The sequence below is a fragment of the Pseudomonas sp. VS40 genome, from assembly GCF_018587885.1.
Taxonomy (GTDB): domain Bacteria; phylum Pseudomonadota; class Gammaproteobacteria; order Pseudomonadales; family Pseudomonadaceae; genus Aquipseudomonas; species Aquipseudomonas pergaminensis.
Window position 1 is genome coordinate 229,192 of record NZ_JAGYWD010000007.1, and the last position, 57,671, is coordinate 286,862.

A 57,671-nucleotide genomic window follows, 5' to 3' on the forward strand; every position below is an offset into this window, starting at 1 on the left:
AAGCGATCAGCACCGCCTTCAACCAGACCTTTCTGTTCCAGGCGGTTGCGACCGTTTTCGGTCAGGCCTTCGGTGTAAGCGCGTTTGTTGGCTTGTTCCGAACCATTTTCAGCAACAGCACCTTTGGCGTAGTCACGGTTCTCTTCTTCTTGCGAACCGCTGCGAGCGACAGTCTGGCTGTAATGAACGGCGTCAGCTTTGACTTGTGGGGTGGCCTGTTCGGCGGCTGGCAGGGCAAAGGCACTGGAAGCCAGGATGGATAACAGGGCGGTAGCGAGTACTTGGCGTTTCATGATGGGTTGCTCCTTGGGAGGGCGATAAAGTGGGTACAGGGCTAATGCTACTCTCGATAAGTCGATATAAAAGTTCATAAACACAATGGTAATAATCAACAGAATTGATTGTTCTAGGCGGAGGCTCTAGAACGGGCCTCTCAAGCACGCGGTTTTGCACCGGGGTGGGTATTTTCGACACGCACATGGGTAACATTGGTGCGCCGTCCCGGGCGGAATCTGTCGGGTTGGTCAGAAATCGAGGTTTTTCCTGGCAAATCGGGGATTGGGTTAAACCCCCGCGCGGTTTGCCAGTCGTAGTTCTATAAGCTGTCCTAAAGGGCTGTGACCCAGCCAGTCGTATTCAGGAGTCCTGTGCAATGACGCGCACTCGTAAAATCATCGCTTGGAGCTGCGCCAGCTTCGTTCTGTTAATCGCCGTGGCGGTTGTGGTCCTGGTGTTCTTTGACTGGAACCGCATCAAGCCGACCCTCAATGCCAAGGTTTCGGAAGAGCTGCACCGACCGTTTGCCATTAATGGCAACCTGGCGGTGGTGTGGGCGCGTGAGCCCGATGAAGGTGGTTGGCGCGCCTGGGTGCCGTGGCCTCATGTGATTGCCGAAGACCTGACCCTGGGCAACCCTGACTGGTCGAAAAACCCGCAGATGGTCACGCTCAAAAAGGTCGAGTTGCGCATTTCGCCGCTGGCATTGCTGGTGCAGCGCGTGGTGATCCCGCGCATCGACCTCACCGAACCGAGCGCGCAATTGCAGCGCCTGGCCGACGGCCGCGCCAACTGGACCTTCAAGTTCGACCCTAAGGACCCGAACGCCGAGCCCTCCAATTGGGTGGTAGACATCGGTGCCATCGGCTTCGACAAAGGCCATGTGACCCTCGACGACCAAACCCTCAAGACCCAACTGGATGTGATCATCGATCCGCTGGGCAAGCCCATCCCCTTCGGCGAAATCGTCGGCGATGCCGATGCCAAAAAGGCGCTGGAAAAAGGCTCCGCCCCGCAGGACTATGCGTTTGGCCTCAAGGTCAAAGGCCAATACCACGGCCAGAAGCTCGACGGCAGCGGCAAGATCGGCGGACTGCTCGCCCTGCAGGACGCGGCCAAGCCGTTCCCCTTGCAGGCCCAGGTCAAGATTGCCGACACCAGCATCGCCCTGGCCGGCACGCTCACTGACCCGCTCAACCTGGGGGCCCTCGACCTGCGCCTGAAACTCGCCGGCTCCAGCCTGGGCAACCTCTACCCACTGACTGGCGTGACCCTGCCTGACTCGCCGGCCTACTCCACCGACGGGCATCTGATCGCCAAATTGCACGAAGCCAACGGCGCCTCGTTCAGCTATGAAAACTTCAACGGCAAGATCGGCAACAGCGATATCCACGGCAACCTCGGCTACGTCGCTAGCCAGCCACGGCCCAAGCTCAGTGGTGCGTTGGTCTCCAACCAATTGCTGATGACCGACCTCGCGCCCTTGATTGGCGCCGACTCCAATGCCAAGCAAAAAGCCCGTGGCGGCGACAGCAAGCAGCCAGCGACCAAAGTGCTGCCAGTGGAAGAGTTCCGCACCGAGCGCTGGCGCGTCATGGATGCCGATGTGGAATTTACCGGCAAGCGCATCGTGCACAGTGCCGAGCTGCCCTTTACCGACCTCTACACCCACCTGGTGCTCAATGACGGTGAACTGAGCCTCGAACCGCTGCGTTTCGGCGTGGCCGGCGGCAAGCTGGACGCGCAGATTCGTTTGAATGGCCGCACGGTGCCGATGGAGGGCCGCGCCAAACTCACCGCGCGCAACTTCAAGCTCAAGCAGCTGTTCCCAACCTTCGAACCGATGAAAACCAGTTTCGGTGAGCTTAACGGCGATGCCGATATCTCCGGGCGCGGCAACTCGGTCGCAGCACTGTTAGGCACCTCCAACGGTGACCTCAAGATGCTGATCAACGACGGCGCTATCAGCCGTGGCCTGATGGAAATCGCCGGGCTCAACGTGGGCAACTACGTGGTGGGCCGCCTGTTCGGCGACAAGGAAGTGAAGATCAACTGCGCGGCGGCGGACTTCGGGATCAAGACCGGCCTGGCGACCACGCGGTTGTTTGTGTTCGATACCGAGAACGCCATCATCTACATCGATGGCACCGCGAACATGGCCACGGAGCAATTGGACCTGACCATCACCCCGGAATCGAAAGGCTTCCGCCTGTTCTCCCTGCGTTCACCGTTGTACGTTAACGGGCCGTTCATCAAGCCGAATGCCGGCGTGAAAGCCATTCCCCTGGCGCTGCGTGGCGCAGGCATGGTGGCGCTCGGTGTCATCGCTGGCCCGGCGGCCGGGCTGCTGGCACTGGTTGCCCCAAGTGGCGGCGAGCCGAACGAGTGCGCACCGTTGCTGCAACAGATGAAGGAAGGCAAGGCGCCGAAAACCGTAAAAGGTTGATCGGCCAAAAAAAAGGAGCCGGCAAGCCGGCTCCTACAGGGTAGTGCGGGGTTACAGGCTTTCTAGGATGTCGGCCATATCATCGGCATGCTCTTCTTCCTGGGCCAGGATTTCTTCGAAGAGGCGGCGCGTGGTTGGGTCTGTGTCGCCGATGTATTGAATGATTTCGCGGTAGCTGTCCACGGCAATGCGCTCGGCTACCAAGTCTTCGTAGACCATTTCCTTCAAGTTATTGCCTGCCACGTACTGTGCGTGGGAGTTCTTCGACAGCAGGTCCGGGTTGAACTCCGGCTCACCGCCCAACTGCACGATGCGCTCGGCGAGCTTGTCGGCGTGTTCGGCTTCCTGGGTAGCGTGCTCAAGGAATTCCTGCGCGGCGACTGCCGCCTTAATGCCGCTGGCCATGAAGTAGTGGCGCTTGTAGCGCAACACGCAGACCAACTCGGTGGCCAGCGAGGCGTTCAGCAGGCGAATGATTTCTTCGCGATCGGCGTCGTAGCCCTCGGTCACGGCACCGTTTTCGACGTTCTGGCGGGCGCGGCTGCGCAGGGTCGCAACGTCAGTCAAGTTTGCTTCAGTCATTTCAATCTCCTGGGGCTAATCCGGTTTTGCGCCACGCTCTGCCGGCGTGATCGCTCCCAGTTGTGAGTCCCAGGCAACGCAAAAAGTTTTATCGGATTTTCCAGCCGCGTCATCAGCCGGACTTGAGGCTGGGCTAGGCTGCATGGATCAGATTAAGAGGATGCCCGGTTCATGCCGCAGTCGTTGGCCACGCGTTACCCCCTGGTGTTGGTGCCGGGCATGCTCGGATTTGTGCGCCTGGTTTGGTTCCCCTACTGGTACGGCATCGTCCCCGCGCTACGGGCGGGCGGGGCGCAGGTGTTTCCCGTGCAGGTGGCGCCGCTGGATTCCAGCGAGGTGCGCGGCGAGCAATTGCTGGCGCACATCGAGCGCATCCGCCGCGACACCGGGGCCGACAAGGTCAACCTGATCGGCCATAGCCAGGGCTCGCTCACCGCGCGGTATGCGGCGGCCAAACGTCCGGAGTGGGTGGCGTCGGTGACGTCCGTGGCCGGCCCCAATCATGGCTCGGAGCTGGCGGACCATATCCATCTTCATTATCCCGCTGACGGCGTAAAAGGCCGACTCATGAGCGCACTGTTTCACCTGGTCGCCTTCGTGATGGGCGTGCTGGAAACCGGCTATCGCGGGCCACGCTTCAAGGCGGACTTGCAGGCGTCCCATCACTCCCTGACCAGCGCCGGCGTGGCGCTGTTCAATCGAAATTATCCACAGGGGTTGCCGCAGACATGGGGCGGGCAGGGCGCGGAAGTGGTCAACGGCGTGCGCTATTACTCGTGGTCCGGCACCTTGCAGCCGGGCATCACCGACCGTGGCCGCAACCTGTTCGACGGCACGAATCGCAGCTGCCGCGTGTTCGCCCGCAGCTTCGTGCGCGAAAAGGGCCAGTGCGACGGCATGGTCGGGCGCTACAGCTCACACTTGGGGTTGGTGATCGGCGATGACTACGCCCTTGACCACTTCGATATCGTCAACCAGTCCATGGGCCTGGTGGGCAAGGGCGCGGAGCCGATCCGTCTATTTGTCGAGCATGCGCAAAGGCTCAAGGCTGCTGGAGTCTAGTCGGGAGACCGCGTTTTCGTTCTTCGCGAGCAAGCCCGCTCCCACATTCGACCGAGTTCCACCTTTGGAATGTGGGAGCTGGCTTGCCTGCGATAACGACGGTTCAGGCAGCACTGACCGGCGTGGTCCAGCGCTCCGACAAGATCACCCCACCCAAGGTCAGCAGGCCGCCCACCAAGTGATACAGCGCCAGTTCTTCCTTCAACACCACGGCGGCAATCAGCGCGGTGATCAGGGGCAGCAGGTTGAAAAACAAGGTTGTGCGGCTCGGCCCCAGGGTTTTCACTGAATGCATCCACGCCAGCGGCGCCAGCATCGAGGCCAGCAGGCAGGCATACAGCACCAGCGGAATGTTGGCCCAGCCCAGGCCGGCCTTGGTCGAGAACAGGAACAGCGGAAACAGCACCACCACCGCCACCAGCACCTGCAGATACAGCAACACCAGCGGCGGCAGGCGCAGCTGCCATTTTTTCAGCAGGGTGCTGTAGACCGCGTAGGCCAGGGTCGCGACCAGCATCATGCCGTCACCCAGGTTGACCCCGTGCTGCAACAGCGCGTCGAGGCTGCCGGCCGACACCACCACGACCACACCGGCGAATGACAGCACCGCGCCGGTCAGGGCGCCGTAGGTCAGGCGCTGGCCGAGGCTGATAATGGCCGCCGTCAGCGCCATCAATGGCATCAACGACAGGATAATGCCCATGTTGGTGGCGCTGGTCAGTGACGCGGCGTAGTACGCCAGGCTCTGGTACACCGCCATGCCCAATACGCCGAGGATGAACACCTTGCCCAGGTTCGGGCGGATCAGCGTCCAGTTGGCGATCACCGGCTTGACCATGAACGGCGTGAACAGCAGCGCCGCCAGCAGCCAGCGGTAAAAGCCGATTTCCGCCGGGAAGATCGAGCCCACGGCCAGTTTATTGACGACGGTGTTGCCGGCCCAGATAAAAATGGCCAGCAGGGGATAAGCGTATTGCATCGAAAGGAACCAGGTGTGTTGATGAGGCGGGATTATCCATTGTCTGGATCGAAGCCTATACTGCGATCCAGACAACCGACCTCTGTATCCAGACAATATGGCCAAGCACAATGTACGCCTGGCGGATTTCCCCCGGCTGCCGAGCCCGGTGTACTTCCGTTATTCGGATTTCGCCCCGGACACCGAATGCACCCCGCACCAGCATTTATGGGGCTCGTTGGACTACTCGGCCAGCGGCGTGATGCGCATGGAAGTGGCCGGCAACCGCTTCATGTCACCGCCGCAATACGCCGTGTGGGTGCCACCGCATACCGAACACAGCTCCTACAATGCCGAGGCAATTGTCTACCACTCGGTCGGGTTGGCGCCGGAACTCTGCGAGCAATTGCCGCAGCAGCCTTGCACCCTGGCCATCAGCGACATCCTCAAGGCCATCCTCAGCGACTTCGCCCAGCGCGATGTGAACATGCCGCAGACTGAGTCCGACATCCGCCTGGCCCAGGTGCTGGTGGACCAGCTCAAGCAAGCGCCGATTCATGAGTGTTTCTTGCCCTACGCCCGTCACCCCGGCCTGCTCGGCGTGCTGGAAGGCCTGCAGGCCGACCCCGGCGACAACCGCCCGCTGGCGCATTGGGCCGAACAGGTGCACGTGAGCGAGCGCACCCTGGCGCGTCAGTTTGTGCGCGAGCTGGGCATGAGCTTTGGCGAGTGGCGCCAGCGCTTGCGTTACCTGGCGGCCATCGAGGCCCTCGACAGCGAACGCAGCGTGCAACATGTGGCGTTTGACCTGGGCTACAGCACCGCCTCGGCGTTTATCGCCATGTTCCAGCGCCAGGCCGGCTGCACCCCTGAGCAGTATCGACGGACACACATTCGCGGCCGATGAAGATGTAACAAGCTTTGACTACACTGCTGGGTAGGCCGTGCCCCCCGGTGCGGTAACAGGGAGAAAACTCCATGAAGATGCTGCGAATTCCGCTGTTGATGATGGGCCTGCTGCTGTGTTCCCAAGGTTTTGCCGCCACCGCCCAGCAAAACAAAATGACCACCTGCAACGCCGAAGCCACCACCAAGACGCTCAAGGGTGACGAGCGCAAGGCCTTTATGAAGACTTGCCTGTCGGCCCCGGCAGCCAATGACGCCAAGACCCTGACACCGCAGCAGCAGAAGATGAAGGATTGCAATGCGTCGGCGAAAACCAAGGCGTTGACCGGCGATGCGCGTAAAACCTTTATGAGCACCTGTCTCAAAGGCTGATCACTCGTTCGCGAACGCCGCAGATCAAGTGTGGGAGCTGGGCTTGCCCGCGATACAGGCGCCTTGCTCTGTCTGGTACACCGCGGCGAGGCCATCGCGGGCAAGCCCGGCTCCCACACTTGATCGCATTCACAACCGATCCACTCGCTTGATTCCCTCAAGGCTGGCAGACTGCCCATCCTTTAACGCCGTTCGTTTTGAGGCTGTATGCCAACGTTTTCTCAACGTCACGTGATATTGCTGGCCAGCTACATCATCATTTTCGGCGGGTTGCTGCTGGTCCTGCCGCTCAAATTGCTGCCCAGCCTGCTGGCCGGCCTGTTGGTCTATGAACTGGTCAACATGCTCACCCCCCAACTGCAGCGATTGATCGAAGGCCGGCGCGCGCGTTGGCTGGCGGTGGCGTTGCTCGGCACCCTGATCGTCAGCGTGCTGACCCTGATTTTTGCCGGCGCCATCAGCTTCCTGCTCCACGAAGCGGAAAACCCCGGGGCGTCCCTCGACAAATTCATGGGCGTGGTCGACCGCGCGCGCGGCCAGTTGCCGCCGTTCCTTGACGCCTACCTGCCCGCCAGCGCCGCCGAGTTCCGCGTGGCCATTGGCGACTGGCTGAGCAAGCATTTGAGCGAACTGCAGCTTGTGGGTAAGGATGCTGCCCACATGTTCGTCACCTTGCTGATCGGCATGGTGCTCGGTGCGATCATCGCCCTGCAGCGCGTGCCCGACCTGACCAAACGCAAACCCCTGGCCGCCGCGCTGTTCGACCGTCTGCACCTGCTGGTCCAGGCGTTTCGCAACATCGTCTTCGCGCAAATCAAGATCGCCGCGCTCAATACCGCGTTCACCGCCATATTCCTTGCTGTGGTGCTGCCGCTGTGCGGCATCCACCTGCCGCTGACCAAAACCCTGATCGTGCTGACCTTCCTGCTCGGCCTGCTGCCGGTGATCGGCAACCTGATGTCCAACACCCTGATCACCATCGTCGCGCTGTCGTTGTCGATCTGGGTCGCAGTGGCGGCGCTGGGTTACCTGATCGTGATCCACAAGGTCGAGTACTTCCTCAACGCGCGCATCGTAGGCGGGCAGATCAGTGCCAAGTCGTGGGAATTGCTCCTGGCGATGCTGGTGTTTGAAGCCGCCTTCGGCTTGCCGGGCGTGGTGGCGGGGCCGATTTACTATGCGTACCTGAAAAGCGAGTTGAAGCTCGGCGGGATGGTTTGACGCAATAACTGAAGCGCTGTTGCGTCGTGGACTTTAAAGGGACTTAGAGGGATCCAAGCTGTGAGCGACAATATCTATGCTCCACCAACGGCAGAGTTGTCTGAGGCGGTAAAGCCCGCTGCCGAGTTTTATGTCATTTCCCAGAAAAAGCTGCTGATTCTGAGCCTGCTCAGTTTTGGGCTGTACACCTATGTCTGGGCGTATAAAAACTGGAGCCTGTACAAGAAAGCCAACCAGGCCGATATCTTGCCGTTGGCGCGCGCGTTCTTTTTTATCTTCTTTGTGCACAAGCTTTACCGCCTTGCCTACCGGCGGGTGGTCGAGAGCGGCCGAAAATTCGATTTCGATTTTGAGCAATGGGCGACGGTGTTTGTGGTGGTGACTGTGGGCGCCAACGTGTTCGACGCCGTGGCTGCGCGCGTCGAGGCGTTGTTTGCCTATAAAAGCCTGACGCTCCTGGCGCTGCCTCTTTGTGCCTACATCCTTCAACAATCCCAGGCCCTGATCAATTTTGCCGCCGGCGACCCGGAAGGTCAGAGCAACGCTCGGTTCAATCCGTGGAACTACTTGGTGATCGTGCCCGGCATTGTCATGTGGGGCCTGACATTTCTTGGGCTATGGGTGATCTATTTTCGCTAGCCCCCCGCAAAAAGGACTGCTCCATGAACAAGGAATTTAGCGTCGTACTCCTCGCCATCGGCTTTTCGGCACTGGTCGGCTGTTCCGCAGCCGGTGTCGTGGCCAGTTCCGATCCCCGGCAAAAGTTGGCTGACGCCGACGCGTTGCTGGATCAGGGGCGGCCATTGCCGGCCGAGCGCTTGATTGCCGAGGCCGTGCAACGGTGCACGGCGGCCGGGGATCAGTTGTGCCTGGCGGACGCTTATCGCGGGTATGGATTGTTTTTCATGTCGTCGGCGTTGGCCAGCCAGAAGGACCGCTATACGACCCAGGGCTTTCGTGACACCACGGCGACCTACGAACAGCGCTATGTGAAAGCCAATGAGTACCTGGAGAAGTCCCGGGCGATCTATGCCCAGGCCGGGCGGTTTGAGGTGGTGACCAATCTCAATTTGAACCGAGGCTTTGCCTACGAGATGGCGGGGGATAAGTCGGCGGCTTGCCAGGCCTATGTTGATAGCCTGGCGGCAAGCCGGGAGAACGCGCGGCTCAAACCGGGCGCCGTGATCCAGGTGCCGGCCAAGTACGGGACATTTGAGCGGTACATCGGCGTGCAAAAAGCGCGGGTGGGGTGTGGCGCTTAGCATCTTGGGCCGAACTGAGTCTTTGTGGTGAGCGGGGTAAGCCCGCTCACCACTCGACAGATCAGTTTCCGTAACGCTTGCTGGCCTCAATCGCCAGGCCACTGCCGATACTGCCGAAGATATTGCCTTCCACATGCCGTGCATTCGGCAACATCGCCGAGATGCTGTGGCGCAGTGCCGGGATGCCGCTTGAACCACCGGTGAAGAACACCGTGTCTACCTGTGCCACGCTCACCGACGCATCGTTGAGCAACTGCGTGACGCTGTTGCGCACGCGCTCCAGCAAGCCGTCGATGGCCGATTCAAATAGCGTCCGGCTCAGTTCCACGCTCAACCCTGGCTCAACCCGGTCCAGCAGCACGTGGCGGCTGTCTTGGTGGGTCAGCTGGATCTTGGTTTCTTCCACTTCCATGGCCAGCCAGTGCCCGGCGCGCTGTTCGATCAGCTTGAACAGGCGGTCGATGCCACCGGTGTCTTCGATGTCGTAGCGCATACTGCCCAATGCCAGCTGGGATTTTTGCGAGTACACCGAGTTGATGGTGTGCCAGGTGGCCAGGTTCATGTGGTGGCTGGTGGGCATGTAGGCACCGCTTTTCATGCGGCTGCCGTAGCCGAACAGCGGCATCATCCCTTGCAGGCTCAACTGCTTGTCGAAGTCGGTGCCGCCGATGTGCACGCCACCGGTGGCGAGGATGTCGCTCTGGCGGTTGTCGTTGTGGCGACGGTCCGGGGACAGGCGCACCAGGGAGAAGTCGGACGTACCCCCGCCGATGTCGACGATCAGGACCAACTCTTCCTTTTCAATGGTGGACTCGTAGTCGAACGCCGCTGCAATCGGCTCGTACTGGAACGAGATGTCCTTGAAGCCGATCTTGCGTGCCACGTCGACCAGGGTGTTTTCGGCTTCCTGGTCTGCCATCGGGTCGTCATCGACGAAGAACACCGGGCGGCCCAGTACCACTTCTTCGAACTCACGCCCGGCATTGGCTTCGGCGCGGCTCTTGAGCTGGCCGATGAACAGCGCCAGCAGGTCGGTGAAGGGCATCGCGGTGCCCAGCACGCTGGTGTCGTGCTTGATCAGCTTGGAACCCAGCAGGCTCTTGAGCGAGCGCATCAACCGGCCTTCGTAGTTTTCCAGGTATTCATGCAGGGCCAGGCGGCCGTACACCGGGCGGCGCTCCTCGAAGTTGAAGAACACCACCGACGGCAACGTGATCTTGTCGTCCTCCAGCGCGATGAGCGTCTCCTCGCCGGGGCGGATCCAGCCGACGGTGGAGTTGGACGTGCCAAAGTCGATGCCGCAGGCACGGGCTGGGGATGGGTTTTTCATGATCTATCGGGTTCCGGTTGAAAAACGGCCGCGCAGTGTATGCCAGTCGAAGGCGGATGCGTAGGCCGACTATCCGCTAAATCGTGCTTGAAAGTTGGGTATTTGCCCCCACATCTGCTGCATACGGCTAGTGCCGATAACACTTTGACGCACCCCCAGGCCACAAGACTCAACAAGTGCAATGCAGCGCACGTTGTGCCCTGGGCGGTGCGATCTCGATTAAGGATGGTGAACCGCCGATGGATTTCAAAGACTACTACAAGATATTGGGTGTCGAGCCGAGCGCCGATGACAAGGAAATCAAGGCTGCCTATCGAAAACTCGCACGCAAATATCACCCGGATGTGAGCAAGGAAAAAGACGCCGAAGCCAAGTTCAAGGACGCGTCCGAAGCCTATGAAGCGCTTAAAAGCGCCGATAAGCGCGCCGAGTACGACGAGCTGCGCAAATACGGCCAGCATGGCCAGCCGTTCCAGGGCCCGCCGGGCTGGCAGAGCCGTGGCGGCTTCGGCGGTGGCGGTGGTGGCGAGGATTTCTCGGACTTCTTCAGCTCGATCTTCGGCTCGCGCGGCGACGCCTTTGGTGGCGGCCAGCGCCGTCCTGCCGGGCGCAAAGGCCAGGACGTCGAGATGCAGCTGTCGGTGTTCCTGGAAGAGACGCTGTCCACCGAGTCCAAGCAGATCAGCTTCCAGGTGCCGCAGTACGACGCTTCGGGGCGTCACGTCAGCAACACCACCAAGAGCCTGAACGTGAAGATCCCCGCCGGCGTGGCCGACGGCGAGCGTATCCGCCTCAAGGCGCAAGGCGCCCCCGGTATCGGCGGTGGGGCCAATGGCGACCTGTACCTGATCATCAAGTTCGCGCCACACCCCAAGTTCGAAGTGGACGGCGAAAACCTGATCATCAACCTGCCCCTGGCCCCGTGGGAGTTGGCGCTGGGTGCTGAAGTGCAGGTGCCGACGCTCACCGGCAAGATCAACCTCAAGGTGCCTGCCGGCAGCCAGAACGGCCAGCGCATGCGCGCCAAGGGCCATGGCCTGCTGAACAAGGCCGGGCAGCGCGGTTACCTGTTCGTGCAGCTCAAGGCGGTGATGCCCAAGGACAGCAGCGATGAGGTCAAGGCGCTGTGGCAGGAACTGGCTGCCAAGGCGGCGTTCAACCCGCGCGAGGGGTTCTGATCGGCCCTGTGGGCTAAGCATCTACCGCGGCCAGCGGTGCCGGGCATGGTGTGCTGTCTCTCCCTTTGAACCAGGAGAGTCACTATGCCCGGCACACCATCGCCACTCCCGGCCACGCCAGCCAGTGCAAGTATCCACAACCCCCTGCTTGAGCAAGCCATCCCCGACTGGTTGATCCAGGCCACGCCACAACGGCGCCAGGCGGTGAAAGACGCGCCCGCCAACTTGCCCGACTGGTATCACCAGGCGTCCCCGGTCCAGCGCCAGGCAGTGGACACTGCGACATTCGCCAGCTTCTCTTCGCAAACCCAACTCGACAAGGCCATGGCCGACCTGCAGGGCCTCGACGCGTTCGCCGCGCCGTTGCTCAGCCAGGCGTTGAAAGACGCCTTGAAGGTCACCCTCGACGTCAATAAGACCTTCCTGCGCCTGAACAAGACCATCACGTATGGGATCCTGCGCGAACGTGTCGGTACGTATCAGGTCTTGAACCTGTCGCTGTTGCAGGCCGCCATCCATAACTTCGAGGCCGCGGAGTGTGAGGCGGGGGCATTCGATGAGACCTCGGGGTTCGTGGTCGAAGGCGCCACCCCAGGCACCTTCGAGCCGTTGTCGACATCCCTGACGGTCCGCCAGTTTCTCAAGCTCTGTCGCGTGCTGAATATCGGCGCGCTCTATCAGCTGTACCTCAAGGGCTTTCTCTACCCCACGGACGCGGCGAAGGCAAAGGCCCTTCACGACCCATTCGTGGCCGCGCAGAAAGACGCGATGCGCGCGGCGGCAGAAATGGCGCTGTTGAAAAAGGATATCGAGCCGGCCGACTACGACATGATCCTGTCGGTGATCGCGGGCGAAATGAATCCACGCCTGAAGGGTAAGCGCGTGTGGTTTCGCGACCTCCAATTGATGAAGCACCGCTTGACCGGCTGCGTAGTGTTCAGCATCAGTGACAAGTACGCCTACAGTGATGAATTCATCCTCTATGTACCGCAAGACCCGCATTCACCGCTCAAGCGCTACTCTCTCGGCCAACTGCGCGAGCAGTTCAAGCGCCAGTTCACGGCGCGTGACTTATCTGCATCAGGGCCGACCGCCTACCAGCGTTTTTTCAGCCAGTTCGTCGACTACGCCGACCTGCCGGATTATTTCAGTCAATTCACCCAGAACGGACCGGATAAAACCTTCGATCAGTCCTTTGCACCTTACGCTCCGCTGCTCAATATGGTTGTAAAGGGCTTAAACCCCTGGGGTGCTTTCAACGAGCTGCCTCCGCCGGATGCGGTGGTCCAAGTGCCGGAGGATGACCCCTACCTCGACCCTCAGGGCATTGCGCGCAGGGGCCGCGGTATCTGGGCGGATAACGTCGACCTATGGGATTACCTGTTTGACCGGTATCGCGACAAGCTGCTGGGCGACGCACGCAGCCACGCGGTGTCGACGGCGGATGTGGATGCGAAGGTGCGCTCGCAAAAAATCGCCAGCCTGCTGAACATCGGCATGCTGGTGTTAGGTTTTGTGCCGGGTCTGGGTGAGTTGATGATGGTGGTGATTGCCGGTCAGCTGCTGTACACCGTGTTTGAGGGCGCGACCGAATGGAGCGAGGGCGACCGCAAGGCGGCCAAGGTGCACTTGGTGGATGTGGCGCAAAACCTCGCGTTGATTGCGGTGATGGGCGCGGCAGGGAAGGGGATTGGCAAGCTGGTGACGGTGAAGCCAGAGCCGGTTATCGAAGGCTTGAAACAGGTCGAGTGGAGCGATGGTCAGGCACGCTTATGGAAACCTGACCTCACGCCTTATGAAAGCCCCACCAAGCTACCCGACAGCACGGCGCCCAATGCCTTGGGGCAGTTTGTGGTCGACGGCAAGACCTACATCCGTCAGGACGGCAAGGTCTACGAGACGACGTTTGATGACACCCTGGAAGCTTGGCGCATCCGCCATCCCCACCGCGCTGATGCCTATGCCCCGCAGCTAGCGCACAACCACGAAGGCGCCTGGCAGTCTGAAGCCGACGCGCCGCTGACCTGGGACACGGACACGTTGTTGCGGCGTATGGGGTTGCCAGCGGAACCCGTGCCGGTCGGGCAGCGGGCCGATGCACTGTTCGCCAGTGGGGTAGAGCCAGACGCGCTGCGAGAGGCCCAGTTCAACCATGAGCCCACGCCGCTGATACTTGCCGACACTTTCAAGCGCTTTGCCCTGCACAACGAGCTCTCGCGGTTTATCGAGCAGATGAAAAGCCTCGACCCCGGCGTGTATGCCCAGGCGGACCCGGTGCTGCAACTGGATCTGCTCAAACGCCGAGGGATGCTCCCCAGCACATCGCCCTTGCGCGTCATCGACGCTGCCGGGCGCACGCTCTGGGTGGATGCTGCCGCCGGCAACCGTCGCACCATCGTACTCAGCGCAAACCATCAGGCGCGGGGTGAGTTGCTGGAGCAAGTCTTGTACACCCTGCAAGGGGTTGATCCTGAACTCAAGGAGTTCCCGGGAACGCCTGAGGAGTCTTTGTCTGCGAGGGCCGCAAAGCTGCGCCAGTACCTGGGTGATCAAGTGGAGGTCTTCAAGGCAGCTTTCCTGGAGGAGCGCTACCAGGCACTGACGGCAGCCGACGGCTCCCTGGAGGGCTACCCCAAGCTTCCCGGCGCGATAGCCTCCCGCTTGCTCGACGGTCTCAGTGCCGAGGAGCTGCAAACCTGGCGCACCAAGGCCATCCTGCCGGAACCGGTGGTGGAGCAGGCGCGCTGGTATGAGCAGGAAGCCCGCGTATCCCGCGCCTATGAAGGGCTGCTGCTGGATTCCCTGGCCGATGTCGACAGCTTGCGCCTGGCCCTGCGTACCCTGGAAACCTTGCCTGGCTGGCGCAGGGGCGTTCGTCTGGAGCTGCGCCAGTATTCGGAGCAGGGCACGTTGCTCGATGCCATTGGCAGTCCTGACCAGACTCAGGTGCGCAAACTGGTGCTGATGGAGAATGGCCAGTTCGTCGCCGCAATGCCCAGGGACTTTTATGAGGCGGTGTGGGAGGTGATGTCCCCGGATGAACGTCAACGGCTGGGGTTGACCGATACCCAACAGCTCAAGGCATTGATTCAGGCGTCACCACTGCCACGTGCACCGTTGCGCACCGTACTGTTGGAGCATCCGGTACGCAAGCCGGCCTATGATCCAGCGATGCGACTGCTGGGTGGTGGCCGCGGGTATGAACAACTGCTGGCCCAAGGAGTGAATGCGTTTCGCAGCACCCGTGCGCGGGTACGCAGTCTTTATCCGGCGCTGGATGAGCAGGGCATTTCGGCCCTGATCGAAACACTTGGAGACAACCCTCGTACGGAACTGGCGCGTCGAGAGACGGAGTACGCAGCCCTGGACAGTGAGCTCAACCAATGGGTCAAGGCACATACCCACCCGTCCTCAATCACGTTTTTCTACCGGCAGGCTGGAGGGATGCGGGCCTGTGCTGATCAAATCAGGCGATGCTGGCGACGCGAGACGGGCTCGTCCTTTCATTTCAATATCGGTGTACCCGTGGAGATGCCGGCGCTGACAGCGGATTTCAGCCACATCGATCATCTGAAGTTGGTGGGGGTCAGCGTGGACAGTTCTACCCAAACCTTTCTTAAAAATTTCTCTCACGTAAAAACACTCAAGATCATCAACACCCAGATGACGCAGTTACCTGATGTCGTTTATGAAATGAGTCAATTGGCCCATCTGGACCTGTCTGGCAACAAGATTCAGCTGGATGCCAAAGGCGCCTCCACGCTCAGCGCCTTCACCCACATGCAGGTGCTGGACTTGTCCCAGAATCCTCTGGGCGTATTACCCGATTTCGCGGGGATGTCCCAGTTGAAGGCACTCAACTTGAGGTCCACCCGTATTGATCAATGGCCCACCGGCTTGGTAGGGAAAGCGCGTCTGACCTCCGTGGACTTGAGTAATAACAAACTAAGTGAGGTGCCCCAGGCCTATCTCAACCCATCCCCGGAGCAAGTCGAAGAGGTCGCCCGGCTCAACAAAGTGACACAGCTCTCCGGTAATCCGTTCCCTGACGACTATTGGCGTGTCCTGGATCGTTACTGGCAAACGCTTACGCAGGCACGCCCTGACCTGGTCGCGGACTTTGACGGCTATGCGTTTTACCTGAAAAACCCGCTGGTTGAGGAGGCGAGTCTCCTTTACAACCACTATAACGTTCAAGACGCCAGGGAGTTTGTCTGGGGATTGGGCGACGGCGCGCAAGCGGAACTGGCCAGTCGCAGGCTGGCGTTCGATCAGTTGCAGCAACAGTTGAACACTTGGGCATCGGCTGGGGGCAATCAGAGCACCAGCAGCGGTGCCGCCCGTTACGTGCGAACCGCACAGCGCGAACTCAATGCTGCGGACAGTGATCATCGCTACATCGCCAGGACTCGTATCCTGAAGTGCTGGCGAGGTGATGCGCCACAGGAAACCGCAGCAGACGGCACCCAGATCGGCATTCAGTTGGACCTGAGCGGGCTGACTTTGCCGACCCTGCCGGAGCTGGACGCCGACTTCAGTCATGTCGGCTCGCTCAAGTTGACCCATATGAACCTGGTGGCTTCACCCGAGGGCATGCTGCGACGCTTTCGTAACGTGCGCTGGCTGGACCTTTCAAACAACCAGTTGCGCGCGCTGCCGCCGGCGCTCGGTGAAATGCATGGCTTGACGCGTTTATTCCTGCACAAAAACCGGCTGCGTCTCACCCCGCAAACCGCCCAGGTACTGTCCGAGCGCACGTCTTTGCGTGCATTGAGCCTGAGCGCAAACCCCCTTGGCATCACGCCGGATTTCAGCCGGATCCCGGACATGCGCAACGTGTTCATGAGCCACGCCAACCTTGATAGCTGGCCGACCGGCCTGGGTGAGCAGCCGCTGCTGTATAACCTGGATTTGCGCAACAATCAGTTCACAACCCTTCCCGATGAGGTCATTGCACCGTCGGATGAGGAACTGGCGGCAAGCAACCGCCTCAGCCGAGTCACCAATATCGGCAACAACCCCTTATCGGAGCAAACTCGCCAGCAGATCAGTGCGTACGGTGAGCGACTGGAGCGGGCAGGCCTGGCATCGCCGGACAACCCCAACCGTCTGGTCGCCACGGCGTTGGACATTGGCGGGCCCATCAGGGTGAAACTGCCCATGTCCCTGGCGCCTTTCAAGAGGTGGGCCCGCGGTATGCCCGAGGGGCAAATGGCGCAACGCAAAGCCCAGTGGCAGGGGTTGCGTGAACAACCGGCAAGCAACGGGTTCTTTGAGGTCCTCAGGGACTTGGAACCCGCAGCTGATGGCCAGGAGGACCTGCAGCGCAGGGTCTGGGAGGTCATCGACAGCATCACTGAAAACAGTCCGGAATCCGAAAAACTGCGCACGCAAATGTTTGAATGGGCCGGCCGTGCAGCGTGTTGCGACCGCGCGGCGCTGTCGTTCAGCAACCTGGAAGTCATGACCCTGGTCTACCGGGCCAGCACCCAGGCGCTGGACGTGAGTCAGGGCCCCTCGCTGCTGACACTGTCCAGGCGCTTGTTTCGCCTGGATGAGGTGGAAAAGATCGCCCTGGCCGATATCGATCAGCGGCGAGCCGCTATCAACGCACAACCCGGCTTGAGTGAGTCTGCCAGGAATCGGCAACTGGAAATGCTTGAAGAAGTCGAGATCAAGTTGGCCTACCGCGATGGCCTCAAGGACCGACTGGATCTGCCGGGTCAACCGCAGCACACGCGGTTCACTTCTATGGGGGGCGTCACGCCTGCCATGCTGGACAGCGCCTATGAAAAAGTTGTCGCCTTGAATGACTCGCCTCAGGAACACCAGGCCCTGCTGAGCCGGGAATTCTGGAACGATTACATCACCCATAAATACCAGGCCCAGTTCGAGGCGTTGAGCCAGCCGTTCCACGATCAACTGGCTGCCCAACACGCCGATTTTGAAGCGAAACTGCTGTCCAGTTCCGCTCACGAGGCCAAGGCGAAGAGCCTGCAGGCGCAGTTGGCGATCAAGGAAGCCGAGTTGATAGACACGCTGACCCGAAAGGAAATCGCTGAAGCGCTGCTGCCACGGGGAAACCTGGAGGCGTTGGAGAACACGACGCCTGAATTACAGCTCGCCAAGGCGCACACCATCGAGTTCAATGGCCAACAGTATTTTATTGCGAGCATGCCCGATGCCGGCGATGGTATGCACTACGTGTTGAGGGTGCAGGCGCCGGACAATCCGTTTGCCCTGGTCACCAGTGGGATTATTGCCAAACCCGATGCCGCCGGGCTTTGGAAGCGCAGAGGCTTGATTGGAGGGATGAGGCCAGAGGGTTCTCCGGACGTGTTTGAAGATGCTCTCGAGTCTATGCAAGTGACGCCCTACACGGCAGACGAACTCGATTTCATGCGGCGCAATGTTCACTGGATGACTCAGGAAAACGAACTGGGAGCCTATAACCGCGCCAACAATGGTAAGTACCCACTCCGGGATCTACAGGGCAGGCCGATACGTATACGAAGTCTGGAGACCGAGGTTTCTCTGGTCTCGGGCTCTACCTACACGTCGGCGCAGATCAAGCCTTACATCCTCTTTGAGGGGTATGAGCGCGTGGGGGCCTTGTATGAGGAGAAACTGCAGTGGCGCAAATTTACCGCCGATGATGTGAAAGTGCCCGGAGAAAGAGCCTTGATCGGACAGTCCATGGTGGTCGCCAACCGGCGTATTGCCAAAGGCGAGATCGTCGGCATTTATGGCGGAGTGATTATGCCCGATGGCTTTGGGCTTGAGACGGCGAATACGTTTGGGGTGGTTGTCTCCCCAAAGCCCCGACCCGGCACCGTCGGTATGTCGCCCAACCCGACCTATCTGGTGGGGGATACCATCATCTCCAGGATCAATACCCATTTCGACTACGATCTTGACGGCAAACCCGTGAAGCAGGCAGCCAGTGGATATAACGTCGAGACCGCGGCTTTCGATATTCAAGCCGAACACCCTGCCAGCCGCCCAGGCAAGCTGACGCCCTATCTGTTGAATGTGGTATTTGCGACCGAAGATATTCCTGCGGGCGTCGAGTTGCGCGTTGACTACGGGTATTCAGAGGAGGATATCAAAATCAAGTTTGGCTGATACGGTGGTTGACGTTCATCCCTGAAAGCGTGGCGTTGCCGCCCTCGTGGGAAGGGGCCAACGCCGAGCCGCGTCAATCACCGGCGCAGGCTCAAAACAGAAAGTAACGCTGGGCCATCGGCAACGACTCAGCCGGCTCGCACCACAGCAACACGCCGTCGGCCTTGACCTGGTAGGTCTGTGGGTCGACGTCGATGTGCGGCAGGTAGTCGTTGTGGATCAGGTCGGATTTCTGCACGGTGCGGCAGCCTTTGACCACGGCGATCTGCTTCTTCAAACCCAGCGCTTCGGGCAGGCCGGCCTCCATCGCGGCCTGGCTGATAAAGGTCAGGCTGGTGGCGTGCAGCGAGCTGCCGAAGCTGGCGAACATCGGGCGGTAGTGCACTGGCTGCGGTGTCGGGATCGAAGCGTTGGCATCGCCCATCAGGCTTGAGGCGATGGCGCCGCCCTTGAGAATCAAGGTGGGTTTTACGCCGAAGAAAGCCGGTCGCCACAGGACCAGGTCGGCCCACTTGCCCACTTCGATCGAGCCGACGATATGGCTGACGCCGTGGGTGATCGCTGGGTTGATCGTGTACTTGGCGATGTAGCGCTTGGCGCGGAAGTTGTCATTGCCTGGGCCGTCACCGGGGAGCGGACCACGTTGTTTTTTCATCTTGTCGGCGGTCTGCCAGGTACGCGTGATCACCTCGCCGACGCGGCCCATGGCCTGGCTGTCGGAGCTGATCATCGAGAACGCGCCGAGGTCGTGCAGGATGTCTTCGGCGGCGATGGTTTCGCGGCGGATACGGCTTTCGGCGAAGGCCACGTCTTCGGCAATGCTCGGGTCCAGGTGATGGCAGACCATCAACATGTCGAGGTGCTCATCGATGGTGTTGCGGGTGAACGGCCGCGTCGGGTTGGTTGAGCTCGGCAGCACATTAGCGAAACCGCAGGCTTTGATGATGTCCGGTGCGTGACCGCCACCGGCACCTTCGGTGTGGTAAGTGTGGATGGTGCGGCCCTTGAGCGCGGCGAGGGTGGTTTCGACAAAGCCGGACTCGTTGAGGGTGTCGCTGTGGATCGCCACCTGCACGTCGTAGTCATCGGCAACGCTCAGGCAGTTGTCGATACTCGCGGGGGTGGTTCCCCAGTCTTCATGCAGCTTCAAGCCGATGGCGCCGGCCTTGACCTGTTCGATCAACGGCTCCGGCAGGCTGGCGTTGCCCTTGCCGGTGAACCCGATGTTCATCGGGAACGAATCGCTGGCCTGGAGCATGCGCGCAAGGTGCCACGGCCCGGAGGTGCAGGTAGTGGCGTTGGTGCCGGTGGCAGGGCCTGTGCCACCACCGATCATGGTGGTGACGCCGCTGGTCAGCGCTTCTTCGATCTGCTGCGGGCAGATGAAGTGCACGTGGCTGTCGATGCCGCCGGCGGTGAGGATCATGCCTTCGCCGGCGATCACTTCGGTGCTGGCACCGATGGCCATGGTCACGCCCGGTTGGATGTCCGGGTTACCGGCCTTGCCGATCGCATGGATACGACCGTTCTTCAGGCCGACGTCGGCCTTGACGATGCCCCAGTGGTCGATGATCAGCGCGTTGGTGATCAGGGTGTCGACCACTTCATGGGCGAGCAACTGGCTTTGGCCCTGGCCATCACGGATGACTTTACCGCCGCCGAATTTGACTTCTTCGCCGTAGACCGTGAAGTCCTGTTCGACCTCGACAAACAGTTCGGTGTCGGCCAGGCGGACCTTGTCACCGACGGTGGGGCCGTACATGTCGGCGTAGGCTTGGCGGCTGATTTTCATGTGGTTGCCCTGATAAATATGTGTTGAATGTGAATCCGCTTTCGCGAGCAAGCCCGCTCCCACAGTTTGAAATGCATTCTAAGTGTGGGAGCGGGCTTGCTCGCGAAGAGGGCCTAAAGATCACCCATAACTCGACCTGCAAACCCAAATACCCGTCTCCCACCGCTCAAGTCGACCAACTCGATCTCACGACTCTGCCCCGGTTCAAACCGCACCGCCGTGCCCGCCGGAATGTTCAAGCGCATGCCACGGCTCGCCGCGCGATCAAACGTCAGCGCGTCATTGGTCTCGAAAAAATGGTAATGCGAGCCCACTTGGATCGGCCGGTCTCCGCTGTTGGCCACACTGAGGGTGACGGTGCGGCGGCCGACGTTGAGTTCGATATCGCCAGGCTGGATCTGATATTCACCAGGAATCATGCAGGTTGCCCCAGGGTCTTGAAGTAAATGGCGGTCGGGCTGTAGCGCCCGTCCGGGCTTTGGCAGTAGTCGGGCAGTTCACCGATCTTGGTGTAGCGCAGCGACTGATAAAAGGCCTCGGCCGGGGAGCCGGCCTCGGTGTCCAGGTACAACAGGCCGCGCTTGTGTTGGCGTGCGGCAAGCTCCAGGGTGTTCATCAACTGCTGGCCCAGGCCATGGCGTCGGGCGCTGCTGTGTACCAGCAGCTTTTGCACTTCGGCACGGTTGAGGCCGTTGGCCTTTTGGCACAGGGCCAGTTGCACGCTGGCGATCACCCGTTCGTCGCGCACCACCACCCACAGCAACAAGCTGGCGTCCTCGATGCTGGCTTGCACGCCTTGGAGGTAGGCGCGGGCCTCGGCCTCGTCGAAGTCCGCCATGAAGCCGACCGAAGCACCGTGCTTCACCGCGTCCAGCAACAGCTCGATCAAACCCAGGCGGTAGTGGGCAAAACTTTCTGCATTCACTCGACGCAGTTGCGTAGCGTTCATCGACTTCACTCCTTGGGCGGTTCCGCGCCCGGGTTCAAGGCCAGTTGCATGAAGGTCAGGTCCAGCCAGCGGCCGAACTTGATGCCGACCTGGGGCATTTGCCCGGTGGTGATGAAACCCCGGCGCTCATGCAGGCGGATCGAGGCGAGGTTGCCGCTTTCGATGGCGGCGACCATCACGTGCTTGCCGCATGTGCGTGCGCGTTCGATCAGGGCTTGCATCAGCAATGGGCCGAGGCCCTTGCCGCGTTGGTCGCTGCGCACATACACCGAGTGCTCGACGCTGTAGCGAAAGCCTTCGAACGGCCGCCAGTCGCCGAATGAGGCGTAGCCGGTGACCTCGCCATTTTCGACACTGACCAGGATCGGATAACCCTGGGCGTGGCGTGCACTGAACCAGGCCTGGCGATTGCCCAGGTCCACCGGTTGTTCGTTCCAGATCGCCGTGGTGTTGAGCACCGCGTCGTTGTAGATGTCGCGGATCGCCGGCAAGTCGTTTTGGGTTGCGTCACGAATCATGGCCGGGCCTCAGGCGATGGGTTGGTGGACGGTGACCAGCTTGGTGCCGTCGGGGAAGGTGGCTTCCACTTGGATATCCGGGATCATCTCCGGGATGCCTTCCATTACCTGTTCGCGGCTGAGCAGGGTGGTGCCGTAGTGCATCAGGTCGGCCACCGTGCGGCCATCGCGGGCGCCTTCCATCAAGGCTGCGGAGATATAGGCGATGGTTTCCGGGTAGTTGAGCTTCACACCGCGCGCCAGGCGACGCTCTGCCACCAGGCCTGCGGTGAAGATCAACAGTTTGTCTTTTTCCCGTGGGGTCAAATCCATGGTTCAAGGTCCTTGAAAAACAGCATTCTTAATTACCACAGAGATCCCATGTGGGAGCGGGCTTGCTCGCGAAAGCGGTGTGTCAGTCGATGCGTCTTTACCTGGTCCACCGCTTTCGCGAGCAAGCCCGCTCCCACATTTAGATCGTCATGTGCTCCAGATCCGGGGTGAAACCGCCTCTCGCCCAAGCACCGCCGGGCGTAACAGCCGCCATAAATCAATCAACCATCCCCGCGCCAGCAACGCTTCACTGGCCAGGCAGCGGGCGACCAGCAGGCCGGGCAGTTGGGTCAGGTCGCCGCGCACTTCATGGGGCAGGGCGCGACAGGTGTCGAGTAATTCGGGGTCTACGTCGCCGGTCAGCAACAGGGTCGCAAATACCGGCTGCCCATCCAGGCCGATGGGCGAGTCGAGCAAGCCGTCGGCGCCCACAATGCGCTGGCGCTCATGCCAGAGCAACTGGCCGTCGCGACGGATATCCAGGTGCGATTGAAAGTGGCCCAGGTCAAAACGCTCTCCACTGGCCGGGCGACCCAGTGCGACCACATCCCAGTAGAACAAGCGGGCATCGCCTTGCAGCTCGATGCGCGTGGTGAGTTCGGCCTGGGCGGCGCTGAATACGATGGTTTCCTGGGGCAGCCATTCCAGGGTGGCACCCGCTTGCACGGTGAGGTCCAGTTGCTGGTAGGCCGGGCCGCTGGCCCGATACCACTTGGCCGCGCCGGGGCTGGTCAACTGCGCCCAGGCACCCGCGCCGACATGGGCGCTGATGTCCAGGCGATCACCGCCGGCAATCCCACCGGGCGGGTGCACGATGATGTGCTGGCACACCTCGGGGCCTTCGGCGTAGAGGTGCTTTTGCACCCGCAGCGGACCGAGATGACGACGCATCACCGGGCGTGTGGTGTCGCCGAAACGCGCGTAGCCGAGTTCCAGCTCGGCGTGCCAGCTGGGGGTGAACAGGGCGGGGGTAACGGGCAGATTCATGTTTTTTGACTTATCAATAGGACGCTACAGGTTAGATGGTAACCAGCCCGCGTACACCTTCACTTTCCATATTTTCACCTCGGCCTTGCTGCACGATTTCACCACGGGACATCACCAGGTACTGATCCGCCAACTCGGCGGCAAAATCGTAGAACTGCTCCACCAGCAGGATCGCCATATCGCCACGGGCCGCGAGTTTCTTGATCACCGCGCCGATCTCCTTGATCACCGAGGGCTGGATGCCTTCGGTGGGCTCGTCGAGGATCAGCAGGCGCGGGCGGCTGGCCAACGCTCGACCGATCGCCAGTTGCTGTTGCTGGCCACCGGACAAATCGCCGCCACGTCGATGCTTCATTTGCAGCAGCACCGGGAACAGTTCGTAGATGAAGGCGGGCACTTCCTTGGCTTGCGAGCCCGGAAAACGCGAAAGCCCCATCAACAGGTTTTCTTCCACCGTCAGCCGCCCGAAGATCTCCCGGCCTTGTGGCACATAGGCGATGCCCGCGTGCACACGCTGGTGCGGCTTGAAACCGGTGATCGCTTTGCCTTCCCAATTCACCGCGCCTTCTTTGGCCGGCAGCAGACCCATCAGGCACTTGAGCAAGGTGGTCTTGCCCACGCCGTTACGGCCGAGCAGGCAGGTGACTTCGCCGACCTTCACCTCAAAGGACAGCCCGCGCAGGATGTGGCTACCGCCGTAGTACTGGTGCAGCTTGTCGACTTGCAGCATTCTCAAAACCTCCTCGGTTCCCGTTTGGAAACCGGATCAAATGTGGGAGCTGGCTTGCCTGCGATAGCGGTGTATCAGTTACACCGAGTTGCCTGTATCGCAGGCAAGCCAGCTCCCACATAAAGCAGTCCGTGTCCGGCTCAGCGACCGAGGTACACCTCGATGACGCGTTCGTTTTCCTGCACCTGTTCCAGCGAGCCTTCGGCCAGCACGCTGCCCTGGTGCAACACGGTCACGTGGTCGGCAATCGAGCCGACAAAGCCCATGTCGTGTTCGACCACCATCAGCGAATGCTTGCCCGCCAGGCGCTTGAACAATTCGGCGGTGAAGTCGGTTTCGGCGTCGGTCATCCCCGCCACCGGTTCGTCCAGCAGCAACAGCTGCGGGTCCTGCATCAACAGCATGCCGATTTCCAGGAACTGCTTCTGGCCGTGGGACAGCAACCCCGCCTGGCTCTGCGCCAAGGCGGTGAGACGCAGGGTGTCGAGCACCTCGTCGATACGGTCTTTCTGCTCGCCACTCAGGCGCGCGCGCAGGCTGGCCCATACGGATTTGTCGGTCTTCTGCGCCAGCTCCAGGTTTTCGAACACGCTCAGGGCTTCAAACACCGTGGGCTTCTGGAACTTGCGGCCGATGCCAGCCTGGGCGATCTGCACTTCGCTCATGCCGGTCAAGTCCAGGTGTTCGCCAAACCAGGCGGTGCCATGGCTGGGGCGGGTCTTTCCGGTGATCACGTCCATCAGCGTGGTCTTGCCGGCACCGTTGGGGCCGATGATGCAGCGCAGTTCGCCAACGCCGATGTAGAGGTTCAGGTTGTTGAGGGCCTTGAAGCCGTCGAAGCTGACGCTGATGTCTTCCAGGGTCAGGATGGTGCCGTGGCGGGTGTCCAGGCCCTTGCCGGCGGCCTGGCCAATGCCGATGGCATCGCGGCCGCTGCCTGCATCGAAAATAGGTTCAAGCATGACGTTCCTCATTTCTTCAGCAGGCCGATGACGCCCTTGGGCAGGTAGAGGGTGACGATGATGAACAACGCCCCGAGGAAGAACAGCCAGTATTCCGGGAAGGCCACGGTGAACCAGCTTTTCATGCCGTTCACCACGCCGGCACCGAGCAACGGGCCGATCAACGTACCGCGCCCACCCAGGGCCACCCACACGGCGGCTTCGATGGAGTTGGTCGGCGACATTTCGCTGGGGTTGATAATGCCCACTTGCGGCACATACAGCGCCCCGGCCAAGCCACACAACACGGCGCTCAACACCCACACGAACAGCTTGAAGCCACGCGGGTCGTAGCCGCAGAACATCAGGCGGTTCTCGGCATCGCGCAGAGCCGTCAACACCCGGCCGAACTTGCTCTTGGCCAGGCGCCAGCCGATGAACAGGCTCGCCACCAGCAACAGCACCGTGGCCACGAACAACACGGCGCGTGTGCCTGGCTCGGTAATGCCAAAGCCGAGGATGCTGCGGAAATTGGTAAAGCCGTTATTGCCGCCAAACCCGGTCTCGTTGCGGAAAAACAACAGCATCCCGGCAAAGGTCAGCGCCTGGGTCATGATCGAGAAATACACGCCCTTGATCCGCGAGCGGAAAGCGAAGAACCCGAACACCAGCGCCAGCACCCCCGGCGCCAGTACCACCAGGCACAAGGCCCAGAGGAAGTGCTCGGTGCCCACCCAGTACCACGGCAGTTCGGTCCACGACAGGAAGGTCATGAACGCCGGCAGTTCATCACCGGACGCCTGGCGCATCAGATACATGCCCATCGCATAACCGCCCAGGGCGAAGAACAGGCCGTGGCCGAGGGACAGCATGCCGGCGTAGCCCCACACCAGGTCAAGGGCGAGGGCGACGATGGCGTAGCAGAGGATCTTGCCCACCAGCGTCAGGGTGTAGGCCGAGACATGAAACGCGTTGTCCGGTGGCAGCAGCGACAGCAACGGCAGGGCCAGCAGCACCACAAGGATCAGCGTGCCGACGGCAATCGTCGCCTTGGGGCCGGCCTTTTGCGTGGCCGTAAGCATCAATGGCTGGTTCATCAGTCGATCACCCGTCCTTTCAGTGCGAAGAGTCCCTGCGGGCGTTTCTGGATAAACAGAATGATCAGCGCGAGGATCAGGATCTTGCCGAGCACGGCGCCGATCTGGGGTTCCAGGATCTTGTTGGCGATGCCCAGCCCGAAGGCCGCCATGACGCTACCGGCCAACTGGCCGACACCACCCAGTACCACCACCAGGAACGAGTCGATAATGTAGCTCTGACCGAGGTCCGGGCCGACGTTACCGATCTGGCTCAGCGCCACGCCGCCCAAGCCGGCAATACCGGAGCCGAGGCCAAAGGCGAGCATGTCCACGCGGCCAGTGGGCACGCCGCAGCAGGCGGCCATGTTGCGGTTCTGGGTGACGGCGCGCACGTTGAGGCCCAGGCGGGTCTTGTTCAGCAGCAGCCAGGTGAGCACTACTACGCACAGCGCGAAGGCGATGATCACGATGCGGTTGTAGGGCAGTACCAGGTTGGGCAGCACTTGAATGCCTCCGGAGAGCCATTCGGGGTTGGACACCTCGACGTTCTGCGCCCCGAACACCAGGCGCACCAGTTGGATCAGCATCAGGCTGATCCCCCAGGTGGCCAGCAGGGTTTCCAGCGGTCGGCCGTACAGGTGGCGGATCACCGTGCGCTCCAGGGCCATGCCGATGGCCGCGGTGACAAAAAACGCCACCGGCAGCGCGATCAGCGGGTAGAACTCGATGGCCGCAGGCACATAGCGTTGCATCAGCATCTGCACCACATAGGTGGAGTAGGCACCGAGCATCAGCATTTCACCGTGGGCCATGTTGATCACGCCGAGCAAGCCAAAGGTGATCGCCAGGCCCAAGGCCGCCAACAGCAAAATCGAACCCAGGGACATGCCGCTAAAGGCCTGCCCGAGGACCTCGCCGACCATCAGTTTGCGTTTGACCTGTGCCAGGCTGGTCTCGGCGGCGGTGTGCACGGCGGCGTCGGCTTCGACGCCGGGGGCGAGCAGTGCCTCAAGGCGGGTACGGGCCAGCGGGTCGCCGGTGCTGCCGAGCAGACGCACGGCGGCCAGGCGCACCAGCGGGTCGGGGTCGACCAATTGCAGGTTGGCCAAGGCCAGGCTGAGAGCGGTGTGCACGTCCTCATTGGTTTCGGCGGCGACCTGCTGGTCGAGGAATTTCAGTTGCGCGGGTTGCGCGCTTTTTTGCAGCGCTTGCGCGGCGGCCAGGCGTACCTTGGGGTCGGCGGCGAGCAGTTGCTGGCTGGCTTGTACGTTGTCGATCAAGCCGCGCAGGCGGTTGTTCAGGCGTACGGTCTTGGTTTCGCCGTTAACGGTGAGTTGGCCTTGTTGCAGGGCGTCCACCAACTCGATGCGGGCCGGGTCGGGCTGGGCGGCCCAGTCCTGGAGAAGCTTGGCCTGCTGGGTCGGGTTGGCGGCCAGGAAGTCGTCGGCGTCGCTGGCGTGTGCGGTGAAAGACAGCAACAGCAGGGCCGTGAGGATGAAGTGGTACAGGGCAGTGGGCATACCAAAATGTCCTGATCATGCGCGGACGGTGTAGGCACTGGCTTTGTGTGGGAGCTGGCTTGCCTGCGATGGCATCGCTGCGGTGTAACAGGTACACCGAGTTGTTTGCATCGCAGGCAAGCCAGCTCCAACATTGACCGTGCCCGACAATAGAGGCTGGTTGAGGCTTTAGTTGCTCTTCACGGCGTAATCCGGCTTTTTGTCATTGCCTGGAATGTACGGGCTCCACGGCTGTGCACGGATTGGCTCGTTGGTTTGCCACACCACCGAGAACTGACCGTCGGCCTGGATCTCGCCGATCATCACCGGCTTGTGCAGGTGGTGGTTGGTCTTGTCCATGGTCAGGGTGAAACCTGACGGCGCGGCGAACGTCTGGCCGGCGAGGGCTTCGCGCACTTTGTCGACGTCGGTGGATTTGGCTTTTTCGGCCGCCTGCGCCCACATGTGGATACCCACGTAGGTGGCCTCCATCGGGTCGTTGGTCACGGCTTTATCCGCGCCTGGCAGGTTGTGTTTCTTGGCGTAGGCCTTCCAGTCGGCGACGAATTTCTGGTTCACCGGGTTCTCGACCGACTGGAAGTAGTTCCAGGCGGCGAGGTTGCCCACCAGCGGCTTGGTGTCGATGCCGCGCAGTTCTTCTTCACCCACGGAAAAGGCGACCACCGGTACCTCGGTGGCCTTCAGGCCCTGGTTGGCCAGCTCTTTGTAGAACGGCACGTTGGAGTCGCCGTTGACGGTGGAGATCACCGCCGTCTTGCCGCCGGCCGAGAACTTCTTGATGTTGGCGACGATGGTCTGGTAATCGCTGTGGCCGAACGGGGTGTAGACCTCTTCGATGTCTTTATCCGCGACACCCTTGGCGTGCAGGAACGAACGCAGGATCTTGTTGGTGGTGCGCGGGTACACGTAGTCGGTGCCGAGCAGGAAGAAGCGCTTGGCGCCGCCGCCTTCTTCGCTCATTAGATATTCCACGGCCGGGATGGCTTGCTGGTTCGGCGCCGCGCCGGTGTAGAACACGTTTGGCGACATTTCTTCGCCTTCGTATTGCACTGGGTAGAACAGCAGGCCGTTAAGTTCTTCGAACACCGGCAAGACCGATTTACGCGACACCGATGTCCAGCAGCCGAACACCACGGCGACCTTGTCCTGGGTCAGCAACTGGCGACCCTTTTCGGCGAACAGCGGCCAGTTGGAGGCTGGGTCGACGACCACGGGTTCGAGCATCTTGCCGTTCACGCCGCCCTTGGCGTTGATCTCGTCGATGGTCATCAAGGCCATGTCTTTAAGGGACGTTTCGGAGATAGCCATGGTGCCGGACAGCGAGTGCAGGATGCCGACCTTGATGGTCTCGGCAGCCTGCACCGTCCAGGTCATGCCCATGGCGGCAATGGATGCCGAGAGAGTGAAAGCCTTGATCAAGCTGCGACGCTTCATGGTGCGATCTCCGAGATCGATTTTTTAAGGGGCAGATGAGTGACATTACTGAGGTGATAGCAAGGGGTGTGCCGAACTCGTCCACCCCGCACGGGCAAGGGGCGGGCAAATGTGCAGATCGAATGGGTCGCACCAAAGTGGCGCCCGATTGCGGTAAACGGGCACGACTGTGTGCTGTTGTGGTGCTTGGTGCTGTCGCTACTTATCTACCGGTCAGAAGTAGCTTTGCACTCCGAGAATGAAAGGGCCGGGCGCTGTGCTCAGGCATTCATTCAAGGAGTTGTCATGGCGATCAGATTGTCACGTGAAGAGCGGGCTGCCAGCTCAAACCGTGGGGCTACCCAGCTGCCACCACTGAGCCCTGCTTTTCTGCATGAGGCAGATGCGGCTTACTGGGCTCATCAGGAAATTGGTCAGCGACGAGACGTCGAGTACGGCGGGGTGATTGTGCGAGACCCTTCCGGCCAGTATTTCTCGACTCAGCCGGTGGCGGGCAAGGGAATGCAGTTCGATTTACTGGCTGTGGTGGGTATCGGCAACGATGGCTACTATCTTCAACCACCGGGGTATACCTGCGTCGCCTGCTACCATTCGCATCCTGCTCAACATGAAAAGATGCTCCAGAGAAACCCCACCTTTGATGTACGCATGGCCAAGGCGGCTTTGGGGTTTCTCTCCGGTGCGGATTTTTATCGGGATGTGCATGATCGTAGTTTTTTCCCGTCTTCCTATCTCTCTGGACCGGACGGATCCCTCATCCGCCATACCCCTTCCGGATCCAGGGCGGAGTTCAGCTTCGCCCTTTGGGTACAGGCCGGAAAACCACCCGGTAATCCGGTGGGTGTGTACGGCGGCTATGATGAGTTCATCAAAAAGATCTCGACCTTCGGCTCGTTAAACTTAATTGTGCCGACCGCATTGTGGGGTGGCTCTCGCGGCAAAGTGCCGCCCGATTGGGTCGTTTTCGAACCTTTTTCCTCGTCGGCGGTGACCGAGCAACCGCTGTTCACGGCGATCTTTCCTGAGGCATCGTTGGCGGTGACGGCAGCGTTTCCCCCGCAGCCAGAGACCGTTGAATCGCGCATCGGCGTGGTGCTCAAGCACGTCAGCCTGGATCGTTACGTCGCAACCTTGGCAACGCCCGGTCTCGAACCGTTATTTTCTCTCGATACGCTCTTCCCCAAGGGGCCGGATGGGGGCCTGCAATTACCCGCCGACTATCGCCTGGAAGCCCTCTATTTCAGTGAGGGGGCTGAAGTGAGTAGGGTTGCTGCTCGAGAAAACTGGCTGGTCAATGTGCTTTTTACACCGATGCAACTGGGGGCCGCCATCCGAGCGGGAAGCGGGACGTTGGCTCTTCAGGACCCGAAGCGTGGACTGTCCCTCTACATCAACACCCTGGATCAAGCGTTGCTCAAACTTAAAGTCCCTCTGGCGTATCTGGCGGCCGAGCTGTTTAAACGCAGCAGCGATGGGGGGATCAATGACAGCGGTGCCCAGGCCGAGATGGCCGCTGGCACCCTGACACCACGCGACTTTTTGCGCAGGGTGATCGATGTCACGGACCTGTGGGTGGTTCGAGCAGGCCAGGTCTGGCGTGAGGTCGGGCGGGTGAATAAGCAATCGACGGTACTGTCAACAGAGCACCCGGTGACCTTGAGTGGCTCGTTTCTGTCATCCCGGGACGCTGCGTCGTACGCCCATGAGCAGATTGGCAACTCCCGAGGTAGTTACTACGGCGGTTACGTGTTGATAGGGCCTGACGGTCGCTTCGTGATCACCCCGCCCAAGCAAAGCCTTGCCAACCCATTTGCGTTCATGCTGTTTTTCCCCGTAGACGAGCAAGGCGCACTGATTCCTCCCGAAGGCTATGAGCTGTATGCACGCTATGGTTCCCATCCGGCACTGTCCATGATCGATCCTGACTGGGTTAAGCAGCGGCGGTGGACGCGGCAGGAAGCGCTGATCAACCTGCAGGTATTTTCCTGCGATGAGATGTACTCAATACTCCTATCCGGGCGGGTGGCTTACCTTTCCGGAGCGCAGGATTGTCTACTGGAATACGCCCCGAGCCATTCGTCCGAGGAGCAGTGGCTACTGGAAACTCTCAACCCGTCTGCCGGAGAGCTTGGCCTTGCACGCAAGATGGATCGCGGCGTGCTAAGACCTGCCGATTGGGTCACGAGGTTAGCCGCTGCGGGCGAATTCAAAATTGTTCAGGGCAATTCGTTGTGGGGGCCGCGCGGGGTTGTCTACAGCGATTGGACGCCTGACTTTGAATATGCACCCAGAATCGGCCCGCCCGATTACGTCACCTATGGTTCCTTGTTCACAACCCTCAATGACGCCGCCCGCGATCTGCATAAGCGAGTGCATGGTCGCAATCTTGCCGCGCAGGCCTGTTTCGCATTTATCCTCAAACGCAAAGGCCAGGAACAGTACATTGGCACTGAGGTAGAGAGCGCTCTCTCCGCCGGCGACTTGTTCGACCTCGACAAATTGTTTGCTCGAACGAGCCGTGACGAGTATGCGTTGCCCGAGGGGTTTGAGCTACATGCCTTGTTCAGGTCACAGCAATGGTCGCCGAAGTGGAACACTGCAGCGAATGCTTGGCTGACGTTGTATTTCGTCACGCCGAAAGTACTGTATTCCGCGCTCTATGAAGCCCAGCGTAATCAAACACGCAACCTGCCCATCTACTTTTCGACGCTGGACGGTGCACTGTTAAGTTTTCGCGCCTCGCCTATCGACGTGAAAGCCGGCGGCGAGGCGGACACCTTGTTAGCGCTGGCACAGACGCAGTTGGATTCTGGCATAAAGACCCATTTTGACTTTGTCAGACAGTGGGCAACCAAGGGCGAGCTACAAGTGGTGCGGACCAGTCAATGCTGGGATGAAGTTGGCATTGTGAATAAAGACTGGACCGGCTACAAAACCTTGACTTCACGCCGCTTGAGCCCGGCGTTTGCCTCGGCTGATGATGCGGCCCGTTATGCCCTGAGCTCCATTGGCAACCACTTTCGCCGCGCCTATGGCGGCGTCATCCTCAAGCTGGTCAACGGTCTATGCGTGGCCACTGAACCCTTGATACTGCCGCCGCGGGGGGTGTCGCTGAACTGGATCTACCCGGATGCCAGCGTTGCCTTGGGGCTTTATCCTGGGGGGAGCACGATCATCGCTCGCTACCGCTCCCTACCCATTCAAGAAGTCCCTCTATTGCTGTCGGCCCTACAAAAATCGGTCTACCAAAGCATGATTCCCAGTGCTGTGCTGGCAGAGCTGCTAGACAGAGAGGCGCATATCAAGCGCGACTACGTTTTCGGAGCGAACGGGGCGATTCTCAGCTACGACCTGTCAGACTCTGAGGAGGAAAAGCTGCTGAACCGTAAGTTGCTTGCTCTTAACCGCGTCAAAGGTGATTTGGCCGACAACGACTATGAGCAGCAACTTCGCACGGGAACGCTGTCACCGCAGGATTTCGTCAATGCAGTGGCCAAGGCTGGCCTCTTGCGGGTTGTTAAGGGAGATGCATTGTGGGGGCATCCGAGGACACTCAAACCTGAGTTCGCGCTGAATCAATACATCCCAAACCCATTGGAGGTGCGCCAAGTCGCAGCGGACTCACCGTGCAGTCCGATATTCACCCGTGCCCTTGATGCCGTCCGACACGTCCAGCTGGCTTGGAAACCACAGGCTCAAGTGGCGTTTGGTTATGTGCTGAAGGCATTCGGACGGGACCTGTATATGGCGACGTTACCTCTTGTCAGAGCGCAATTTAGTGCATTGGCAGCCGTTTTTGCCGGCGGCCAATTACCCCAGGGTTACCTGATGCATGGCTTGTACTTGTGCGCATCGACTGAACCGATTGCCCCGGCGAAAGACGAAATGGCCCGGTCCTTCTTCTCGCCTGTCACGATTGCGAAAGCGCTGGCTTACATGACCACCCCCCGTAATGGACTGACACTGCCGCTTTACCTGTCATGTGCCGACGGTGCGTTGCTGCGGTACAAGGTGCCTAAATCAGATGCTGTGACGCAGTGGCAGAATGACCAGTACCACATCGCCGAAGGCGTGAATAAGGGCTACTTGACAGTGCGGGACTACGTACGTGAGTTGGCGAGCATTGGAGAGTTGGACATCCGGGTCACCAGCCCGATCTGGGGCCGCAAAGAGCTGGTCGATGCCCTGTGGTCTCCCCATCGACTGCCGCACGATTTTGCTGACGACCCTTATTACCATTCATTCTGCGGTCCATGGTATTTCTATGCCGATGACGCCGCCCGGTACGCTCAGCGCACGCTTGCCCGCTTTGTTGATCGTTCGTATCTAGGGGCAGTCCTGGTGCCGCCGAGAGTTGGCGGGTTTGTCGCAATCGATCCCGTGGAGGATCGCCCCGGTTTTGGCGACAGTACGTTGGAAGGTTTGTTCTGGAAGGATCACGCCGGATTCGACGTGCCGGCGACCAATGTGCTGCGCAACTACAAGATTGCAGCGGTGCATGTCTTTTATAAAACAATTCCTGGTACGCCCAGTAAGCTCCAAGTTGACATCAACCTGCTGGCTAATTTTGTCTCCGGTACTGACCTGGACAATTATCTTTCGGTCATACGCAGTAATTTACCTGACGCCAAGAGCATCTACCTGTCTTGCCGTCGGGGAGCGCTGCTCAAGTACGACCCTGCAATGACAGCAGAGGAAGCCAATCTGCTGCGCGCCTGGCCAGCGCTCACTCCCAGTGTGCTGGTGAGTCGGTTGCGGCGCATAGGCAAGCTGTCAGTCCTGGTCGCCGACAGCTTCTGGAACGCACTGGGGCCTTTGAATGAACAGTCGGATCTTATGAGGATCGGGGCAAATGAGCCCTGGTATGGCCGCAACAAGGATGAGCTTTGATGAGCACCCTCCACGCAACTGCCTGAAACGCCTCATTCTGATCAGCGCCGGCGCATCAACCCGATAAAAAACAGCCCGCCGATGGCTGCCGTGGCCACGCCGATGGGCAGGTCTTCCGGGGCGATCAAGGTGCGTGCGGCGACGTCGACCCACACCAGGAACAGGCTGCCGAGCAGGGCACACACCGGCAATAGGCGGCGATGCTCGGCACCGACAAGACGCCGGGCAATGTGCGGCACCATCAGCCCGACAAAGCCGATGGAGCCGCTGAGGGACACCAGCACGCCGGTCATCAACGAGGCCACCAGGAACACCTTCAGCCGCACGTTGCGCGCATTCAGGCCCAGCGTCACGGCGGTCTGCTCACCGGCCATCAGCGCGTTCAAAGGCCTCGCCATGCCGAGCAGTACCAGCAGCCCCAGCAGCACCGTGGCCGTGGGGATCGCCAGCAACTCCCAGCGCGCCAGGCCCAGGCCGCCAAGCATCCAGAACATCACCGCCGACGCCGCGCGATGGTCGCCCATGAACAGCAGCAGGTTGGCCGCCGCCATCATCACGAACGACACTGCCACGCCACACAGCAGCAGGCGGTCGCTGTCCAGTCGTCCGTTGCGACTGGCCACCGCCAGCACCACCAGCATGCTCAGCAGCGCGCCGACAAACGCGGCGATCGGCAGGGTCAGCAGCCCGACTATTTCGCCCACGTGCAACACCACGATCACTGCGCCGAGGGTGGCGCCCGACGTGACGCCCAGCAGGTGCGGGTCGGCCAGCGGATTACGCGTCACTGCCTGCAACACCGCACCGATCAACGCCAAGCCGGCGCCCACCAACGCGCCGAGCAACAGGCGCGGCACACTGATCAGCCAGACGATATGCGCCTGCCCGGCCGGCCAGTTCACCTCGCCGATGCCAAAGGCCTTGTACACCACGATTCGCCACACCACGTCCACTGGCACCCGCGCCGGGCCGAAGCCCAGGGACGTCACGCAGGACACCAGCAACACCAGCGCAAGCGCGGCAAGCAACCAGGTGTAGCGACGGGTGATCATTCGCCGTGGAACCCCTTGGCCAGGGTTTCCACCGCCAGTACGTTATCGATGCCTGGCGTCGCCTGTACGTACGGGATCACGATAAAGCGCTGGTTCTTGATGGCGTCCACCGCTTGCAGCGCGGGATTATTCATCAGGAACGCCTGCTTCTGCTCGGCGGTGATTTCGCTGTAGTCGACGATCACAATCACCTGCGGGTTGCGTTCCACCACGGTCTCCCAGTTGACCCGGGTCCAGCTGGCGTCGATGTCATCGAGGATATTGCGCCCACCGGCCGCCGTGATCAGTGCCTGTGGCATGCCAAGGCGCCCGGAGGTCATGGCGCGGTCTTCGCCGCTGTCATAGAGGAACACCCGCGGTTTCTCGGCCGGCAGGTCCTTTTGCACCTCGGCGACCTGTGCCTGCATCTGCGTGATCAAGGCAGTGGCGCGGTCCTGCACGTCAAAGATTTTGCCCAGGTTGCGCAGGTCGTTATAGGTGTCGTCCAGGGTGGCGGCCGGGCGCTTCATCACGAAGGCACACGACTCGGTCAACTCATACACGTTGATGCCCAGGGGTTGCAGTGTGTGCGGGGTCAGGTCGCCGCCCACGCGCATGCCGTAATCCCAACCGGCGAAGAAGAAATCCACGTTGGCGTTGAGCAGGGTTTCCACCGATGGGTACTTGCTCGCCAGCTCCGGCAAACCCTCGAGCAGGTGTGCCATTTCCGGGGTCACCGACTTCCAGCCGGTGACGCCGCTGTAGCCGGCCATGTGCGACTTGAGGCCCAGGGCGAGCATCATCTGGGTCATGTTGATGTCGTGGCTGACCGCGTGTTTCGGGGCCTCCTGGAAGGTCACGTCGCGGTTGCAGCTCTTGACGGTGACCGGGTAATGGGTGGCTTCGGCAAACGCCTCGGCGGCACTGAACAGCAAGGCAACGGCAAGCAGGGGGCGCAGGCTCATGGTTGGGTTATCCAGGTGATTCGGGGGTAGCCGGACAAGGGGTGAGTGTCGATCAGCGCTTCGACGCCAAACACGTCGCGCAGCAAGGCGGCCGTGAGTACTTGATGCGGCGTGCCGCTGGCGACGATGCGCCCGTGGTTGATCACGTACAGGCGGTCACAGAATGCAGCCGCCAGGTTGAGGTCGTGGATGCTCGCCAGGGTGCCGATGTTCAGGCGCTTGACCAGCCGCAGCAACTCCAACTGATAGCGTGGGTCGAGGTGGTTGGTGGGCTCGTCGAGGATCAGCAGTTGCGGCTGCTGGGCCAGGGCGCGGGCGAGGATCACACGCTGTTTTTCACCGCCCGACAGGGTGGCGAACCCATGGTCTTCAAACCCCTGCATGCCCACCGACACCAGCGCTTGCTGGATCAATTGCCGGTCCTGCAGTGTGTCGCCATCAAACAAACCCTTGTGGGGTGTGCGGCCCATGGCGACCACTTCATCCACCCGCAGGCCGAAGGCATCGGGAAACTCCTGCAGCACCACGGCAACCCGTTGCGCGCACCATTTCGCGCTTTGTTTCCACACATTCTGGTGTTCGAACAGCACGTCGCCCTGCGCCGGTTTGCTGAACCGGTAGGCGCAGCGCAACAGGCTGGTCTTGCCGCTGCCATTGGGCCCGATCAGCCCGACGAACTCCCCGGCACCGACCTGCAGGCTGGCGTCACGCAGTTGGAACTGGTGATGGCAGTGCTCATGCCCCGAAGGGGTCCAGGCCAGGTCGGTGAGGGTGAGTGAGCTCATCAGAAGGTGTAGTCCGCCGTGACGAAGAAGGCGCGCGGTTCACCCAGTATCCACTGCTGGCCGTCGTTGTACTGGCTGACGGCATAGGTGCGGTCGAACAGGTTGTTCAACTGCAGGCCCAGGGTGGTGTTGCGCATGGCTTTCCACGACACGGTGGCATCGACAACGGTGTAGCTCGGCAGCTCGTTCTGGTTGGCCATGTCGGCATACCGTGCGTCGACGTAACGCACGCCGGCACCGGCGCGAATGTCGTCGGTCACGGCCTTGCTCAGCCACAGGTTGGCTGTGCGGCGCGGTACGTCCACCGGGCGGTTGCCGTCGCGGGACACTTGCACGCCGCCAACGTCCTGCGTGAAGTCGTCGTACTGCGCGTGGACGATGGCCGCGTTGGCCTGCAATTGCCAGGCGTGTGGCAGTTGCAGGTCGAGGCTGGCTTCCAGGCCGCGTGACGATTGTTGGCCGACTTGCTGCTTGAGGTCCGGGTCGCCCGGTACGTCGGTGAGCAGTTTTTTCTTGACGATGTGATACGCCGCCAGCGTCCATTCACCACGCTGGTCCCAGAAGGCCTGCTTGATGCCGATCTCGGTCTGCTTGGCGGTCGACAGGTCAAACTGTTGCTGGCTCGGGCTCAGGGAAATCAGGCCGCCGACGCCATCGGTGCTGGTCGCGTACTGGCCGTACACCGAGGTGTCCGGCGTGATCGCATAGACCAGGCCGGCCTTCCAGTTATTGCCGGTGAGGGTCTTGTCGGACTGGCTGCCGGTGCGCAGGTCATCGCGGTCGACGTGGGCGTAGTCGCGGCGGATGCCGGTGATCAACGACAGTCGGTCGGTGAGTTGCAGGCGGTTTTCCGCGAAGCCAGCAACGGTTTTGGTGGTGGTGGAGAACAGCGGGCTGAATGCACTCTGGCTATCGAATGCGGCGGGCGCCGGGTGATTGATATCGATCGGTTGCCCATCCGGCAGCACATCCTTGAACGGCGAGTTGCTGGCCAGGCGGAAGCGAATGCGGTTGTACTCCACGCCGGTCACGGTCTGGCTGTCGAGGCCGAACAGGGTGTGCTTGAAGGTGAAGGTCTGGCGGTCGCCCACCTGTTCCTGGTTGTGCTTGATGCCGAAGTTGCCGCTGCGGGTGAGTTGCCCGTTGGTGAAGTTATAGTTCTCGGCGTTCTGCCAGCGCCGCTGGTTTTTCAGGTAGAACAACTCGTTGGTGGCACTGACGCTGTCGTTGATCTGCCACTCGCTGGTCAGGCGCGTCCACTGGTCGTTGTAGTGCTGGATGTCGTCACTGACGTTGTAGTTTTTGTCGCGCAGGCCTTTGTGCAACTGGCCGTTGATCAACGGGGTGCCGAAGTAATTTTGCGGGCGCTGGTCGCCATAGTCGCTGGCCAGGGTGAAGCTCAGGTTGTCTGCCGCCTGCCAGCGCAGGGCGCCGCTGACAAAGTCGCTGCTGGAGTCGCCATGGTCGATGAAACCATTGCTGCGCAGGCGATTGAGGTTCAGGCGATAGCTAAGGGTGTCGGTCAGCGAGCCACCGCTGTCCAGGGCTTCTTGCTGGCGGTCATGGGAGCCGTAGCCCAGGCGGATGTGGTTTTCGATCTCGCCTTCAAACGGCTTTTTCGGCACGGTATTGACCACCGCGCCAGTAGCCCCTTCGCCGTACAGCACCGAGGCCGGGCCGCGCAGCACGTCGACACGTTCCACCGACCAGGTGTCCACCGGGAACGTCGATGTCCCCATGCCCATGTACATGCGGTTGCCGTCGTACAACTGCATCACCGAGCCCTGCCCGGTAAATCCACGGGCCGACAACGACGTACCACCGTCACCCGGCGAACCGGTGCGGCTGATACCGGTGGCGCGGGAAATCGCGTCCTGCACACTCACGTCGCCGCGTGCACGGATCTGCGCGCCGGTCTGGCTCTCGACACTGCCGGGGGTTTGCAAGGCCGTGAGGTTCAGGCGCGAGCCGGCGGTGGTCGGGGTCTTGAGGTCGACGCGTTCGTCGTCCACGGCGGGTGCCGTGACGGGGCTGGCGGGCAGAGTCAGGGCCTGGGCGCTGTGATGCAGGGCGAGCAGGCACAGGCCGGACGCGAGGTACTTGTTCATCGGACGGAAAATCGCTTCTTCGAGGCAGCGCTCGCCGCTGGGCGCGGCGAGCTGAGGTATGCAGCAAGTGTTATAAGTTAACACTTCCTGCGTCGTGGGCGAAAGCCCGCGTAAGACTACATAACGCCTCTATGTAGGGCATCTCGCCGACTTCATGTCGAACCTGAGGCAGATTCACGTTGCGCAAACAGCCGCGACACTACCAGGCGATCCAGCGCCCACACCACGATCAACGACGCGCCAACCAGTGGGAAAATGATCGCCAGGCCCAGCATGATCACCATCGCGGTCTTCCACTTGGGCAGGTCGTGGCGTATCGGCGGAACACCCAAGCCACCCGCTGGCCGCCGCTTCCACCAGATCACTAGGCCACTCACGGCACTGAGCAGAATCATCAGGCAGATCAGCAGCACGATCAGTTGATTGACCCAGCCGAACATCTTGCCTTCGTGCAGCATCACGCCGGTTTCGGTGGCCCGTGCCACGAGGTTGTAGTGCTCCCACCGCACATCGGCCAGCACCTTGCCGGTGTACTGGTCTACGTGCAGGGTGGCGTCATTGCGCGGGTCGTTGGCGAACACCGCGATGGTGAACACACCTTCTGCGGTGGTGGGAAAGGTGATGCTGTAGCCAGGCTCGACCTTACGCGCGTTGGCCAGGTCGACCACCTGTTGCAGGCGCAAGGTCGGCGCGGCTGGCGCTGAATGCATCGCGCCGTGATTCATGTGCTCGGCATGGTCGCCAGACATCGGCATTGGCGTGTTTTCCATGGCCCAGGGCACCGTCTGCTGGGCCGCAGTGTTGAGCACCCGCGCCTGCTGGTCCGACTGTGGCACCTGGTTCCACATCGCCGCCGGGAATGTGTTCCACAAGTCGGCGTACTGCTTGCCCCAGAAGCCGGTCCAGGTCATGCCACTGAGCAGCATCACCAGCAGCAGCGACGCGCCCCAGAAGCCAGTGACCGCGTGCATGTCACGCCAGAACACCCGGCCGCGGCTGCTGACTCTTGGCCACAGCACGCCCGCCGAGGATTTGCCGCGCGGCCACCACAGGTAGAGGCCCGACACCACCAGCATCACGCCCCAACCGGCGGCGAGTTCCACCAGCCGATCGCCGACGGTGCCAATCATCAATTCCCCGTGCAGCGTACGGGCGATGGCTTGCAGGTTGTATTTGGCGTCCTGTTCGCCGAGTACCGTGCCGCGGTAGGGGTCGACGAACACCGTCACTTCGCGCCCGTCGTTGTGCATCACAAACTGCGCACTGCTGGTGGCGTCGGCCGGCGGCAAGTACTTGCTGATGGCAGCCTTGGGGTAGGCCGCCTGGGCGCGTTGCAATTGCTCGTCGGCGCTCAGGGCGTGCTCGGCGGTCTGGACCTTGAGCAGGTCGCTGTACATCAGCGGGTCGAGCTGGGGTTTGAACAGGTAGATGATGCCGGTCAGGGCCAGCAGCACCATGAAAGGGGCGACGAAGAGCCCGGCGTAGAAGTGCCAGCGCCAGGCCAGGTTGTAGAAAGATATTTTTTGAGTGCTCATCAGGTGCTCCGCAAGGCTTGTTATTTATCCGGTCATGACCTGTAGGAACCGGCTTGCCGGCGGCGGCAATCTAATCGACGCCATCGCCGGCAGCCGTCTCCTACAGGGGGGGCGTCAGAAGCTCATGTCGACTTTGGTCCAAAGGGTCCGGCCTGGCTCCTTGATGGCCTGCGGGTCACTGGCCGGGTAACCGAACCCGGCGTTGCCGGCCAGGTTCAGGTGCTCGGCGTAGGCTTTGCCGAACAGGTTGTCGACACCGGTGCTGACCTTGAAGTGTTTGTTGATGCGGTACGCCGCGTTCAGCGAGAACACGCCAAAACCGCCGCTCTTGTCGAAGTCCTTGCCGACCACGTTGCCTTTGTTCTGGTCGATGCGGTGTTGCGCCGCGACCACACGCCACAACGCGCCGGCACTCCAGTCGTCTTCGCTGTAGGTGAGGCCGAAACGTGCATCCAGTGGCGGCATTTGCGGCAGGGCCTTGCCGTCGCTGCTGTTCTTGCCCCAGGCGTAGGCGAGGGTGGCGTCGGCTTTCCAGTTGCGCGTCAGTTTGTACGCTGCGCCCAATTCACCGCCCATGATGCGCGCATCCACGTTACGCGCCTGGGAAGTGGTGCCCATCATGCCGGGCTTGTAGTCGAACAGGATGAAATCCTGCACTCGGCCGATGTAGCCCGAGGCCCAGGCTTCAAGGTCCTCGGCCTTGTACTGCGCGCCGAAGTCGAGTTGGGTGGTTTTCTCCGGCTTCACGCCGTCAAAGGCATTCACCGAACCGACCGCGCCGGTATTGGGCGAAAACAGCTCCCAGTAATCCGGGAAGCGCTCCGAGTGGCCCAGGCCTGCGTAGAGGGTGGTGGGGCTGTCGGCCAGGTCGTGTTCATAACGCACGAAGCCCGATGGCAAGGTATCGGCGCGGGTGTCGTCAGCAGTCGGGTTGGCGCGGCTGCTCATGCCCGAGCCGGTGGTTTGCCGGAAGTCTTTGGCCGAAGCGCGGTCCAGGCGTGCGCCGGTGATCAGGCGGTCGCGGTCGGCGGCGTACCAGGTGAGTTCGCCGAACACGCCGTAGTTGTGAAAGTTGGCGTCCTTGACCCGTGGCAGATCCTTGTAGGTGTCGATGCCCATGCTGCTGCGTTGGCGATGTTCGTTGGTCTGCGCGTCCAGGCCGCTGATCAACTGCACATCGGCCCAGCGCCAGGTGGCCTTGATGCGCGCGCCGAGGGTGCGGCGGTCGACGTTGGAGGCCATCGGCCCGGCCATCATCCCGGTGCCCGACGGCGTGCGCAGGCTGTAGTTGTCCATCACATGGTCGGCGTAGTTGTAGTAGACCTGGGCCTCGACCTTGTCCAATACCTCGCCGATGTTGGATTTTTCAAAGCGCAGCCCCAGGCTCTCGCGCAGGAACTGCGAGCCGTCCATGCCGCGCCCGGCGTAGCGGGCTTCGCCATCGCCACGGCCAGCGGTGAGTTCCAGCAAGGTGTCGGCGTCGGGGGTGAAGCCGACCGCCACATCGCCATTCCACTTGTCGTAGCGCGAGGCAACCGTGTCGTTGTTGCCGTCCTTGTAGTCATCGGCATGGGCCTGGTTGCCGATCACCCGTACGTATCCCAGCGGGCCGCCGGCGGCGGCATCGATGACTTTGTCGAAGCGCCCGTTGGAGCCGGCCAGCACACTGGCGTTGAGCCGCGTGCCCAGCTCGCCGAACTGCTCCGGCTCGCGCTCGAACAGGACGGTGCCAGCCGACGCGCCGGGGCCCCACAGCACGGTTTGCGGGCCTTTGATCACGGTGAGCTTGTCGTAGGTTTCCGGCGAGATGTAGGAGGTGGGGGCGTCCATGCGGCCAGGGCAGGCACCGAGCATCATGCTGCCGTTGGTGAGGATATTCAGGCGTGAGCCAAACATGCCGCGCAGCACCGGGTCGCCATTGGTGCCGCCGTTACGCACCAGGGCAAAGCCGGGGATGGTCTTGAGGTAGTCGCCGCCATCGCTGGCGGGCACCGGTTGGCGCGGGTCCTTGGGGTGGGTGATCACCGTCAGTGGTGAGCTGGGGGCAATCGCGGTGATCACGGTCGGGCTCAGTTCATGCTCGTCGGCGTGAACGTGGGGCGCCAGTAATGCGCCGCATAAGGCAGCGAGCACGGGGGTACATCCCAAACGGGTGTCAGCAGAAAACCTGGACATGACAAATTCCATCAATCATTCGTAAACAACACGGCCAGCAGCCTGCGGCTGTCTGTCTAAAGTCGGCCGGGGTGAAGTAACGGTGTTAAGTGCTTACGAAGCGATGGGCGGCGCGCGGCTGCGGGCGCCGGGGAAGATGCTCTGCCGGGCATGGCCCAGGCGTGTGGCGGGGGTGAGGGCGCTGGCGGGCGGCGGGCTGCTCAGGGTAAAGGTTGAAATGCCGCCGGGCAGGGCTGGGCAGCTATAGAGCAGGTCACAATAGCCGCACTTGGACCAGAGGGCGTGGTGTTCGTCAGGGGCTTGCTTGTGATGGGTTTCGCCGTGCTCCATCGGCATGTCCATGGACATGGACATACCGGCGTGATGATCCATCGGCATCGCTTGGGAAATCAGCGGACCGATAAAGATCATCAGCATGGCGAACAGGCTGATCCAACTGCCGCTTCTCAGGCGGGAGTGTGGAGATAACCTGGCGCGAGGGGCGCCCATCGGGAGTCTACCTACTGGGCGTGCTTATGCTCGTGGGTGGCCATTGGCGGCGTTTTTTGCACGCTGACTTCCACCTCGACCTTGCCGGCTTTCTCGAAGGTCAGGGTCAGCGGGAATTGCTTGCCGTCGGCCAACAGGCTGCGGTCCTTGAGGCCCAGCAGCATCACGTGATACGCCATGGGCGCGAAGGTCAGATCGCCTTTGGCCGGTACGGCCACGCTGGGCACTTGTTGCATCTTCATCAAGTCGCCTTGCATCACATGCTCGTGCAACTCGGCCTTGTCCGCCACGGGCGTCTCGACACCGAGCAAACGGTCCGCCGTTTCGCCGGTGTTATGAATCACGAAATACGCCGCGACAGTCGGCGCATTGGGCGGCAACTCCTGGGACCAGGGTTCACGGATCTCCAGTTCGCCGACCTTGTAGTCATCGGCATTGGCAGCACTGAACACCGGCAACAACAACGCAGCCAGAAGCAGGGAAGATTTGAGCATGGCAGTTCTCCAGAACGGTTCTAAACGCAGTTCACTTGCGAAGAAATCAGACCGTCGGGGGAGGCGCGGGGGTTAAGACTCGGCCATTGCTGGCGCGGGGTAGGTTGCCGGAGCGCAGACGGCGTCAGGTGCTGGAACGCGTCGAACCGCGTCACATACAACTGCGGCACATGCCCCGGCAACGCCACCACCGGCGTCGAGCCCGAGCAGCACCAGCAATGCTGCATGGTGGAGTGATCGTCCTGCTGCGGCGCCGGAATCTCCAGTTGGCCCATGGCAATAGTCTTCAGACTGGCACCATTGGAGGAGCAGAAGCTGCCCCACAGCAATTGCTGCACCGGGTCCTGGGATTGCTGCATCGCACTGGCCATCGGCATGGCAAAGGCGTTGAACAGCACTGCAAGGCAGGCGATCCAGGCGATTGCAAAGCGTTGACGGGCCATGGCGGACAATCCGTAGGGTTAAACGGTCAGGCGGGTATTTAGCCTGATCGTAGGGGAGAAGTAAAAACAGGGCATGTGGTTTGGTGTCGCAGTGCCAGTGGTTGAGGATAGACGGGAACTGAGAGGTTGCCGATATCAAGGACAACGCGGTGCTAAATGTGGGAGCGGGCTTGCTCGCGAAAGCGGAGTGTCAGCCAATACATCAGGTGACTGATACACCGCATTCGCGAGCAAGCCCGCTCCCACAGGGGATAGTCGTCGTTCAGAAAACGGTGATTGTCTGCAGCACCGCGGCCACGCTGGTGAATTCTTGATCTACGGCTGCCAACACCGGCCGCTTCAACACCAACACCGGCACCCCAAGCTCCCTTGCCACTTCCAGCTTCGGCTCCGTCGCGGTGCTGCCGCTGTTCTTGCTGATCAACACATCAATGCCACGCCGTGCGAACAACGCACGCTCATCTTCGATCAAGAACGGCCCACGCGCGCCGATCACTTCACAGCGCTCGCTCCCCGGATACACATCCAACGCGCGCAGTGTCCAGAACTGCTCCGGCGGGATTTCATCAATGTGCTGCAACGGCTCGCGGCCAAGCGTGAACAGCGGACGCTTGAAGGGTTTAAGCGCTTCAATCAACGAGGCCCAATCACTGACCTCGCGCCAATCATCTCCCGTCTGCGGCTGCCACGCCGGTCGGCGCAAGGCCCAGCAAGGCACGCCGCTCAACTGCGCAGCCTCGGCCGCATTGCGGCTGATCTGCGCCGCGTACGGATGGGTCGCGTCGACAATCAGCCCAATCCCTTCATCTCGAACAAATCGCGCCAAGCCCTCGGCACCACCATAACCACCGACCCGCACCTGGCATGTCAGGTCGGTGGGCACGCGCCCAACCCCGGCCAGGCTGTAGATATGTTCCGGGCCCAGCGTACGAGCAATGGCCAGCGCTTCAGTCACCCCACCCAACAGCAAGATGCGTTTCATAGCGGCTTGACCACTTCCAGCAAGGTAATCGGCAACGCCTGGCGCCAGGTATCGAATTCCCCCAGCGGCTGGGCCTGCGCCACATGGACGCGGGTCAACTCGCCGCCATGTTGCGCGCGCCAGTTCATCAAGGTCATTTCACTTTGCAGGGTCACAGCATTGGCGACCAGGCGGCCACCGGGGCGTAGATGTTGCCAGCAGGTGTCGAGCACGCCTTCGCGGGTGACGCCGCCGCCGATGAAGATCGCGTCCGGTGCTTCCAGGCCCAGCAAGGCCTCGGGCGCCTTGCCGCGAACCAACTGCAGGCCAGGCACGCCAAGCGCATCGCGGTTGTGTTCAATCAGGCCTTGCCGACCTTCATCCGCTTCAATCGCCAGTGCTCGGCAACTCGCGTGCGCACGCATCCATTCGATACCAATGGAGCCGCTGCCCGCGCCCACGTCCCACAGCAGTTCACCGGGCATCGGGGCGAGGCGGGCGAGGGTCATGGCGCGCACGTCGCGCTTGGTCAATTGACCGTCGTGCTTGAAGGCTGAGTCGGGCAGGCCCGCCAGGCGTGAAAGGCGTGGTGTATCGCTGGAGGCCACGCACTCGATGGCGACCAGATTCAAATCGGCGACTGAGGTGTGTTGCCAATCAGCAGCCAAACCATCGATGCGCCGCTCATCCGCACCGCCCAGGTGTTCAAACACGCTCAACCGGCTGGGCCCGAACCCTGACTTAGCCAACAATGAGGCAATCAACGCCGGACTGCGCCCGTCATTGCTCAATACCAGCAATCGCACGCCACTGGCCATGTGCGCATTCAGCACCGCCAATGGCCGGGCGACCACGGATAACGTCACCACCTCCTGCAACGGCCAGCCCAGCCGCGCCGCCGCCAGGGACACCGATGAGGGCGCCGGTAAAATCAGCAACTCCTGCGCTGCCACCTGCCGCACCAGACTGGCCCCCACGCCATAAAACATCGGGTCGCCGCTGGCCAGCACACACACCGGCTCGCCACGCCGCGCCAGCACGGGTTCCAGGGAAAACGGGCTCGGCCACAACTGACGCTCGCCCCGAATACACACCGGCAACAGGTCCAACTGGCGCTGACCTCCTATAATCCGAGTGGCGCGCAACAGGGCATGCCGGGCATTCCTGCCCAGCCCCTTGAAGCCGTCTTCACCGATGCCTACAACCGTCAGCCAGGGCGACATATGGATTCCTTGAACGACATCCGACGGGCAGGCTTTTCATGCCAGCGGACAAAGCAGGCATAATACCGCGCCTTTACCTGTGAACCGGTAGCCCCGTGAACCCAACACACACTGCGAATACCTTGCGCCCCTCGGCTTGTCCGGGGTTGCTGCGTATCGTCCAGGCGTTGGATGGCGGGATTTGCCGGATCAAACTGGCCGGTGGTTCCATCACCAGCGAGCAAGCCCATGCGGTGGCGGATGCGGCCCAGGCTTACGCGGGCGGGGTGATCGAGGCGACCAACCGCGCCAACCTGCAGATTCGCGGGATCGGCGCCGAAGAGGACGCCTTGATCGCCAAGCTGCTGGCCGCAGGCCTGGGCCCCAGCAACGCGGCCGGTGACGATGTACGCAACTTGATGCTCAGCCCCAGCGCCGGCATCGACCCGCAGATGCTGTTCGACACCCGCCCGCTGGCCGATGAAATCCTCGCCACCCTGCAAACCCATCCGCGTTTCCATGAGCTGTCGGCCAAGTTCGCCGTGCAACTGGATGGCGGTGAAGCCCTGGCGATGCTCGAACATCATCATGACGTGTGGCTGTCGGCCTTCGTACGCGATGGTGAGACGCTCCTGGCGTTTGGCCTGGCCGGTTCCCCAGGGCTGGATGCACCGTTGGCGGCCGTGCCGTTGGCGCAGGGCCATGCGCTGGTGGTGGCGGTGCTGGAGGCGTTTCTTGACCTCGCCACCCCGGAACAAACCCGCATGCGTCATCTGCCTGTGGATAACGTGCGGAACCGTCTGCACCTGAAGCTGCTGCCGGTTGACGGCTTCAAACGCCCGCCCAACGGCGCTTTGCTGCACCTTGGGACTTATCCACAGTCGCAACAGAATCAGTTTTACGTTGCTGCGATCGCACCCTTGGGTCGCCTGGACGCGACGATGCTCAGGGGTGTCGCGCAACTCGCCAGCGAGTACGGCGACAGCACGTTGCGCTTCACCCCTTGGCAGGGCGTGCTGCTGCCCAACGTCGAAAAGCCTCACGCCGTGACCGAGCGCCTGGCGCAACTGGGCTTTCTCTGCTCGGTCGACCAACCGCTGGCGCGCATGACGGCCTGCACCGGCTCCAGCGGCTGCGGCAAAGGCCTGGCCGACACCAAGGCGGACGCCCAGCAACTGGCCGCGCTCGACCCAGGCGTTGATGTGCACGTGTCCGGCTGCCCACGTTCCTGCGCCGCTGCGCACGTTGCGCCGGTGACCCTGTTGGCAGTGAGCCCCGGCCACTACGACCTCTATTTCCGCGATGCAGCCCACCCAGGTTTTGGCCGGCTGCACGCGCGCACCCTTTCCATTGAAGCGACGGGCGCCTTGCTGCGCGCTCGCCCACGGAGCAACACCGATGATTGATTACATCCGCGACGGTCAGGAGATCTACCGCAACTCCTTCGCCATTATTCGCGCGGAAGCCAAGTTGGACCGCATCCCGGCCGACCTGGAAAAACTCGCGGTGCGCGTGATTCATGCCTGCGGCATGGTCGAGGCCATCGACGGCCTGCAGTTCTCCGAAGGTGCGGGCAAGGCCGGGCGCGATGCGCTGGCCGCCGGTGCGCCGATTCTGTGCGATGCGCGGATGGTCTCCGAAGGCGTGACCCGCGCGCGGCTGCCAGCCAACAACGAAGTGATCTGCACCTTGCGCGACGACAGCGTGCCGCAATTGGCACGGGAGTTGGGCAACACCCGCTCCGCTGCGGCGCTGGAGCTGTGGCGTCCGCACCTCGAAGGCAGCGTGGTAGTGATCGGCAACGCGCCGACCGCCTTGTTCTACCTGCTGGAAATGCTCGACGCCGGCGCACCGAAACCGGCGTTGATCCTCGGCTTCCCAGTGGGTTTCGTTGGCGCCGCCGAGTCCAAGGCGATGCTAGCCGCCGACAGCCGTGGCGTGCCGTTCGTGATCATGCAGGGCCGCCTGGGTGGCAGTGCCATGGCCGCCGCCGCAGTGAATGCCCTGGCCACGGAGGTCGAATAATGCAGGCACGCGGACGTTTGATCGGCCTGGGCGTGGGGCCGGGTGACCCGGAACTGATTACCCTCAAGGCCCTGCGCCTGCTGCGCGAATCGCCGGTGGTGGCGTACTTCGTGGCCAAGGGCAAAAAGGGCAACGCCTTCGGCATCATCGAAGACCACCTGGTGCCGCAACAGACCCTGATGCCGCTGGTGTACCCGGTGACCACCGAGGTATTGCCGGCACCGATGTCCTACGAGCAAGTGATCAGCGATTTCTACGACGCTGCCAGTGTTGACGTCGCCGCGCACCTGGATGCCGGCCGTGATGTGGCGGTGATCTGCGAAGGCGACCCGTTTTTCTACGGCTCCTACATGTACCTGCACGACCGTCTCGCCGAGCGCTACGACGCCCAGGTCATCCCAGGCGTGTGTTCGATGCTCGGCGGCGCTTCGGTGCTCGGCGCGCCGCTGGTGTATCGCAACCAGAGCCTGTCGGTGCTCTCGGGCGTGCTGCCGCATGAGGACTTGAAGCGCCGCCTGGCGGACGCCGACGCAGCGGTGATCATGAAGCTGGGCCGCAACTTCCCCAAGGTGCGCCAGGTGCTGGAAGAGCTCGGCCTGGCCGAGCGTGCGTTGTATGTGGAGCGCGCGACCATGGCCAACCAGAAAATCGTACCGCTCGATGAGGTGGAGCCGATGTCTTCGCCGTACTTCTCGCTGATCATCGTGCCCGGTGAACGGTGGCAAGGTTGATCAGCCCGGCGATTGTCATCCTCGGCCAGGGTAGCCTGGTCACTGCGCGCAAGATCCAGCAGGTGTACCCCGGTGCGCTGATTCATGGCCTGGCCGGGCGTGTCGACGGTGCAGACCAGGCTTACAGCGAGTTCGGCGCAACCCTGCGCCAGCTCTATCAACAGGGCACGCCGCTGATCGTGCTGTGCGCCGCCGGCATCGTGATCCGCACCCTGGCGCCGCTGTTGCTGGAAAAAGGCGAAGAGCCCGCCGTGCTGGCCGTGGCCGAAGACGGCAGCGCGGTGGTGCCGTTGCTGGGTGGCCTGGGTGGCGTGAACGTCATGGCGCGGAAGATTGCCGCTGCGTTGGACGTAGCTGCTGCGATTACCACCAGTGGCGAGCTGCGTTTCGGCACCTGCCTGCTCAACCCGCCCAAGGGCTATGAGTTGGCCGATCTGGAACTGGGCAAGCGCTTCGTCTCGGACCTGCTGGCCGGCGAAAGCGTGCGCATCGAAGGCGCGGCGCCATGGCTGGACCAGGCCAACCTGCCCCAGGATCAACAGGCACGCCTGGCGATTCACGTGGGCAGTGCCGAGCGCACACCCGCCGCCAATGAATTGCTGATCTACCCGAAGAACGTCAGCGTGACCTGCCAGCCCGGTGCGCAGCTGGCAGTGCGCGTTCGCACGGCATTGCATGAGGCCGGCATCGCCGTGCAATCCCTGGCGTGCCTGCTGGCCAGTGATACTCAGATGGCCGAAGCGTCGCTGCATGAGGCGGCGTTGGAGCTGGGCGTACCGTTGCGGTTCGTCAGCGCCAGCCAAGAGGCCGATATCGTGATCGATGTCGCTGAGCAGCCGTTGGACCTGTCGCAAGTCGGACGTCTGCGTGGCCGCCTCGCCGTGATCGGCCTGGGTCCTGGTGCGGCCGAGTTGATGGTGCCTGCGGTGAAGGCTGAACTGGCACGTTGCACCGACGTGCTCGGCTACGAAACCTACGTGCGCATGGCCGGGCCGTTCCGCGATGATCAGGTGCAGCATTGCACCGATAACCGCGAAGAAATGCAGCGCGCGCGCCATGCCTTCGAACTGGCGGCCCAAGGTCGCTCGGTGGTGGTGGTGTCGTCCGGCGACCCTGGCGTATTCGCCATGGCCGCTGCGGTGATCGAGGCCTTGCACGAGTCCGACGACCCGGCGTGGCATCAGGTCGACCTGCAGATCCTGCCCGGTGTCTCGGCCTCACTGGCCACAGCTGCCCAGGCGGGCGCGCCGTTGGGCCATGACTTTTGCGTGATGTCGCTGTCGGACAACCTCAAGCCTTGGTCGATTATCGAAAAGCGCCTGGACCTCGCGTCCCAGGCCGACCTGGCCCTGGCGTTCTACAACCCGATCTCGCGTTCGCGGCCATGGCAACTGGGGCGCGCCCTGGAAATCGTCGCGCTGCATCGCACGCCGCAAACACCGGTGGTGCTGGGTCGCGATATTGGGCGCCCGGGGCAGACCTTGCGTGTGACCACGCTTGGGCAACTGACGCCGGAGCAGGTGGACATGCGCACCATGGTGCTGATCGGCTCCTCCACCACCTGCACCTTCCCCCGTGCCGGTGGCGGTGAGTGGGTGTACACGCCGCGCTGGTACGGCGAGAAACCCGCCTCCTGAAAACGACCGGTTGGCTGCCTGAAAGCGCTGAATGACCCAGGGAATTTCCTGATGTTGTTCGGCGCTTTTTCTTTTTATTGCGACGAACTCTGGAAGCTCGCCAGGCACCCTGCATGATTGCTGGGCGCCAGGGTTTGACGCGTGGCGCCAAGGGATTTTTATCGTCTGGAAAACCCGTCGGGCACTGGACTAGGGTGGGGTTAAGCCTCGAGTTGGGGTGCTTGTGGAGAATCAAAATGGAGCGACATCACAGACGGATCAACAGTACAAAAAGGCGCAAGTTGATTGCCGCCTACAAACTGCCGGGAGCGCCTGGCGCGCAGAAGACTGTACCGCTGGACACCGAAGACGACTTCAACGCAGCGGTGGTCAACAACAGCGTGATTTCCTTTGCCGAAGGCCTGTCCGGCCTGAACCGCGAATACATCCGTAAAAGCTATCTGCTTGCCAGCAGCTATGTCAGCGATGTGTTGAACGTGCACCGGGGTACCGAAGATTGGTACGACGAGTTCATCAAGGTGATGGTCAGCCTGGGGTGGTTGCCGGTACGCAGCAGCTTCGAGCGGGTGTCACGCTCGGGCAAGGGCCTGACCGTGCAATTGGCTGCGCTTAATCTCATCGCCAGCGTGCTGGCGTCGACGTCGTTGACCGCGCCACTGCTGACCCTGCTGCCAAAGCTGGCGGCCGATGCGTTGGAGGCATTGAAGCAGACGCCGGCGTCTTTCGAGTTGTTCAAACGCAACAGCGCCGTGCACCAGGGCGGTGATTTCGGCCTGGCCTCCTGTGCTGAAACAGACGGGGAGCTGATGATGGTGCTGGTGACCTACAGCACCCATGGCGTGAGCAAACAGGTGGGGTTGCCCTTCCTGGAGTGGGACAGTTCTTCGTTCGAGGCCTTCAGCGGGCAGACGTGTCTGGTGCTGAATACCTCGGTGGTCAACGAAAAGACCCTGCAACTGATGCGCGAGAGTGCGGGGGACAAGGTCCAGCTGGCGATCGCCAAGTACCGGATTTAGGGCACCAGATAGCCGCGTACGCCGGTAAAGATGATTTGCGCGGCCAGGGCGCACACGAACAGTCCCATCAAACGGCTGACAATCTGCAAGCCCTGGTCGCCGAGGATGCGTTCGATACGGTTGGACAGGTACAGCACCACGCCCACTGTAAGGCTGGCCAGGGCAATGCTGAGGATGGCAGTGATCTTGTCGTCCCAGTGTGGCTGGCTCACGCCCATCACCAACAGTGCACCGATGGTGCCGGGGCCGACGGTAAGGGGAATGGTCAGCGGCACGATGGTCACGTCTTGCTGCACGTTGTCGGTCTGCACCGCCGACTTGCCCTGGGCCATGCCCAAGGCGGAGATGAACAGCACACTGCCGGCGCCGATGCGGAAGGCGTCGACGGTGATGCCGAACACACTGAAAATCACCCGGCCGAACAGGTAGAGCAACACGCTTGAAACCAGGGTCGCCAGCGCCACCTTCCACGCCAGCCGCCGCCGCTCTTTGCTGGAGTAACCACGGGTAAGGCTGATAAAGCAGGACAGCACGAAGAACGGGCTGTAGAGCACCAGCATTTTCAGGTAGACGCTGAATAACACGTGGAGCATGTGAGTGGCTCGCGATGGGAGAAGTGTGTCGAGTCTATCAGGCGCCAGAGATCAAATGTGGGAGGGGCTTGCTGTGGTGAGCGGGCTTGCCCCGCGCTGGGCCGCGAAGCGGCCCCAATAAAAACGCCGCGTTGTGTCAGGCACTCCGCGGCGTTGGGTTTTAGGGCCGCTTCGCAGCCCAGCGCGGGCAAGCCCGCTCACCACAGCAAGCCAGCTCCTACGGGAGATCGTGTTTCAGGTCAGGAGGGCGCGTGTTCGGGTCGTTGCTGACGCTGTGCCACCCAGAACTCCACCAGCTCGCGCAACTGCGACAACTCCACCGGCTTGGCCATGTGCCCATCCATCCCGGCCTGGCGTGCGCGTTCTTTATGTTCCGACAGAATGTGCGCCGTCAACGCCACCACCGGGGTGCGGATGCGCTGGTGGCTGACTTCCCACGCGCGCAGTTGTTGAGTGGCCGAGAAGCCATCGAGGATCGGCATTTCACAATCCATCAACACCAGGTCATAGCGCTGGGCCTTCATCGCTTCCAGGGCTTCTTCGCCGTTGCTGGCGGTGTCCGGGTTGAGGTTGAGCTTGCCGAGCATGCCGCGGATCACCTTGGTGGAAATGCTGTTGTCTTCGGCCACCAGGATACGGAAATCGCTGGGCACGGTGACGGCCGCCGGGGCGTTGAGGACTGGGCGTGGCGGGATGCTGCCTTTGCTGCGCTGGGTCAGTTCGTCGGCCAGGGTGGTCTTGAGCGTGTAGCCGGCCACCGGCTTGGCGAGGATGCGCTTGATCCCGCAATTGCGCGCGATGATCTTGCTCGGCGCATTGCTGATGCCGGTGAGCATGATCAGCAGGATGTCGTGGTTCAGGCTCGGGTCTTCCTTGATCTTCGCTGCCAGTTGCATGCCGGTCATGCCGGGCATGTTCTGGTCCAGCAGCACCACGTCGAAGTAGTCACGCAGGTGCGCCTTGGTACGCAGCAACGCCAGGGCTTCCTTGCCCGAGGGCACCGCGCTCACGTTCAGGCCCCAGGCCGAGCACTGCTGCACCAGCACTTTGCGGCAGGTGTCGTTGTCGTCCACCACCAGCACCCGTGCACCTTTGAGTGGGCCGTCGAGGTCGGAGGTCGGATGTTCCAGGCGTTGCGGGTCCAGCGGCAGGGTCAGCCACAGGGTGCTGCCCTGGTGGCTGCCGCTCTTGATGCCGAATTCGCCGTTCATCAACAGGATCAACTGGCGGGCGATGACCAGGCCCAGGTGACCGTTCAGGCGGGTGGCCGAGAAGAAATTCTTGCTGTGCAGTTCGCTGTGCAGCAGGGCGTCGCGCTCGGCCGCTTCCATGGGCAGGCCGCTGTCTTGTACGGCAATGCGCAAGCGCGGCTTGGTGCTGCGGTCATCGAGGGCGACGACGATCAGCACTTCGCCCTCGTCGGTCTTTTGCAAGGCGTTTTCCAGCAGGCTCAACATGGCCTGACGCAGACGTGTCGGGTCGCCGCTGATCACGCGAGGCACCTGGGGCTGGATAAAGCTGATCAGTTCGACGTTCTGCTGCTCGGCCTTGGCGCGGAAGATACTCAGGCAGTCTTCGATCAGCGCATTGAGGTCGAATTGCACGTCGTCCAGTTCGATCTGGCCGGACTCCAGCTTGGAGATATCGAGGATTTCGTTGATCAGCGTGAGCAGTTCGTTGCCGGCGCTGTGGATGGTCTGCACATAGTCGCGCTGCTTTACCGACAGCGGCGTGCCCAGCAGCAGCTCGGTCATGCCCAGCACGCCGTTCATGGGGGTGCGGATCTCATGGCTGATCTTGGCCAGGAACTCGGCCTTGGCGGCGATCTCGGCGTTGCTCGCCGCCAGGTCGCGGCTGAGGCTGAAACGCGCCTCGACAATTGCGCGCTGGCGTTCGCCCAACGCCAGGCTCATCAACAGGCCGCTGAGGCAGATAAAGGCCAGCAGCGTGACGATCAGGCCTTGGGGCGAGACCATCGTCAGGCCCAGCAGCGCCGGCAGGATGATCAGCGTGCCGATGTTGAACACCACCATCGCTGCCACGAACAGGCGTGCCGGGCGGTAGCCTTTCTGCCAGTGATAGGCCGAGATAAACAGCATGCTCAAGCCGGCCAGGGCCACCAGGGCGTAGGTGATGATGTTCAGCGGCAAAGTGTTGACGAACAACAGCAGCAGGCCGCACAGCACGATGAACAGGATGTCGGCCATCAACAGTTTGTTCAGCGGGTGCGGGCCCAATGGCATGAAGAAACGGTAGGCAAACATCAGCCCGCACGGTGCGGTCAGCAGCAGCGCCAGGTAGGCGCCGGGGGTCTGGATCGCATGCCAGTTCGGCAGCCACGGGCCCACCAGGTTGAGCAGCAGTGCCAGGCTGAGCATCAACAGCACTTCGCAGGCCGCCAGCCACAGGCTGCTGCGCGAGCGGTGGTAGGCGAAGCGCGTCAGGTTGTGCAGGATCAGCATCAGCAGGCAGCCGAACAGCAGGCCGTAGATCAGCGTCTGGGTCTGGTCGGCGGCGGCGAGCACGGCCGGTTCCAGGGTGATGTAGGGGCGCAGTTCGTGCTCCGAGACCAGGCGCAGGTAGACCTCGAGGGGCTTCTGGCTCTGGGGCATCGGCAGCATGAAGTCACTGCTGGGCAGCGGCCGCTCAGCCTGGGGCTGGCGAGTGCCGGTGCTTTGCTGTTCCACCAGGGTGTCGCCGTCCAGGACATAGAGGCTCAGGTGTGACAGATCCGGGGCGAATACCCGTAGCACTTGTTCGTGCTTGCCGGGTTGCAGCTTGAAACGTACCCACAACGCACCGTCCGGTTCCGCAGCGGTAATGCGGTCCAGTTCGATGGGGCTGAATTGATTGGTGTAGCGCGAGGAACGGATGTCGCTCAGTTGCAGGTCGGCCTGTTCATCAAGCAATACTGCCCAGCCACTGCCTTGCGCGGCGGCCTGGGCCGGGAGCAAGCAGAGCAGTGTCAGCAAGCTGACAGTAAAACCTATGGCGATCCTGAGCCAGCGCACGGCGAAATCCCTTCGTAGGTTGATGCACGAGTTAACTATGCGCGGGGAAGCCTGCATACGGCAAGGGCCAGAGGCCCTTGCCTAGCCGAATGGACAGCTATTGACGGCGGCTGCTTAGCTGTTCTCGCCCCGTTCACGGGCGATGGCGCGATAGCCGATGTCCTTGCGGTAGAAACAGCCGTTCCAATCGATCTTCGCCGCCAGCTTGTACGCTTGTTGCTGCGCGGCGTCGACACTGGCGCCCATGGCGGTTGCGCACAACACGCGGCCACCGGCGGTGACGACCTTGCCATCCTTGAGCGCGGTGCCCGCATGGAACACCTTGCCTTCCAGCGTAGCCGCGGCGTCGAGGCCATCAATGACATCGCCCTTGGCGTAGTCGGCAGGGTAACCACCGGCCGCCAGCACAATGCCGACGCTCGGACGTGGGTCCCACTGCGCTTCAACCTTGTCCAGGGCCTGGGCCAGGGCGGCTTCCACCAGCAGTACCAGGCTCGACTGCAGACGCAGCATCACCGGCTGGGTTTCAGGATCGCCGAAGCGGCAGTTGAACTCGATGACTTTCGGGTTACCGGCTTTGTCGATCATCAGGCCGGCATACAGGAAGCCGGTGTACACATTGCCTTCATCGGCCATGCCGCGCACGGTCGGCCAGATCACCAGGTCCATCACGCGCTGGTGCACGTCGGCGGTGACCACTGGGGCAGGGGAGTAGGCCCCCATGCCGCCGGTGTTCGGGCCGGTGTCGCCGTCGCCGACGCGTTTGTGGTCCTGGCTGGTGGCCATCGGCAAGACGTTCTTGCCGTCAACCATCACGATGAAGCTGGCTTCTTCGCCGTCGAGGAACTCCTCGATCACCACGCGTGAACCTGCGTCGCCAAAGGCGTTGCCGGCGAGCATGTCGCGAACGGCGTCTTCGGCTTCCTGCAGGGTCATCGCCACGATCACGCCTTTACCGGCCGCCAGGCCGTCGGCCTTGATCACGATAGGGGCGCCTTTTTCACGCAGGTAAGCCAGGGCCGGCTCGATCTCGGTGAAGTTCTGGTAATCGGCCGTCGGGATCTTGTGGCGGGCCAGGAAGTCCTTGGTGAACGCCTTGGAGCCTTCCAGTTGGGCAGCGCCGGCGGTTGGGCCGAAGCAGTCCAGGCCACGGCTGCGGAACAGGTCCACGACGCCGGCCACCAGCGGGACTTCCGGACCGACGATGGTCAGGGAGACGTTCTTTTCAGCAAAATCTGCCAACTGCTCAAGGGCCAGCACGTCGATCGCGACGTTCTCGCATTTGGCTTCAATGGCGGTGCCGGCGTTGCCGGGGGCCACGAACACTTTCTGGACGCGCGGGTCCTGGGCAACTTTCCAGGCCAGGGCGTGTTCACGGCCACCGCTGCCAATGATCAAAACATTCATTTCAAAAACCTCGGATGACGCAAATTCTTGGGAACACTGTGGGCGCTTTTCTGTGGGAGCTGGCTTGCCTGCGATGCGGGCGCCTCGGTGTAACAAGTGCACCGAGGTGATGCTATCGCAGGCAAGCCAGCTCCTACAGAAGCCAGTGCCCACCAGGCAATGTTGGATCAGTGACGGAAGTGGCGCATGCCGGTGAAGACCATGGCGATGCCGGCTTCGTCAGCAGCGGCGATCACTTCAGCATCACGCATCGAACCGCCCGGTTGGATCACGGCGGTCACGCCGGCTTTCGCGGCATTGTCCAGGCCGTCACGGAACGGGAAGAATGCGTCGGAAGCCATCACCGAGCCCACCACCTGCAAACCGGCGTGCTCGGCCTTGATCGCAGCGATACGCGCCGAGTTCACGCGGCTCATCTGGCCGGCGCCGACACCGATGGTCTGGCGGTTCTTGGCGTAGACGATGGCGTTGGACTTCACGTACTTGGCCACTTTCCAGGCAAAGATCAGGTCGTTGATCTCTTGCTCGGTCGGGGCGCGCTTGGTCACCACTTTCAGGTCTTCGCTGCCGATCATGCCGATGTCACGGCTCTGTACCAGCAAGCCGCCGTTGACGCGCTTGTAGTCCCAGGCAGCTGCGCGGTCAGCCGACCACTCGCCGCAGGCCAGCAGGCGCACGTTGGCTTTGGCCGCCACGATGGCACGGGCTTCTTCGCTGACGCTTGGGGCAATGATCACTTCGACGAACTGACGCTCGACGATCGCCTTGGCGGTCTCGGCGTCCAGTTCACGGTTGAAGGCGATGATGCCGCCGAACGCCGATTCGGTGTCGGTGGCGTAGGCCAGTTCGTAGGCCTGGCGAATGCCACCTTCCGCGTCCGGGCTCACGGCCACGCCGCATGGGTTGGCGTGCTTGACGATCACACAGGCCGGCTTGACGAAGCTCTTCACACATTCCAGCGCGGCGTCAGTGTCGGCCACGTTGTTGTAGGACAGCTCCTTGCCTTGCAGTTGGGTCGCGGTGGCAATGCCGACTTCGGCCGGCTTGGCCTCAACGTAGAACGCCGCGCTCTGGTGCGGGTTCTCGCCGTAGCGCATTTCCTGGGCCTTGATGAACTGGCTGTTGAAGGTGCGCGGGAACTGGCTGCGACCTTCGGTGCTGAGGGTTTCAGCGGCCTGGTTCACGGTACCCAT

General features: G+C 61.7%; 45 protein-coding genes (2 of these 45 only partly in view). 15 read left to right on the forward strand and 30 right to left on the reverse strand.

Annotated features, from left to right (window positions below):
* Positions 1 to 293 carry the 5' portion of a hypothetical protein gene (locus tag KHP07_RS21820; protein WP_078046632.1) on the reverse strand. The gene continues 160 nt to the left of window position 1, outside the view, so the window shows 293 of its 453 coding nt (coding positions 1–293); the start codon lies at positions 291 to 293; its stop codon lies off the left edge, out of view.
* 359 nt (positions 294 to 652) lie between these two features.
* Here KHP07_RS21820 and KHP07_RS21825 point away from each other — a divergent pair, with 359 nt between their 5' ends.
* Positions 653 to 2,722 carry an AsmA family protein gene (locus KHP07_RS21825; protein ID WP_078046633.1) on the forward strand — a complete coding sequence of 690 codons (2,070 nt, stop codon included), beginning with the start codon at positions 653 to 655 and terminating at the stop codon, positions 2,720 to 2,722.
* Positions 2,723 to 2,773: 51 nt separating this feature from the next.
* On the opposite strand, the gene KHP07_RS21830 is transcribed toward KHP07_RS21825, so the two are convergent.
* Entirely contained in the window at positions 2,774 to 3,304 is a 531-nt protein-coding gene (locus tag KHP07_RS21830; protein ID WP_078046634.1) for a ferritin-like domain-containing protein, read from the reverse strand.
* Between the two features lie 171 nt (positions 3,305 to 3,475).
* On the opposite strand from KHP07_RS21830, the gene KHP07_RS21835 reads away from it, so the two are divergent.
* Positions 3,476 to 4,366, forward strand: coding sequence for an esterase/lipase family protein (locus KHP07_RS21835; RefSeq protein ID WP_099493486.1), 891 nt, complete (start codon positions 3,476 to 3,478; stop codon positions 4,364 to 4,366).
* A 103-nt stretch (positions 4,367 to 4,469) separates the two neighbouring features.
* Here the strand turns inward: KHP07_RS21835 and KHP07_RS21840 are convergent, their stop codons facing one another.
* Positions 4,470 to 5,345 (reverse strand): DMT family transporter, encoded by an 876-nt coding sequence (locus tag KHP07_RS21840; protein WP_078046636.1) that lies wholly within the window; start codon positions 5,343 to 5,345, stop codon positions 4,470 to 4,472.
* 97 nt (positions 5,346 to 5,442) lie between these two features.
* Here KHP07_RS21840 and KHP07_RS21845 point away from each other — a divergent pair, with 97 nt between their 5' ends.
* From KHP07_RS21845 to KHP07_RS21865, 5 genes are all read left to right on the forward strand, one after another.
* On the forward strand, positions 5,443 to 6,231 hold the full coding sequence (locus tag KHP07_RS21845) for an AraC family transcriptional regulator (RefSeq protein WP_099493485.1): 789 nt from the start codon (positions 5,443 to 5,445) through the stop codon (positions 6,229 to 6,231).
* Positions 6,232 to 6,302: 71 nt separating this feature from the next.
* Positions 6,303 to 6,602 carry a PsiF family protein gene (locus tag KHP07_RS21850; protein ID WP_017849707.1) on the forward strand — a complete coding sequence of 100 codons (300 nt, stop codon included), beginning with the start codon at positions 6,303 to 6,305 and terminating at the stop codon, positions 6,600 to 6,602.
* A 207-nt stretch (positions 6,603 to 6,809) separates the two neighbouring features.
* Entirely contained in the window at positions 6,810 to 7,823 is a 1,014-nt protein-coding gene (locus tag KHP07_RS21855) for an AI-2E family transporter (RefSeq protein WP_078046638.1), read from the forward strand.
* Positions 7,824 to 7,883: 60 nt separating this feature from the next.
* Positions 7,884 to 8,462, forward strand: a complete 579-nt coding sequence (locus tag KHP07_RS21860) for a hypothetical protein (RefSeq protein WP_078046639.1) — start codon at positions 7,884 to 7,886, stop codon at positions 8,460 to 8,462.
* Between the two features lie 23 nt (positions 8,463 to 8,485).
* Positions 8,486 to 9,085, forward strand: coding sequence for a hypothetical protein (locus KHP07_RS21865; protein ID WP_078046640.1), 600 nt, complete (start codon positions 8,486 to 8,488; stop codon positions 9,083 to 9,085).
* A 61-nt stretch (positions 9,086 to 9,146) separates the two neighbouring features.
* Here the strand turns inward: KHP07_RS21865 and KHP07_RS21870 are convergent, their stop codons facing one another.
* Positions 9,147 to 10,415 carry an Hsp70 family protein gene (locus tag KHP07_RS21870; protein WP_078046641.1) on the reverse strand — a complete coding sequence of 423 codons (1,269 nt, stop codon included), beginning with the start codon at positions 10,413 to 10,415 and terminating at the stop codon, positions 9,147 to 9,149.
* A 239-nt stretch (positions 10,416 to 10,654) separates the two neighbouring features.
* On the opposite strand from KHP07_RS21870, the gene KHP07_RS21875 reads away from it, so the two are divergent.
* Complete coding sequence (locus KHP07_RS21875) at positions 10,655 to 11,593, forward strand: DnaJ C-terminal domain-containing protein (protein ID WP_099493483.1); 939 nt, start codon at positions 10,655 to 10,657, stop codon at positions 11,591 to 11,593.
* Between the two features lie 324 nt (positions 11,594 to 11,917).
* Entirely contained in the window at positions 11,918 to 18,718 is a 6,801-nt protein-coding gene (locus tag KHP07_RS21880) for an NEL-type E3 ubiquitin ligase domain-containing protein (protein ID WP_352152557.1), read from the forward strand.
* 91 nt (positions 18,719 to 18,809) lie between these two features.
* Here the strand turns inward: KHP07_RS21880 and ureC are convergent, their stop codons facing one another.
* The 11 genes from ureC to urtA all read right to left on the reverse strand — a co-directional run bounded on the left by ureC (position 18,810) and on the right by urtA (position 28,980).
* The gene (gene ureC / locus KHP07_RS21885) at positions 18,810 to 20,510 is read right to left on the reverse strand and encodes an urease subunit alpha (protein WP_099493481.1); all 1,701 of its coding nucleotides are present in this window, start codon (positions 20,508 to 20,510) and stop codon (positions 18,810 to 18,812) included.
* A 113-nt stretch (positions 20,511 to 20,623) separates the two neighbouring features.
* Positions 20,624 to 20,929, reverse strand: a complete 306-nt coding sequence (locus tag KHP07_RS21890) for an urease subunit beta (RefSeq protein ID WP_078046645.1) — start codon at positions 20,927 to 20,929, stop codon at positions 20,624 to 20,626.
* Positions 20,926 to 21,459, reverse strand: coding sequence for a GNAT family N-acetyltransferase (locus tag KHP07_RS21895; protein WP_099493480.1), 534 nt, complete (start codon positions 21,457 to 21,459; stop codon positions 20,926 to 20,928). The genes KHP07_RS21890 and KHP07_RS21895 overlap by 4 nt, the downstream gene beginning before the upstream one ends.
* A 5-nt stretch (positions 21,460 to 21,464) precedes the next feature.
* Positions 21,465 to 21,977, reverse strand: coding sequence for a GNAT family N-acetyltransferase (locus tag KHP07_RS21900; RefSeq protein WP_214498009.1), 513 nt, complete (start codon positions 21,975 to 21,977; stop codon positions 21,465 to 21,467).
* Positions 21,978 to 21,986: 9 nt separating this feature from the next.
* Positions 21,987 to 22,289: an urease subunit gamma gene (gene ureA, locus KHP07_RS21905; RefSeq protein ID WP_003171437.1), complete on the reverse strand. Its 303-nt coding sequence runs from the start codon at positions 22,287 to 22,289 to the stop codon at positions 21,987 to 21,989.
* A 147-nt stretch (positions 22,290 to 22,436) separates the two neighbouring features.
* Entirely contained in the window at positions 22,437 to 23,276 is an 840-nt protein-coding gene (locus tag KHP07_RS21910) for an urease accessory protein UreD (RefSeq protein WP_099493478.1), read from the reverse strand.
* A 31-nt stretch (positions 23,277 to 23,307) separates the two neighbouring features.
* A complete protein-coding gene (urtE, locus tag KHP07_RS21915) occupies positions 23,308 to 24,006 on the reverse strand; it encodes an urea ABC transporter ATP-binding subunit UrtE (RefSeq protein WP_078046649.1) in 699 nt (232 codons plus the stop codon).
* A gap of 140 nt (positions 24,007 to 24,146) precedes the next feature.
* Positions 24,147 to 24,980, reverse strand: coding sequence for an urea ABC transporter ATP-binding protein UrtD (urtD, locus tag KHP07_RS21920; RefSeq protein ID WP_177409477.1), 834 nt, complete (start codon positions 24,978 to 24,980; stop codon positions 24,147 to 24,149).
* Entirely contained in the window at positions 24,977 to 26,044 is a 1,068-nt protein-coding gene (gene urtC / locus KHP07_RS21925) for an urea ABC transporter permease subunit UrtC (RefSeq protein ID WP_078046651.1), read from the reverse strand. Before urtC ends, urtD begins: the two co-directional genes overlap by 4 nt.
* Positions 26,044 to 27,546 (reverse strand): urea ABC transporter permease subunit UrtB, encoded by a 1,503-nt coding sequence (gene urtB, locus KHP07_RS21930; RefSeq protein WP_214498010.1) that lies wholly within the window; start codon positions 27,544 to 27,546, stop codon positions 26,044 to 26,046. The genes urtC and urtB overlap by 1 nt, the downstream gene beginning before the upstream one ends.
* Before the next feature lie 168 nt (positions 27,547 to 27,714).
* Positions 27,715 to 28,980: an urea ABC transporter substrate-binding protein gene (gene urtA / locus KHP07_RS21935; RefSeq protein WP_078046653.1), complete on the reverse strand. Its 1,266-nt coding sequence runs from the start codon at positions 28,978 to 28,980 to the stop codon at positions 27,715 to 27,717.
* 285 nt (positions 28,981 to 29,265) lie between these two features.
* Between urtA and KHP07_RS21940 the strand changes: the two genes are divergently transcribed.
* Positions 29,266 to 33,870: a DUF4329 domain-containing protein gene (locus KHP07_RS21940; protein ID WP_214498011.1), complete on the forward strand. Its 4,605-nt coding sequence runs from the start codon at positions 29,266 to 29,268 to the stop codon at positions 33,868 to 33,870.
* A gap of 41 nt (positions 33,871 to 33,911) precedes the next feature.
* On the opposite strand, the gene KHP07_RS21945 is transcribed toward KHP07_RS21940, so the two are convergent.
* From KHP07_RS21945 to cbiE, 11 genes are all read right to left on the reverse strand, one after another.
* Complete coding sequence (locus tag KHP07_RS21945; RefSeq protein ID WP_214498012.1) at positions 33,912 to 34,922, reverse strand: FecCD family ABC transporter permease; 1,011 nt, start codon at positions 34,920 to 34,922, stop codon at positions 33,912 to 33,914.
* Positions 34,919 to 35,866, reverse strand: a complete 948-nt coding sequence (locus KHP07_RS21950) for an ABC transporter substrate-binding protein (protein ID WP_214498013.1) — start codon at positions 35,864 to 35,866, stop codon at positions 34,919 to 34,921. Before KHP07_RS21950 ends, KHP07_RS21945 begins: the two co-directional genes overlap by 4 nt.
* Positions 35,863 to 36,651: an ABC transporter ATP-binding protein gene (locus KHP07_RS21955; protein ID WP_099493472.1), complete on the reverse strand. Its 789-nt coding sequence runs from the start codon at positions 36,649 to 36,651 to the stop codon at positions 35,863 to 35,865. Before KHP07_RS21955 ends, KHP07_RS21950 begins: the two co-directional genes overlap by 4 nt.
* The gene (locus KHP07_RS21960; protein WP_214498014.1) at positions 36,651 to 38,759 is read right to left on the reverse strand and encodes a TonB-dependent receptor; all 2,109 of its coding nucleotides are present in this window, start codon (positions 38,757 to 38,759) and stop codon (positions 36,651 to 36,653) included. Before KHP07_RS21960 ends, KHP07_RS21955 begins: the two co-directional genes overlap by 1 nt.
* 152 nt (positions 38,760 to 38,911) lie before the next feature.
* The gene (locus tag KHP07_RS21965) at positions 38,912 to 40,294 is read right to left on the reverse strand and encodes a PepSY-associated TM helix domain-containing protein (RefSeq protein ID WP_214498015.1); all 1,383 of its coding nucleotides are present in this window, start codon (positions 40,292 to 40,294) and stop codon (positions 38,912 to 38,914) included.
* Between the two features lie 114 nt (positions 40,295 to 40,408).
* Positions 40,409 to 42,469, reverse strand: coding sequence for a TonB-dependent copper receptor (locus KHP07_RS21970; protein ID WP_100491595.1), 2,061 nt, complete (start codon positions 42,467 to 42,469; stop codon positions 40,409 to 40,411).
* Between the two features lie 93 nt (positions 42,470 to 42,562).
* Entirely contained in the window at positions 42,563 to 42,958 is a 396-nt protein-coding gene (locus KHP07_RS21975; protein ID WP_078046661.1) for a DUF2946 domain-containing protein, read from the reverse strand.
* Between the two features lie 11 nt (positions 42,959 to 42,969).
* On the reverse strand, positions 42,970 to 43,452 hold the full coding sequence (locus KHP07_RS21980) for a copper chaperone PCu(A)C (RefSeq protein ID WP_078046662.1): 483 nt from the start codon (positions 43,450 to 43,452) through the stop codon (positions 42,970 to 42,972).
* Positions 43,453 to 43,472: 20 nt separating this feature from the next.
* A complete protein-coding gene (locus KHP07_RS21985; RefSeq protein ID WP_214498016.1) occupies positions 43,473 to 43,895 on the reverse strand; it encodes a DUF2946 domain-containing protein in 423 nt (140 codons plus the stop codon).
* A gap of 262 nt (positions 43,896 to 44,157) precedes the next feature.
* Entirely contained in the window at positions 44,158 to 44,877 is a 720-nt protein-coding gene (locus KHP07_RS21990; protein WP_078046664.1) for a cobalt-precorrin-6A reductase, read from the reverse strand.
* Positions 44,874 to 46,079, reverse strand: a complete 1,206-nt coding sequence (cbiE, locus tag KHP07_RS21995) for a precorrin-6y C5,15-methyltransferase (decarboxylating) subunit CbiE (RefSeq protein ID WP_078046665.1) — start codon at positions 46,077 to 46,079, stop codon at positions 44,874 to 44,876. Before cbiE ends, KHP07_RS21990 begins: the two co-directional genes overlap by 4 nt.
* A 95-nt stretch (positions 46,080 to 46,174) precedes the next feature.
* On the opposite strand from cbiE, the gene cobG reads away from it, so the two are divergent.
* The 5 genes from cobG to KHP07_RS22020 all read left to right on the forward strand — a co-directional run bounded on the left by cobG (position 46,175) and on the right by KHP07_RS22020 (position 51,467).
* Positions 46,175 to 47,464 (forward strand): precorrin-3B synthase, encoded by a 1,290-nt coding sequence (gene cobG, locus KHP07_RS22000; RefSeq protein WP_352152535.1) that lies wholly within the window; start codon positions 46,175 to 46,177, stop codon positions 47,462 to 47,464.
* Positions 47,457 to 48,083: a precorrin-8X methylmutase gene (locus tag KHP07_RS22005; protein WP_078046667.1), complete on the forward strand. Its 627-nt coding sequence runs from the start codon at positions 47,457 to 47,459 to the stop codon at positions 48,081 to 48,083. Before cobG ends, KHP07_RS22005 begins: the two co-directional genes overlap by 8 nt.
* A complete protein-coding gene (locus tag KHP07_RS22010) occupies positions 48,083 to 48,814 on the forward strand; it encodes a precorrin-2 C(20)-methyltransferase (protein ID WP_078046668.1) in 732 nt (243 codons plus the stop codon). The genes KHP07_RS22005 and KHP07_RS22010 overlap by 1 nt, the downstream gene beginning before the upstream one ends.
* Complete coding sequence (gene cobJ / locus KHP07_RS22015) at positions 48,814 to 50,451, forward strand: precorrin-3B C(17)-methyltransferase (protein WP_214498039.1); 1,638 nt, start codon at positions 48,814 to 48,816, stop codon at positions 50,449 to 50,451. The genes KHP07_RS22010 and cobJ overlap by 1 nt, the downstream gene beginning before the upstream one ends.
* A gap of 236 nt (positions 50,452 to 50,687) precedes the next feature.
* Positions 50,688 to 51,467: a hypothetical protein gene (locus KHP07_RS22020; protein WP_078046669.1), complete on the forward strand. Its 780-nt coding sequence runs from the start codon at positions 50,688 to 50,690 to the stop codon at positions 51,465 to 51,467.
* Here the strand turns inward: KHP07_RS22020 and tspR are convergent.
* The 4 genes from tspR to purH all read right to left on the reverse strand — a co-directional run.
* Complete coding sequence (tspR, locus tag KHP07_RS22025) at positions 51,464 to 52,060, reverse strand: type III secretion system genes modulator TspR (RefSeq protein WP_003217330.1); 597 nt, start codon at positions 52,058 to 52,060, stop codon at positions 51,464 to 51,466. The genes KHP07_RS22020 and tspR overlap by 4 nt on opposite strands.
* A gap of 239 nt (positions 52,061 to 52,299) precedes the next feature.
* Positions 52,300 to 55,071, reverse strand: coding sequence for a hybrid sensor histidine kinase/response regulator (locus KHP07_RS22030; protein WP_099493461.1), 2,772 nt, complete (start codon positions 55,069 to 55,071; stop codon positions 52,300 to 52,302).
* A gap of 114 nt (positions 55,072 to 55,185) precedes the next feature.
* Positions 55,186 to 56,478 (reverse strand): phosphoribosylamine--glycine ligase, encoded by a 1,293-nt coding sequence (purD, locus tag KHP07_RS22035; protein WP_214498017.1) that lies wholly within the window; start codon positions 56,476 to 56,478, stop codon positions 55,186 to 55,188.
* A 167-nt stretch (positions 56,479 to 56,645) separates the two neighbouring features.
* A protein-coding gene (gene purH / locus KHP07_RS22040; protein WP_214498018.1) for a bifunctional phosphoribosylaminoimidazolecarboxamide formyltransferase/IMP cyclohydrolase crosses the window boundary here: on the reverse strand, positions 56,646 to 57,671 show its 3' portion. It continues 582 nt past the right edge of the window; only the last 1,026 of its 1,608 coding nucleotides appear in the window; its start codon lies off the right edge, out of view; its stop codon occupies positions 56,646 to 56,648.

Bases quoted from the DNA above. Each gene is read 5' to 3' on its own strand.
- KHP07_RS21990 (WP_078046664.1), bottom strand. From the start codon at position 44,877: ATGAAACGCATCTTGCTGTTGGGTGGGGTGACTGAAGCGCTGGCCATT.
- urtC (WP_078046651.1), bottom strand. From the start codon at position 26,044: ATGAACCAGCCATTGATGCTTACGGCCACGCAAAAGGCCGGCCCCAAG.
- KHP07_RS21975 (WP_078046661.1), bottom strand. From the start codon at position 42,958: ATGGGCGCCCCTCGCGCCAGGTTATCTCCACACTCCCGCCTGAGAAGC.
- KHP07_RS21940 (WP_214498011.1), top strand. From the start codon at position 29,266: ATGGCGATCAGATTGTCACGTGAAGAGCGGGCTGCCAGCTCAAACCGT.
- KHP07_RS21900 (WP_214498009.1), bottom strand. From the start codon at position 21,977: ATGATTCGTGACGCAACCCAAAACGACTTGCCGGCGATCCGCGACATC.
- KHP07_RS21865 (WP_078046640.1), top strand. From the start codon at position 8,486: ATGAACAAGGAATTTAGCGTCGTACTCCTCGCCATCGGCTTTTCGGCA.
- KHP07_RS21965 (WP_214498015.1), bottom strand. From the start codon at position 40,294: ATGAGCACTCAAAAAATATCTTTCTACAACCTGGCCTGGCGCTGGCAC.
- KHP07_RS21835 (WP_099493486.1), top strand. From the start codon at position 3,476: ATGCCGCAGTCGTTGGCCACGCGTTACCCCCTGGTGTTGGTGCCGGGC.
- KHP07_RS21895 (WP_099493480.1), bottom strand. From the start codon at position 21,459: ATGAACGCTACGCAACTGCGTCGAGTGAATGCAGAAAGTTTTGCCCAC.
- urtB (WP_214498010.1), bottom strand. From the start codon at position 27,546: ATGCCCACTGCCCTGTACCACTTCATCCTCACGGCCCTGCTGTTGCTG.
- KHP07_RS22010 (WP_078046668.1), top strand. From the start codon at position 48,083: ATGCAGGCACGCGGACGTTTGATCGGCCTGGGCGTGGGGCCGGGTGAC.
- urtE (WP_078046649.1), bottom strand. From the start codon at position 24,006: ATGCTGCAAGTCGACAAGCTGCACCAGTACTACGGCGGTAGCCACATC.
- KHP07_RS21955 (WP_099493472.1), bottom strand. From the start codon at position 36,651: ATGAGCTCACTCACCCTCACCGACCTGGCCTGGACCCCTTCGGGGCAT.
- KHP07_RS21910 (WP_099493478.1), bottom strand. From the start codon at position 23,276: ATGAATCTGCCCGTTACCCCCGCCCTGTTCACCCCCAGCTGGCACGCC.
- KHP07_RS22020 (WP_078046669.1), top strand. From the start codon at position 50,688: ATGGAGCGACATCACAGACGGATCAACAGTACAAAAAGGCGCAAGTTG.
- KHP07_RS21855 (WP_078046638.1), top strand. From the start codon at position 6,810: ATGCCAACGTTTTCTCAACGTCACGTGATATTGCTGGCCAGCTACATC.
- tspR (WP_003217330.1), bottom strand. From the start codon at position 52,060: ATGCTCCACGTGTTATTCAGCGTCTACCTGAAAATGCTGGTGCTCTAC.
- KHP07_RS21845 (WP_099493485.1), top strand. From the start codon at position 5,443: ATGGCCAAGCACAATGTACGCCTGGCGGATTTCCCCCGGCTGCCGAGC.
- KHP07_RS21880 (WP_352152557.1), top strand. From the start codon at position 11,918: ATGGCCGACCTGCAGGGCCTCGACGCGTTCGCCGCGCCGTTGCTCAGC.
- KHP07_RS21830 (WP_078046634.1), bottom strand. From the start codon at position 3,304: ATGACTGAAGCAAACTTGACTGACGTTGCGACCCTGCGCAGCCGCGCC.
- KHP07_RS21890 (WP_078046645.1), bottom strand. From the start codon at position 20,929: ATGATTCCTGGTGAATATCAGATCCAGCCTGGCGATATCGAACTCAAC.
- KHP07_RS21870 (WP_078046641.1), bottom strand. From the start codon at position 10,415: ATGAAAAACCCATCCCCAGCCCGTGCCTGCGGCATCGACTTTGGCACG.
- KHP07_RS21825 (WP_078046633.1), top strand. From the start codon at position 653: ATGACGCGCACTCGTAAAATCATCGCTTGGAGCTGCGCCAGCTTCGTT.
- ureA (WP_003171437.1), bottom strand. From the start codon at position 22,289: ATGGATTTGACCCCACGGGAAAAAGACAAACTGTTGATCTTCACCGCA.
- KHP07_RS21970 (WP_100491595.1), bottom strand. From the start codon at position 42,469: ATGTCCAGGTTTTCTGCTGACACCCGTTTGGGATGTACCCCCGTGCTC.
- cbiE (WP_078046665.1), bottom strand. From the start codon at position 46,079: ATGTCGCCCTGGCTGACGGTTGTAGGCATCGGTGAAGACGGCTTCAAG.
- purD (WP_214498017.1), bottom strand. From the start codon at position 56,478: ATGAATGTTTTGATCATTGGCAGCGGTGGCCGTGAACACGCCCTGGCC.
- KHP07_RS21980 (WP_078046662.1), bottom strand. From the start codon at position 43,452: ATGCTCAAATCTTCCCTGCTTCTGGCTGCGTTGTTGTTGCCGGTGTTC.
- KHP07_RS21850 (WP_017849707.1), top strand. From the start codon at position 6,303: ATGAAGATGCTGCGAATTCCGCTGTTGATGATGGGCCTGCTGCTGTGT.
- ureC (WP_099493481.1), bottom strand. From the start codon at position 20,510: ATGAAAATCAGCCGCCAAGCCTACGCCGACATGTACGGCCCCACCGTC.
- KHP07_RS21875 (WP_099493483.1), top strand. From the start codon at position 10,655: ATGGATTTCAAAGACTACTACAAGATATTGGGTGTCGAGCCGAGCGCC.
- KHP07_RS21985 (WP_214498016.1), bottom strand. From the start codon at position 43,895: ATGGCCCGTCAACGCTTTGCAATCGCCTGGATCGCCTGCCTTGCAGTG.
- KHP07_RS21960 (WP_214498014.1), bottom strand. From the start codon at position 38,759: ATGAACAAGTACCTCGCGTCCGGCCTGTGCCTGCTCGCCCTGCATCAC.
- KHP07_RS21950 (WP_214498013.1), bottom strand. From the start codon at position 35,866: ATGAGCCTGCGCCCCCTGCTTGCCGTTGCCTTGCTGTTCAGTGCCGCC.
- KHP07_RS21840 (WP_078046636.1), bottom strand. From the start codon at position 5,345: ATGCAATACGCTTATCCCCTGCTGGCCATTTTTATCTGGGCCGGCAAC.
- urtA (WP_078046653.1), bottom strand. From the start codon at position 28,980: ATGAAGCGTCGCAGCTTGATCAAGGCTTTCACTCTCTCGGCATCCATT.
- KHP07_RS22005 (WP_078046667.1), top strand. From the start codon at position 47,457: ATGATTGATTACATCCGCGACGGTCAGGAGATCTACCGCAACTCCTTC.
- urtD (WP_177409477.1), bottom strand. From the start codon at position 24,980: ATGAGGAACGTCATGCTTGAACCTATTTTCGATGCAGGCAGCGGCCGC.
- KHP07_RS21945 (WP_214498012.1), bottom strand. From the start codon at position 34,922: ATGATCACCCGTCGCTACACCTGGTTGCTTGCCGCGCTTGCGCTGGTG.